This is a genomic window from Loktanella salsilacus (assembly GCF_900114485.1).
GTDB classification, from domain to species: Bacteria; Pseudomonadota; Alphaproteobacteria; order Rhodobacterales; family Rhodobacteraceae; genus Loktanella; species Loktanella salsilacus.
Genome location: NZ_FOTF01000006.1, coordinates 114,096 through 167,942 on the forward strand (window position 1 = coordinate 114,096; position 53,847 = coordinate 167,942).

Below are 53,847 nucleotides of genomic sequence, written 5' to 3' on the forward strand. Positions count from 1 at the left end.
GCCTGATGTGGTCCGATTGGGCGGTCTTGGCAAGGGTGCTGGGTCACTAGGGCGTGCCCAACGAAAAAGGCCGCCCTCGAAGGAGCGGCCTTAAACTGTAGCAGGTCGAGTAACTTACTCGTCGTCGTCGTTCCCGGCAGAGCCGAGATCGTCGAACAGTTCCTGAATTTCGAATTCAGCTGCTGCTTCTTCCTCAGCGGCGAGTTCCTGAATGGACTTGCCGGCGGCCTGAAGCTCTGCCTCTTCCTTGGAGCGGGCGACGTTCAGAGTGACCGTTGCCGTGACTTCGGGGTGCAGGTTCAGCGTGACGTCGTGCAGGCCCAGATCCTTGATCGGACCCTGCAGAACGACCTGATTGCGGTCGATCTTGAAGTCGTTTTCAGCAGCGGCATCAGCCACGTCACGTGGTGTGACGGAGCCGTACAGCGAGCCAGCGTCGGACGCAGAACGGATGATGACGAAGGTTGCGCCATCGATCTTGTCTGCTTCAGCCTGAGCGGTCGCACGCGTTTCAGCGTTGCGCGTTTCCAGGGCAGCTTTTTCAGCTTCGAAGCGGGCCAGGTTTGCAGCGTTAACGCGCAGACCTTTGCCTTGTGGCAGCAGGAAGTTACGGGCGTAACCGTCCTTGACGTTCACGACTTCGCCCATTTGGCCAAGCTTGGCCACACGTTCCAGAAGAATGATTTGCATGATGTATGCTCCTTACTTCACGGCGTAGGGCAGCAGGGCCAGGAACCGTGCGCGCTTGATCGCTTGTGCGAGCTTGCGCTGGTTCTTGGAGCCGACGGCTGTGATACGGGCGGGGACGATCTTGCCGCGCTCAGAGATGTAGCGCTGCAGTGTGCGAGTGTCTTTGTAATCGATCGCGGGGGCTTCGTCGCCCTCGAACGGATCGGACTTACGACGACGGAAAAATGGTTTCGTTGCCATGATTTATGGTCCTTTCCTGATCTAAATTAACGGCGCTCGCGACGGGTGTCGCGTTCGTCGCGCTTTTGCATCTGCACGGAAGGCAGTTCGGCGTGTGCGTCGACCTTGATGGTCAGAACGCGCATCACGTCTTCATGCAAGCGCATCAGGCGTTCCATTTCCTGCACGGCAGACGCAGGCGCGTCAGAGCGCAGAAAGGCGTAGTGGCCCTTGCGGTTTTTGTTGATCTTATAGGCCATCGTTTTGACGCCCCAGTATTCACTGTCGACCAGCTTGCCGTCGTTGTCGGCCAGCACAGTGCCAAAGTGTTCGATCAGGGCTTCTGCTTGCGTGTTGGACAAGTCCTGACGCGCAATCATCACATGCTCGTAAAGCGGCATGGCGTTCCTTTTCATATTGTTCGACGCATTTCATAGGACGGGACTAAAGACTTCCGCACCCCGACCACGAGAGACTGCGCAGTGAATAACCATTGCGGAAGTGGGCCGCTTATACACAACGCCGTGGATCGCGCAACCCGCCGCTTGCGCGGGGCGATGATTGGCGTCTGCTGCGGACGGGCGGGAATTAAGGATAGAAAATAGAGCAGAAGGCTAAAACTTAACAAAGCCTTAACGCCGCCATGTTTTCGCCGCGAAGTCGGGGCTTTCTAATAAAACTTGAACCAATAGCAAAGAGAAGGTCCAGCCATGACGGACATGCCAGATACCAGCCGCACCGTTTCAGTCGCGTCGCGCCGCGTAAAACCGGCAGAAATGGTTGTGACAGGCTTTGCACTGCAAGAGGCGTATTGGGGCTACCGCGTCACCCTCGAAGGCGCGCCGCCGCTGCGGCTTGTTATCATGCAGTCCATCGCGATGCTGGGCGGGGCTGCATTGATTGCTGCGTCTGTTGCGTTGATGTTCGCAAGCCGGTCGACGGATTTCGTGTTCATGATCCCAGCGATCATGTTGATTTTGGCCGCCGGCACCACTTTGATGTGGTTCGCGAGCCGGGGCACCATGATCAACATCGAGGTAGATTCGATGGCGGGTGAGGTGCGCGAAGTTGTGCGCAACCGGACAGGGGGGATGTCTGTCATCTCTCGCTACGGGTTTGATTGCGTGGGCAGCGTCTTTATCCAGCGCCCTACCGCTGGCACTGCGACACTGATGCTGCGGTATCGCAATACGGCGCGGACCTTGGCCGTTGCGTCGGGTTCGGAATCTGATCTGGCGCGTCTGCGTGACCGGATGGGCCGCGATCTGATCGTCAGCCGCGACGTTGCTTAATCAGCGGACCTAGAACTTTGCGGCGGGCGGCACTTTAACGTCGCCCGACAAAACGGCGAGGCATCGCCGAACAGGACATGTTCATTCTTGCTGGATTGCTCTGCGACGTCTGTGCCGTCATCTGTTGGTTCAAGTTAACCAACCACCGGAGAGACCAGATTATGAAGATCCTGATGACGTCCGCCGCCGCCATGACCCTGCTGGCCGCACCTGCTTTTGCTGCACCAGAGGCTTATACGCTGGACTCCAGCCACAGCCAGATCGTGTTCGACTATAACCACCTTGGTTTCTCGACCGGGATGGGCATGTTTTCGGGCTTTGAGGGCACGATCCAGTTCGATCAAGAAGATCCTGCCAATTCATCCGTTGAAGTCGCGTTCCCTGTGCGCAGCATGATGACCGGCTGGGAAGCCCGTTTCGAGCACTTCATGTCCGCTGACTTCTTTGGCGCGACCGAAGACGAAATGGTGACGTTCAAGTCCACCGCCATCGAAGTGACCGGCGACAACACCGCATTGATCACCGGCGATCTGACGCTGAACGACGTGACCAAGTCGGTCGTTCTGGACGCCAAGCTGAACCAAGCGGCCGATCACCCGATGGAAGGCAAGCCTTGGGCTGGCTTTGACGCGACCACGACGCTGCTGCGCTCTGACTACAACGTCGGCCAGTTCGCACCCTTCGTCAGCGACGAAGTGAACGTGAAAATCTCGATCGAGGCGATGAAGGCTGAATAAGCCAGATTGCTGCCTGCGGCGCGATGCGTTGCGGGCGGCAGCTAACGGCTAAGATAAAGGATGCGAGGGTGGACAGGCCGCCCTCGCATTTTTTGTTTTTGATAGGGGCGATTAGATCGCCTTTTGATTGACGCGCTTTGACAGTTCTGCGGCGCTTTCTTTGCGTTCGCTATAGCGGTCGACAAGGTATTCTTTGTTGTCGCGGGTCAGCAGTGTGAACTTCATCAACTCCTCCATCACATCGACGATCCGGTCGTAGAAGGGCGACGGCTTCATCCGGCCCGCATCGTCGAATTCCAAGAATGCCTTTGGGGTCGAGGATTGGTTGGGAATTGTCAGAAGGCGCATCCAGCGGCCAAGGATGCGCAGCTGGTTGACGGTGTTGAAGCTTTGGCTGCCGCCGCTGACCTGCATGACGGCCAGTGTCTTGCCCTGCGTGGGCCGCACCCCGCCAAGGGATAGGGGAATCCAGTCGATCTGCGTTTTCATGATGCCCGTCATCGCGCCGTGGCGTTCGGGGGAACACCAGACCATGCCTTCGGACCAAGTGACCAGATCGCGCAGTTCCTGCACCTTGGGATGGCTGGCGTCCGCATCGTCCGGCAGTGGCAGGCCAGAGGGGGAATAGGTGCGCGCCTCTGCGCCCAGCTGGGTCAGGATGCGCGCGGCTTCCTCTGTCACAAGGCGGCTGAATGACCGGTCCCGCAGGGATCCATAGAGCAGCAGGATGCGCGGGGCGTGGGCGCTTTGCGCAGGTGCGGTCAGGCGGTCCGGGGCGGGGGCCTCAAAATGCGCGGCGTCTAGGTTGGGCGTGTCAGTCAAGGCGGTTTCCTTCGGCGTCAATCAGGGGTGTGCCGTCCTCTTTGGTCATCGGGCCGGGGGGCAGGCGGTCGAGCAGGTCCAGCACAGCCTCGCTTGGGCGGCACAGGCGCACGCCTTTGGGCGAGCAGACGATGGGGCGGTTCACCAGAATAGGATGCTGGATCATCGCATCCAGCAGGGCGTCGTCACCGACGGCAGGGTCCAGCAGGCCCAGTTCGGCGGCAGGCGATTTGGATGTGCGCAGAGCGGTGCGCGGTGTCAGGCCCGCTGCTGCAAACAAGGCCAGCAGTTGCGGGCGGGTCCACCCAGTATCGAGGTAGGGGATCACGGTGGGGGTTTGCCCTGCGGCCGTGATGATCGCCAGCACGTTGCGCGACGTGCCGCAGTCTGGATTGTGATGGATGACGATGGTCATGCGGCACCTTTATCTTTGGGAAACCAGTGTTGTGTTTTGTTTGCAAAGGCGACGAGGGACAGCATCACCGGCACTTCGACCAAGACGCCGACAACGGTGGCCAGCGCGGCGCCAGAGCCGAGGCCGAACAGGCTGATCGCGACGGCGACGGCCAGTTCAAAGAAGTTGGATGTGCCGATCAGGGCGCAGGGGGCCGCGACGTTGAACGGGATACCCCAAGCGCGCGCCGCGCCATAGGCGATGAAAAAGATGCCGTAGGACTGGATCAGCAGCGGCACCGCAATCATGGCAATGACGAGGGGGCGATCGAAGATCACCTCTCCTTGAAAGGCGAAGAGGAGCACGACGGTGACGAGTAGGCCGATGATCGAGAAGGGCTGCACGCGAGACTTGAAGGTGGCGACGGCGGCCTCTCCTCCCTTCGCGATCAGGCGCTGCCGCGTCAGGTATCCGGCCAGCAGGGGGAGCATGACGTAAAGACCGACGGACAGCAGCAGGGTGTCCCATGGGACGACAATGTTCGTCGCACCCAGCAGAAAGGCGACGATGGGCGCAAAGGCGAAAACCATGATCACATCGTTTACGCTGACCTGCACCAGCGTATAGGTGGCGTCGCCGCGCGTCAGGTTCGACCAGACGAACACCATCGCCGTGCAAGGGGCCGCGCCCAGCAGGATGACGCCTGCCAGATAGGCCTGCGCGTCATCCGGCGGGATCAGTCCGGCAAAGACGTAGTTAAAGAACAATACGCCCAGCGCGGCCATGGTGAAGGGTTTGATCAGCCAGTTGACCACCAGCGTGACGACCAGCCCCTTGGGTTTGTCGCCCACCTGCCGCAGCGCGCCGAAGTCGACGCCGACCATCATCGGATAGACCATCGCCCAGATCAGCACCGCGACGGGCAGGTTCACCGATGCGATTTCCAGCGACGCGAGGGCGGCAAAGGCGCTGGGAAAGAGGTTGCCCAGCAAAAGACCGGCCCCAATCGCCAGCGCGACCCAGACGGACAGCCAGCGTTCAAAGGTGCCAAGGCCAGCGGCGGCGGGAAGCGGTGTGTCGGTCATGTCGGGCTTTCTGATGTGCAGGGGGCGGGCATCTGCGCCTAGCAGGCGCAGGCGATTTCGTTGATGACGGGTTGGCACAGGTCGGGACGACCGCCGCAGCAATCCTCCATCAAAAAGGCGAGCAGGCCGCGCATCCCGTCCATGTCGGCGAAATAGCGGATGCTGCGCCCTTCGCGGGTGCTGCGGATCATGCCCGCGCGGGCCAGAATGGAGAGGTTTGCGGACATCGTGTTTTGGCGCACCTTAAGGGTGTCGCTGATGTCGCCGGCCGACATGCCCGCGTCCCCCGCCTTGATCAAAAGGCGGAAGACGTCGAGGCGGGTGGCTTGGCTGAGCGCTGCGAAGGCGTCGAGGGCGTTTTCTTTATCCATATATCGAGAGGTATTGATATGATGAATGGCGGTCAAGTGTTATGTGTGCGGCGTGTGACGTGATGCCCGCCGCAGTCAGACTGCGGCGGGTTTTTAGGGCTGGGCTTATTCGGCCCGGGTGGCGGTCAGGGCGATGTCGACGGTGACATCGAAGGCAAGGTTCGTCTCGTCATTCATGCTGTCGCCGATGGCGTAGGTTTGGCGGTTCAGCGTGGTGCTGCCCTGCATGGTGGCGGTGTTGCCATCCAGCGTCAGGGTGAAGGGCAGGGTGACGGGGGCGGCGGTGTCTTTCAGCGTCAGGGTGCCGTCCGCGACGTAGCCGTCCGCCGTTTTGGTGATCGGCGCGGTGAAGGTGGCGGTGGGGAAGGATTCGGCGTTGAAGAAATCCGCGCCCATGGCCTGATCGGTGACAGAGCCGAGGGTAAGCGAGCCGATGGCGATGGTGACCTCGACCTGACCCGCGTCAGTGTCCGCATCGGGATCAAAGGTGATGGCGGCGGTCCAGTCGGCAAAGCTGCCTTGCACGGGCTTGCCGAATTGCGTGACGGTGATGGCAAGGGAGCCGTCTTGAACCGTCCAGTCAGAGGCGACTTGATCCAATGCGGCGGCCTGCGGGGCGTCTTCGGCTGGGCCGTTCAGGGCAAATGCGGTGAGGGCACCGATGGCGACGATCGCGGCGGCCAGCAGGGGGGCAGCGATGGGGGTGCGGTGGTACCCGGCGTCAGGCGCGACGGTTTTGCCAAACCACATCCGGCGGATCGTGGCGTCGCGGTCGATGATGTGATGTTTCAGCGCGCCAGCGATGTGCAGTAGCAGGGCCCCGATCATCACCTTACCAAAGACCCAGTGCAAGCTGTCGAACAGATGTGCGGTCGCATCGGACTTGGATACGAAGGGCAGGGATTGGCCGAACGGCCACCAGATGGGGGCGAAACCTGTTGTGGCGGCATGGCTGATCCAGCCAGTCAGGGGGGTGATGACAAGGGCGGCGTATAGAAGCCAGTGGATCACCTCTGCCAGCAACGTCTCTGCCCGGCGTTCGGGGTGCAGGGGGCCGGGTTTGGGGTGGCTAAGTGCCCAGATGATACGGGCAAGCGCGACAAAGAAGACAGCGACGCCAAGGGTTTTGTGGATCGTGAAAAGCTGCGCCTTTTGGGCGAGCGCCTCGTTGGTGTCATAGGCCATGTCGGACGCGATGATCCCCAGCGGGATGATGGTCAGGATCAAGGCGGCGGTCAGCCAGTGCAGCACCTTCGTCACTGTACCGTAGGTGGTCGGATGGGTCATGGCGCGTCCTTTTGCGAAGTTGCCCCAACGATAGCCTGCGCTGCATTGCGGCACAATTTGCGATGACGCAGGGGCATTGTGCGGCGGCGCGGTGCAGGCTAGACCCATGCCCGACACGCAGCAAAAGGGGCAAATCCATGCGGGCATTCGTATTTCCAGGGCAAGGCGCACAGGCCATCGGTATGGGGCAGGATCTGGCAAACGCCTATCCAGCGGCGCGTGCCGTGTTTGAAGAAGTCGATGACGCGCTGGGTGAAGCGCTGTCGGCGCTGATCTTTGACGGCAATCTGGAAACGCTGACGCTGACCCGCAACGCGCAGCCTGCGCTGATGGCGGCGTCGATGGCCGCGATGCGCGCGCTAGAGGCGGAAGGCATCGCGATCACGGATGCGGATTTCGTCGCGGGCCATTCGCTGGGGGAATATAGTGCCTTGGCCGCCGCTGGTGCGCTGGGGATCGCGGATTGTGCGCGGCTGCTGCGCGTGCGCGGTGATGCGATGCAGCAGGCCGTGCCGCAGGGCGTGGGCGCAATGGCGGCGATCCTTGGCCTGGATGCGGCGACGGTGGCGCAGATTGCAGAGGATGCGGCGCAGGGCGAAGTTTGCCAGCTCGCGAATGAAAACGATCCGGCGCAGAACGTGATCTCTGGCCATGTGGCGGCGGTCGAGCGGGCGGCGGTGCTGGCGAAGGCGGCGGGTGCAAAGCGGGCGTTGATGCTGCCGGTGTCTGCGCCGTTCCACTGCGCCTTGATGCAGCCTGCGGCCGATGTAATGCGTGGCGCGCTGCATGACACGCCGATGCAGGCGCCAGCGGTGCCCTTGGTCGCCAACGTGACCGCGCTGCCCGTGACGGACCCGGATACGATCCGCGCGCAGCTGGTCAGCCAAGTCGCGGGCCGGGTGCGCTGGGCGTCGTCGGTCGAGTGGATGGCGGCGCAGGGCGTCACGTCATTTATTGAAATTGGGGCCGGTAAGGCCCTGTCGGGCATGATCCGGCGCATTGCAAAAGAGGCGGGCACGGCGAATGTCGGCACTGCCGCAGAGGCCGTGGCTGTCGCCGCCGCCATCAAAGGAGAAGCATAATGTTTGATCTGACAGGTAAGACGGCGCTGGTCACTGGCGCATCCGGCGGCATTGGCGGCGCGATTGCGACGGCGCTGCATAATGCGGGGGCCACGGTTGGTCTGTCCGGTACGCGGGTAGAGCCGCTGGAGGCCTTGGCGGCGCAGCTGGGCGACCGTGTGCATGTGCTGCCCTGCAACCTGAGCGATGCAGAGGCTGTCACAGCCCTGCCTAAGCAGGCGATCGAGGCGATGGGGTCCTTGGATATCTTGGTGAACAACGCGGGCATCACCCGCGATAACCTGTTCATGCGGATGTCGGATGATGAATGGTCCAGCGTGCTTGATGTGAACCTGACCAGCACCATGCGTCTGTGCAAAGGCGCGATCCGGGGCATGATGAAGGCGCGTTGGGGCCGGATCATCAACATCTCTTCGGTGGTTGGCGCGACGGGCAACCCCGGTCAGGCAAACTACGCCGCGTCCAAGGCGGGCATGGTCGGCATGAGCAAGTCGATTGCCTATGAGGTCGCCAGCCGCGGTATCACCGTGAACTGCGTCGCCCCCGGTTTCATCGCCACGGCGATGACGGACAAGCTGAACGACGACCAAAAGGGTGCGATTCTGGGGCAGATCCCAGCGGGCCGCATGGGCGAGGCCGAAGAGATTGCGGCTGCTGTGCTTTATCTTTCCAGCAAGGAAGCGGCCTATGTCACAGGTGCGACCTTGCATGTGAATGGCGGAATGGCCATGCTCTGACGCAAGGCCTTTGCGGGGGGCGGGAAAGCGTTTGCGCGCACCCAAATCTCTGCTATAGGCCACGCAGCATCGGACGGGCCCCTTCGGCGGCCAGTTCAACAACCGGGCATTAACCGATAATTGGTGACGGCCCATCTGGAACGTGAGGAATTGTTCATGAGCGAAGTCGAAGACCGCGTACGCAAAATCGTTGTGGAGCACCTTGGTGTTGAAGAGGACAAAGTTGTCGAGAGCGCGTCGTTCATCGACGACCTGGGCGCAGACAGCCTTGACACCGTCGAGCTGGTCATGGCCTTCGAGGAAGAGTTCGGGATCGAGATCCCTGACGACGCCGCCGAGACGATCCAGACTTTCGGCGATGCCGTGAAGTTCATCAAGGGCGCGCAGTAAGCGTATCCCTTTGCCGCTGACCTGAGGGTCGGGGGCTTTGATTTAAAGCGGCCCTTGCGTAAAGCGGGGGCCGTTTTTTGTTGTGCAGTGATGAGGGATCGGACCAGCGGTGCTGGTCCGATCCATTGGGGGCTTTGCCCGCCGCCGGCTGGTTCTTGAACCAGTGGCGCACCAACCGGCGTCCCCCCAAGGTATTTGTGACGAGAAGAAAGGGGGGGGGGAGATGGAGGTGTCGCGCGGCGTTGGCAAGCTTTGGGCGGATCACGCAGGAATGAGGCTCGCCTCTTGCCCATTTGCGCCCTGTCGCGGTATCAGGGCCGGAATTATGTGTTGAGGGGATCAATGATGCGCCGCGTCGTTATAACAGGACTTGGACTTGTCACGCCGCTGGCGGATGGAGTTGAGGAAAGCTGGTCGCGTATTCTGGACGGTCAGTCCGGGGCCGGGACGATCAAGGGTTTCGATACCGAAGGGCTTGTGACGAACTATGCCTGCGAAGTACCGCTGGGTGATGGGACGAACGGCACCTTTAACGGTGACAAGTATATGGAGCCCAAAGAGCAGCGGAAGGTTGATACCTTTATTCTGTTCGGCATGGCGGCGGCGCAGCAGGCTGTGGAAGACAGCGGCTGGATGCCGACAGAGCGCGAAGATCAAGAGCGCACCGGCGTTTTGATCGGGTCCGGTATTGGCGGTTTGAATTCCATCGCCAACACGGCTGTGATGATGGCAGAGAAGGGCCCGCGCCGCGTGTCGCCGTTCTTTGTCCCCGGCGCGTTGATTAACTTGATTTCGGGTCAGGTCAGCATTCGTTACGGTTTCCGCGGGCCGAACCATTCGGTCGTGACGGCCTGTTCCACCGGATCGCATGCGATTGGCGACGCGAGCCGTCTGATCCAGCATGGCGATGCGGATGTGATGATTGCGGGCGGCGCGGAAGCGGCGATTTGCAAGATTGGTATTGCGGGCTTTAACGCCTGCAAGGCGCTTTCGACGAAATACACCGATGATCCTGCCAAGGCGAGCCGGCCTTGGGACAAGACCCGCGACGGCTTTGTCATGGGCGAAGGTGCGGGCATTGTGGTGCTGGAAGAGTACGAGCACGCCAAGGCGCGCGGTGCGAAGATTTATGCGGAAGTCTTGGGTTACGGCCTGTCTGGCGATGCGCATCACATCACCGCGCCCCCCCCGGATCATGAGGGTGCAGAGCGGGCGATGCGGGCGGCCTGCCGCAATGCAGGCATTGAGCCAAGCCAGATCGACTATGTGAACGCGCATGGCACGTCCACGATGGCCGACACCATCGAGCTGGGCGCGGTCGAGCGTCTGGTTGGACCAGAAGCGGCAGCAAAGCTGACGATGTCGTCGACCAAGTCGATGACGGGGCACCTGCTGGGCGCCGCTGGCGCGATCGAGGCGATCTTTGGCGTTTTGGCGATCCGCGATCAGGTCGCGCCGCCGACGATCAACCTTGAGGATCTGGACTGCGAGACGACCGTTGACCTGTGCGCAAACGGCAAGGTTGAACGTAAGATCGACGTGGTATTGTCGAACTCCTTCGGCTTTGGCGGCACGAATGCGACGCTGGTGCTGGGGAAAGTCCGCTAATGTGGCGACATATTGCGGCGAACGGCATTACGTTTCTGATTGTGGCCCTGTTTCTAGGGGCCGGCGTGATCGTCTGGGGCACGCAGTCTTATAAGGCTGCGGGGCCTTTGGCGCAGGGCATTTGTTTGCAGGTCGCGCCGGGGTCGAACATGCGGCTGGTCAGCGCGCAGCTGGAAGATCAGGGGGCTGTCAGCTCTGGTGCGATTTTCCGGATGGGGGCTGATTATACGGATCGGTCTGGAAGCCTGAAAGCGGGTAGCTTTTTGGTGCCCGAAGGCGCGTCGATGGCCGAGATCGTTGATCTGGTGACCAGCAGCGGGCAAAGCACTTGCGGCACCGAAGTGGTGTACCGCGTGGGTGTGCGGCGCAATCTGGTGCAGGTGCGCGAGCTGGATCCGGCGACGAGCAACTATGCCGAAGTGGCAGAGTTCGATCCTGCGGTGGACGAAGCCCCGGCAGAGTATGAGGCAGTCAAGCAAGAGGCTGATACCCGCTATCGTCTGGCTGTGGCCGAGGGCGTGACGAGCTGGCAGATTGCCAATGCGCTGCGCGAGATTGATATTCTGGACGGCGAGATTGCCGAGACGCCAGCAGAGGGTAGCCTTGCGCCCGACAGCTATGAGTTCTTGCCCGGCGGTGACCGGGCGGCGATTATTGCGCGGATGCAGGCGGCGCAGGAGCAGATTTTGGCTGACGCTTGGGCTGCGCGGGCTGACGGGCTGCCTGTGACGACGCCAGAGGAAGCCTTGATCCTGGCGTCCTTGGTCGAAAAAGAGACCGGCGTGCCGACAGAGCGGCGTCAGGTGGCCAGTGTTTTCGTCAACCGGCTGGAGCGCGGCATGCGGTTGCAGACGGACCCGGCGGTGATTTACGGCGTCACCAAGGGCGAAGGCATTCTGGGGCGCGGATTGCGCCGCAGTGAGTTGGATGCGCCGACGCCGTGGAACACTTATGTGATTCCAGCGCTGCCGCCGACCCCGATTGCGAACCCCGGTAAGGCCAGCATCGAGGCTGCGTTGAACCCGGACACCACGGACTTTGTGTTCTTTGTGGCGGATGGCAGCGGCGGTCACGCCTTTGCCGTGACGCTAGACGAGCACAACCGCAACGTTGCGGCGTGGCGCAAGATCGAGGCGGAGCAAGCGAGCGGCAACTAAGCCAGACTGCGCGCGAAAATTGGGGCTGCACGGTTTCTTAACAGGACCGTGCAGCCCTTTTTTGTGGCTCATGCTTTGTTAGGGTTTTTGCCGCAGGCTGGGCGCGAGCTGGAAGACTGATCCCTTTGCGCCTGCCTCCCATCTGATTGGGGCTTGGGACGGACTCTACTGTCACGGAAGCTTTCGGACAGGTTTTAATCATATGACAGAACCGGATGACGCGGCGCCTTTTGGGCGGGCGGAGGCGCTTGCGCGGGTGCGCGAGCTGGCGGGGTTTTATACCGCGCTGAAGGCGACATTTCTTGAACAACTTGGACTGATCGGGGGGCCGGGCGGGCTGCCGTCCAAGGCGCATGCCGTGAAGCTGGCGGAACTACAGGCGACCCATGTTCACCTTTTGAAAGCCGAGGAACAGTTCATTGAGAAATTCGGGCAAGGCACGGACGACGCGGACATCAACCATGACGACATCCGCGATGACATTGGGCGCAGGCTTGATCGCATCCGCGCCGCCCGAACAGAGGGCGGCGTTTTTAGCCGGGCTGAGCGACCGGGAACTGCGGGCCCTGCCGCATCTGTTTGAGTTCTGGGCGATGCCGCACCAGCTGCCGCCGCAGGGTGACTGGCGGTCTTGGGTGATCCTTGGCGGGCGGGGTGCAGGCAAGACGCGGGCGGGCGCGGAATGGGTGCGGTCGATGGTCGAGGGGCCAGTGCCGCGCGCCAAGGGGCGGGCGCGGCGTGTGGGGATCATTGGCGAAACCTATTATCAGGCGCGCGAGGTGATGGTATTCGGCGACAGTGGCATCATGGCCTGCGCGCCCAAGGACCGGCGGCCTGAATGGATCGCGGGGCGCAAGATGCTGCGTTGGCCAAATGGCGCGGTGGCGTTCCTGTATTCGGCGTTTGACCCAGAGGCGCTGCGCGGGCCGCAGTTTGATGCGGTCTGGGCGGACGAGTTGGCGAAGTGGAAGCAGGGGCAGGCGACCTGGGACATGGTGGAGTTTTGTTTGCGGCTGGGGCGTGATCCGCGGGCGTGCATCACGACGACCCCGCGCAATGTGCCGGTGCTGCGCGATATGCTGGAGCGGGGCAGCACGGTGCAGACCCATGCGACGACCTTTGCCAATGCGGCGAACCTTGCGCTGGGGTTCCTAGAGGAGGTGCAGCGGCGCTTTGCCGGGACGCGGCAGGGGCGGCAAGAGCTAGACGGGGTGCTGCTGTCGGATGCGCCGGGGGCGCTGTGGTCGAGCGGGGCACTGGAGGACGCGCTAGTGACGGCGGTGCCCACGCTGGACCGGATCATCGTGGCGGTGGACCCGCCGACGACGGGGCACAAGGGATCGGACGCCTGCGGGATCGTGGTGGCAGGCGCGATCACACAGGGGCCGCCGCAGAACTGGAAAGCCTATGTGCTAGAGGACGCAACGGTGCAGGCGGCATCCCCGCTGGAATGGGCGCGGGCGGCGGTGGCGGCCTTGCGGCGGCATAATGCGGACCGGTTGGTGGCCGAGGTCAATCAGGGCGGCGATATGGTCGAGGCGATTGTGCGGCAGGTCGACCCGCTGGTGCCGTATCGCAAGGTGACGGCGATCAAGGGCAAGGTGGCGCGGGCCGAGCCTGTGGCGGCGCTGTACGAGCAGGGCTGCGTGGCGCATGTGCGGGGGCTGTCCACGCTCGAGGATCAGATGTGTCTGATGACGACGGGCGGCTTTGCGGGGTCAGGGTCGCCTGACCGGGTGGATGCGCTGGTCTGGGCGCTGCACGAGTTGATGATCGGCCCGGCGCAGGGCTGGCACGCGCCGCGTATGCGCAGCCTGTAGGGCGTTGCGCCCCGCCTTTGCCGCGCGGGCGGTGGGGGCGGGGATCGTTCAGATTTGGATGTCAGAACATTTGATATCGAATGACGTGCGGCGGGACCAAGGAGGTGGCGATGTTTGAATTCTTCGGCAAGGGGGCTGGGCGCGCGGAGGCGGTGCCAGAGGTCAAAGCCTCTGCTGCGGGTCCTTTGGTGGCGATTGCCAGCCATGGCCGGGCGGCATGGGGTGCGCGGGATACGGGCACGCTGACGCGGTCCGGGTTTCTGACGAACCCTGTGGGATTTCGCGCGGTGAAGCTGATTGCAGAGGCGGCAGCTGCGCTGCCGCTGGTCGTGCAGGACCGCGTGCAGCGGTATGACACGCATCCGGTGCAGGATCTGCTGGCGCGTCCTAACGGCGCGCAGGGCACGGCAGAGCTGCTGGAGGCGGTTTACGGGCAGCTTTTGCTGAACGGTAACGCCTATCTGGAAGGTGTCGGCGAGGGCGGTCTGCCGGTCGAGATGCATGTGCTGCGGTCGGACCGGATGCGGGTGATCCCTGGCGCGGATGGCTGGCCTGCCGCCTATGAATACACGGTCGGCGGGCGCAAGGCGCGCTTTGACGTCGCGGGGGATGTCAGCCCCGTGTGTCATATCAAGAGCTTTCATCCGCAAGACGACCACTATGGTTTCAGCCCGATGCAGGCGGCAGCGAATGCGGTGGATGTGCATAACGCGGCAAGCGCTTGGTCCAAGGCGCTGCTGGATAATGCGGCACGGCCGTCTGGCGCGATTATCTATCGCGGCGCGGATGGGCAGAGCCAGTTGAGCCACGATCAGTACACGCGTTTGGTGGATGAGATGGAGAGCCAGCATCAAGGCGCGCGCAATGCGGGGCGACCGATGTTGCTGGAAGGGGGCCTTGACTGGAAGCCGATGGGCTTTTCGCCCTCCGATATGGAGTTTCAGAAAACCAAAGAGGCCGCCGCGCGCGAGATCGCGATTGCCTTTGGTGTGCCGCCGATGCTGCTGGGGATCCCGGGGGACGCGACCTACGCCAATTACCAAGAGGCGAACCGGGCGTTTTACCGGCTAACGGTGCTGCCGCTTGCGACGCGGGTGACGAGCGCGATTGCAGACTGGCTGTCCGATTTCAGCGGCGAGCGGCTGGATATTCGCCCCGACCTTGACCAGATCGCGGCGCTGTCGGGCGAGCGTGACAGTCAGTGGCGGCGGGTGTCAGAGGCCAGTTTCCTAAGCGACGCGGAAAAGCGGCGGTTGCTGGGGCTGCCGGCGCAGGAGGTGGAGTGATGCGCGAGAAGATCGTCAAACTGACGGTTGCGCCGCGCAGCGATGCGCCCGTGCGGGGGGATGACCCTTGGAACACGCAGATTGGCGCGCGCCTGTCGGGGATCGAGCGTCTGCTGCGGCGGCTGGAATGGCAGGTCTGGGGCCTTGCTTGCGGGGCGAGCGGTCTGCTGGTGCTGGAAATCTTGCGCCATCTGGCGCGAGTGTAAGAGTGACAGGAGGGATTGAGGATGACGCTAGAGCATAAGTTTTGCGCCCCGGAGACGGTGTTGCAGGTCACGGATGGGACCGAGATTTCGGGCTATGCGTCGCTGTTTGAACAGCGCGATCAGGGGGGCGACCGTGTGGCCAAGGGGGCCTATGCCGCGTCCCTGGCGCAGCTGAAGGCCAAGGGGCGCAGCGTCAAGATGCTGTGGCAGCACGACCCGGCCCAGCCGATTGGCGTGTGGGACGAGGTGCGCGAGGATGCGCGGGGCCTGTGGGTCAAGGGGCGTATCCTGACCGATGTGGCCAAGGGCCGCGAGGCGGCGGCGCTGGTGGCGGCGGGGGCGATTGACGGGCTGTCCATCGGCTATCGCACGCTGCGGGCCACAAAGGACGACAAGGGCGGGCGCCTTTTGTCAGAATTGGAGCTGTGGGAGGTGTCGCTGGTGACCTTCCCCATGCTTCCCGATGCACGGGTTGCGGCCAAGGCCGAGGACCCGGGCGGTGCTGCGCTGCGTGATTTGGCGGCGGTGTTTACCGATGCCGCGGCGGCGCTGCGCCAAGGCTGATCGCAGCCAAACCAACCTCGAGAGGATCATGATGACGACACCCGAGAAAGAGTCTCGGACCGGGGAAGCTTTGTCTTCTCCGGCCGAGGAGCTGCGAACCGCGATCAGCGGTTTTGTGGCTGAATTTAAAGACTTTTCCACCGGCATTTCCGCCACTTTGCAAAAACAGGATGACCGAATGAACAAGCTGGATCGCAAGACGATGATGATGAACCGCCCCGCACTGGCGATGGGCGCTGAGCTGGAGGCACCGCACCAGAAAGCCTTTGCCGCTTATCTGCGCTCTGGCGAGGATGACGGTCTGCGCGGTTTGGCGCTGGAAGGTAAAGGCATGTCGACAGCGGTGTCGGGCGACGGCGGTTATCTGGTGGACCCGCAGACGTCGGACACGATCAAGTCGACGCTGTCCACGACGGCCAGCATCCGCGCGATTGCCAATGTCGTGAATGTGGATGCGACGTCTTATGACGTGCTGGTGGATCACACCGAAATGGGTGCGGGCTGGGCGACCGAGACCGCATCGCAGGACGAAACTGACACGCCCGTCATCGACCGCATCACCATCCCGCTGCACGAGCTGTCGGCGCTGCCCAAGGCAAGCCAGCGTCTGCTGGATGATAGCGCGTTCGATATCGAAGGCTGGCTGGCGCAGCGCATTGCGGACAAGTTTGCCCGTTCTGAAGCGGCTGCCTTTGTGAACGGTGACGGCGTGGATAAGCCCAAGGGCATTCTGTCCTATCCCAGCGTGGATAACGACGTCTGGACCTGGGGCAACATCGGCTATGTGCCGACGGGCGTGAATGGCGAGCTGGGCGAGACCGATGCGATGATCGATCTGGTCTATGCGCTAGGCGCTGAATACCGCGCGGGCGCTGTGTTTGTCATGAACTCTCGCACCGCGGGATCAGTGCGCAAGCTGAAGGACGCGGATGGCCGTTTCCTGTGGTCCGACGGTCTGGCATCGGGGGAGCCTGCGCGTTTGCTGGGCTATCCGGTGCTGATTGCCGAAGACATGCCCGATGCGGGTGATGGCACCACGCCGATTGCCTTTGGTGACTTTGGCGCAGGTTACACTGTGGCCGAACGCCCCGATCTGCGCGTGCTGCGCGATCCGTTCAGCGCCAAGCCGCATGTGCTGTTCTATGCCACCAAGCGCGTTGGCGGTGCCGTCAGTGACTTTGCAGCGATCAAGCTGCTGAAGTTCGCGGTCGCCTGATCGAGGATCTGCGCTGCGGGCCTGGGGAGGCAGCCGCAGCGCAGACGCCGGGTGCGCTGCGCAGGAAGAACACCCCTGCGTTGTCCAGCTGCTTACTTCCGTCAAGCAATGCGGGGTGGCAGCGCACCCGGACCACCGGTCAGACCCAGATGCCACCAAGATTTGCGGAGAATTTCCATGATGTTAGTCGAATTAAGCAGCGCGCCAGCCGCCGCGCTTCCGGTGGCAGGGTTGAAGGACCATCTGCGACTGGGGTCGGGCTTTGCCGATGACGGGTTGCAGGACGAGGTGCTGGAGGCGTTTCTGCGTGCGGCGCTGGCGTCGATCGAGGCGCGCACGGGCAAGGTGCTGCTAGAGCGGGAGTTTCGCTGGAGCGTGACTGCGTGGCGCGAGGTTGATCGCCAGCCGCTGCCGCTGGCTCCGGTCAGCGCGGTCGGGTCTGTGACGCAGATCGACCGCAATGGCACGGCGGTGCCCGCCTCGGCGCAGCGCTATGCGCTGGAGCCGGATATGCAGCGGCCTGCGCTGATCGCGGTGGGGGCGACCTTGCCTTGTGTGCCGCGCGGCGGGCGGGTCGATGTGACCTTGCTGGCAGGCTACGGGCCAGAGTGGTCGGACCTGCCGCCTGATCTGGCGCAGGCGGTCATGCTGCTGGCGGCGCATTTTTACGAATACCGCAGCGATGGTGCGCTGCATGGCGCAAGCATGCCGTTCACCGTGACAGGGCTGATCGAACGTTATCGCACGGTGCGCCTGTTCATGGGGGGGCGGACATGACCTTGCCAGTGCTGAACCGCAAGCTGGTGCTAGAGGCCGCCCAGCGCACGCCTGATCTGGCGGGGGGCTTTGCCACAAGCTGGCAGCCGCTGGGCACGCTGTGGGTCGAGATCAAGGCGGGCAACGGGGCGGCGCGGGGCGCAAATGCGCTGCAGCTAAGCCGGGTGCCGCTGAAGATCACGGTGCGCGCGGCGCAGGCGGGGTCCGATGCGCGGCCCATCGCCGGGCAACGGTTTCGCGAAGGCAGCCGCGTCTATGCGATTTTGGCGGTGACAGAGCAGGACAGCCGCGCGCGGTATCTGGTCTGCCACGCGGCAGAGGAGGTGGCGCGATGAGCTATGCGATGTCTTTGGCGCTGCAGGCGGCGGTCTTTGCCCGGCTGACAGCGGATGCGGCGCTAGGCGATCTGGTGGGCACGGCGGTCTTTGACGCGCTGCCGCCGGGGGATGTGCCGACCCTTTATGTCGCGCTGGGCACCGAGAAGGTGACCGATGCCTCTGACGGCAGCGGCGCGGGCGCGGTGCATGAATTCACGGTGTCGGTGGTGACGGACCGGGCGGGCTTTGCGTCAGCCAAGGGGGCGGCGGCAGCGGTGAGTGATGCGCTGCTGGGAGCGACGCTGCCGCTGAGCCGGGGTCGCGTCATTGGCTTTCGCTTTCACAAGGCCGCAGCGGCGCGGGTGGGCACAGGCGACACCCGCCGCATCGATCTGATTTTCCGGGCGCGCGTGTCGGACGACTGACGCCTAACGTATTCAATCAAGGAGCAATGACATGGCAGCACAAAGTGGCAAGGACCTGTTGGTCAAAGTGGACATGACCGGCGACGGCCTGTTCGAAAGCGCGGCAGGCCTGCGGGCGACGCGGATCAGTTTCAACGCCGAAAGCGTAGATGTCACCAGCCTAGAGAGCGCGGGCGGCTGGCGTGAATTGCTAGCAGGCGCGGGGGTGAAAACAGCGAGCATCTCAGGCTCTGGTATTTTTCGCGATGCCGAGACGGACGAGCGGATGCGTCAGGTGTTCTTTGACGGTGAGACGCCGAAGTTTCAGGTGATCATCCCGTCCTTTGGCACGATCGAGGGGGCGTTTCAGATTACCTCTATCGAATACGCGGGCACGTTCGATGGCGAGGCAACCTATGAGATGTCGCTGACAAGCGCAGGCCAGATCAGCTTTGTCGCGGCGCTGTAGATGGTGAACCCGCTGGCAGGAGAGGTCTGCGTGACCATCGACGGTGTGCCCCATGTCGCCAAGCTGACATTAGGCGCGCTGGCAGAGCTGGAGGCCGCGCTGGCGGCGGGATCGCTGGTCGATCTGGTCGAGCGGTTCGAGGCGGGGCGCTATCGCGGCGCCGATGTGATGGCGCTGTTGGTCGCGGGTTTGCGCGGCGGCGGCTGGCGCGGCACGGCGGCGGATTTGCTAAGCGCGGATTTGGCGGGCGGGCCTGTGGGGGCGGCGCGCGTGGCGGCAGAGCTGCTGGCGCGCGCCTTTACGCCCCCCACATGAGCGCGGGGCTGGATTGGGCCGGGCTGATGCAGGCGGGCCTGCACGGCCTGCGGCTGACGCCGGATCAGTTCTGGCGTCTGACCCCGGCAGAGCTTGCGCTGATGCTGGGGCAGCGGGTGGACCTGCGCCCGCTGAGGCGCAGTGGTTTTGACGCATTGCTGCGGGCGTTTCCGGACGGCCCGCAAAAGGAGCCGGACAGATGAATGAACTTGATCAGATAGACGGGCTGGATGCGAATGCCGCCGCGCTGGAACGCACACTGGGCGACACCGCGGGGATGGCGGCGGCCTTTGATGCGACGTTGCGGGATATGCAGGTGAGCCTAGGAGAGACGACGCGGGATCTGGGCAATCTGGAACGCGGCTTTGCGGGCGGGCTGCGGCGGGCGTTTGACGGTCTGATCTTTGACGGCAAATCCCTATCGGACACGCTGAGCGGTGTGGCGAAATCCATGATCGACACGGCCTATGCGGCGGCGATCAACCCGGTGATGAAGCAGGCGGGCAGTTTGCTATCGGATGGGATCAACGCCGCTGTGTCGGGTGTGATGCCTTTTGCCCAAGGCGCGCCCTTTGCCCAAGGTCGGGTGATGCCCTTTGCCAAGGGGGGCGTGGTCAGTAGCCCCACGACCTTCGGGATGCGCGGCGGCACCGGCCTGATGGGCGAGGCGGGACCAGAGGCGATCATGCCGCTGGCACGCGGCGCGGATGGCCGCCTTGGGGTGCGCGGCGGGGGCGGTTCCAGCGTGAACGTCACCATGCATGTCACCACACCAGACGCGCAAAGTTTTCAACGCAGCCAAGCCCAGATCGCCGCCCAGATGGGGCGCGTACTCGGGCGCGGTCAGCGGAACAGGTAGGGGAACAGGATAATGGCATTTCACGACATACGCTTTCCGGCGAACCTAAGCTTTGGCGCGACCGGCGGGCCAGAGCGCCGCACCGAGATTGTGACGCTGGCCAATGGCTATGAGGAACGGAACACGCCCTGGGCCCATTCGCGCCGCCGCTTTGATGCGGGGGTGGGGCTGCGGTCCTTGGACGATATCGCCCAGATGACCGCGTTCTTTGAAGCGCGCGAGGGGCAGTTGCACGGGTTTCGCTGGAAGGACTGGGGCGATTACAAATCCTGCGCCCCGTCCAAGACGCCGGCCTATGGCGATCAGCTGATTGCGATGGGGGACGATGTGACCCGCGTGATCCAACTGGTGAAGCGATACGTGAGCGGAGAGCAGACCTATGCCCGCCCGATCGCCAAACCTGTTGCCGGGACTGTGCGGATTGCTGTGGGCGGGGACGAGGTGCAAGAGGGCATCGATTTTACCGTGGATACCGCCACGGGGCTGGTGACCTTTGCCGATGCGCCGGATGCGGGGGCAGAGGTCACGGCGGGCTTTGAGTTCGATGTGCCGGTGCGGTTCGACACCGACCGGATCGAAACCTCTGTGTCCAGCTTTCAGGCGGGGCAAGCGCCCAGCGTGCCGGTGGTCGAGGTGCGGGTATGAGCGAGGCGGGATTATTCGCGCATTTGGGCACAGGCGCGAGCCATGTGTGCCAATGTTGGTCGATCACGCGGGATGACGGCGTGACCTTTGGCTTTACCGACCACGACCAGCCGCTTGCGTTCGATGGGATCACCTTTCTGGCGGATAGCGGGCTCAGCGCGCGGGCGCTGGCGGCAAGCTCTGGCCTTGCGGTGGATAATTCCGAGGCGGTGGGGCTGCTGCAAGCGGATGTCATCACAGCGGAGGATATTCGCGCTGGGCGCTATGACGGGGCCGAAGTGCGCAATTGGCTGGTGCGCTGGGATGACGTGAGCGCGCGGCAGTTGCGGTTTCGCGGGCAGGTGGGCGAGATTACCCATCACGCGGGGCAGTTTCAGGTGGAATTGCGCGGGCTGACGGATCTGCTGAACCAACCCACAGGGCGCACGTTTTTGCGCACCTGTGATGCGGTGCTGGGGGATGCGGCCTGCGGTGTGAATACGCAAGACGCCGCCTTTGCCGTAACGCTGGGGGTGCAGTCGCTGACCGATCAGCGTGCCTTTGTGGTCGCAAGCGCGGGATATACCGACCGTTGGTTCGAACAAGGACACTTCGAGGTGCTGACAGGGGCTGCCAAGGGGCTGAAGGCTGGCATCAAGGTGGACCGGATCAAGGGGAGCCTGCGCGAGATCGTGTTGTGGCAGGCGCTGCGGGCGGACGTCGCTGTGGGGGATACAGTACGGCTGGTCGCGGGGTGTGACCGCCGGGCGGACACCTGCCGCGCGAAATTCGCCAACCTTGTGAACTTTCGCGGCTTTCCCGATATGCCAACCGACGACTGGCTGATGAGCGTGCCGCGTAGCGATGATACCGGTGACGGCGGGAGCCTTTGGCGATGAGCGCCGTTGTGGCCGAGGCCCGGCGCTGGATCGGCACGCCTTATGTGCACCAAGCGTCCAGCTTTCAGGCGGGATGCGATTGTCTGGGGCTGATCCGCGGTGTCTGGCGGCACCTGTATGGGGCCGAGCCGGAGCGGTTGCCGAACTATACACTCGATTGGGCAGAGCCACAGGGCGAGGAAGTGCTGTGGCACGCGGCCCGGCGGCATCTGCGGCCCGCACAGGGCGATACACTGGTGCCGGGGCAGGTGCTGCTGTTTCGCATGCGGCAGGGCGCTGTGGCCAAGCATCTGGGCATCGTGTCAGCTGCAGGGGCCGCGCCCGCCTTTATCCATGCATACACCCGCCACGGCGTGGTGGAGAGCCCGCTGCCGGACCCTTGGGTACGGCGGATCGTGGCACGTTTCGAATTTCAGGAAGGATAACACATGGCAACGCTGGTTCTTTCGGCCGCAGGCATGGCGCTGGGCGGATCGCTTGGGGGCTCTGTCATGGGGCTGTCGATGGCGACGGTGGGGCGCGCGGCGGGGGCGGTGCTGGGCCGGGTGATCGACCAGCGGATCCTTGGCGCAGGCAGCGAAGCGGTCGAAGTCGGCCGCGTGGACCGCTTTCGTTTGACCGGCACGGGCGAGGGCGGCGCGATTGCGCGTCTGCACGGGCGTATGCGGCTGGGCGGCCATGTGATCTGGGCCAGCCGCTTTGCCGAAAGCGCCGAAACCACAGGGGGCGGTAAGGGCGCGGGGGCGCAGCCTGCCACGACGACCTATAGCTATACCGTCAGCCTTGCGGTGGCGCTGTGCGAGGGAGAGATCGCGCGCGTTGGCCGTATCTGGGCGGACGGCGAAGAGGTGTCGCCGCTCGCGCTCAATATGCGGGTCTATACAGGGGCGCAGGACCAAGCGTCTGATCCCAAGATTGCGGCGGTCGAGGGGGCCGCCTATGCGCCCGCCTATCGCGGCACGGCCTATCGCGGCACGGCCTATGTCGTGTTCGAAGACCTTGCGCTGGGCCAGTTCGGCAACCGCGTCCCGCAGTTCACATTCGAGGTCATGCGCCCGGCACAGGACGGCGCGCCGCAGGATCAAAGCGATATCGCCCGCGCCGTGCGCGGCGTGGCGCTGATCCCGGGAACCGGAGAGTATTCGCTTGCCACCACGCAGGTGAACCTGTCGGCGGCCTACGGCGAGCAGGTCGCGATCAACGTGAACTCGCCCAGCGGAGAGACGGATTTCGCCACCTCTATCACTGCGCTGTCAGAGGAGCTGCCGGATTGCGGTTCTGTCAGTCTGGTTGTGTCGTGGTTTGGCAATGACCTGCGCTGCGCCGATTGCGAAGTCAGGCCGCTGGTGGAGCAGCAAGAGGTGGACGGCGACACGATGCCTTGGCGCGTGGCGGATACATCGCGCGGGCAGGCGGGGCTGGTGCCGCGGCAGGGCGATCGGCCCGTCTATGGCGGCACACCGTCGGATGCCTCTGTCATCGAAAGCATTCGCGGGCTCAAGGACAAAGGCTTTGCGCCGATGTTCTATCCGTTCATTTTAATGGAGCAGATGCCGGGCAATACCCTGCCGAACCCGTGGACGGGGGATGCTGGCCAGCCCAAGCTGCCGTGGCGGGGCAGGGTGACGCTGTCGCTGGCACCGGGGCAGGCAGGCTCGCCCGACCGCAGCGCGGCGGCGCAGGCGCAGGTTGACGCCTTTATGGGGACTGCGCAGCCCAGTGATTTCAGCATTGTGGATGGCGCGGTGCGCTATAGCGGCCCGTCTGAATGGCGCTATCGCCGTTTCATCCTGCACTACGCCAACCTGTGTAAGGCGGCGGGCGGTGTGGGGGCGTTCTGTATCGGGTCAGAGATGGTGGCCCTGACGCAAATCCGCGGGGCGGGCGACAGCTTTCCTGCAGTGACAGCGCTGCGGCAGTTGGCAGGCGAAGTACGTGCCATTCTGGGGCCGGATTGCAAGATCAGCTATGCCGCGGATTGGTCGGAATATCACGGCTATCAGCCCAGCGGCACGGCGGATAAGTATTTCCACCTTGATCCGCTCTGGGCGGACGAGAATATCGATTTCATTGGCATTGATAACTACATGCCGCTGTCAGACTGGCGCGATGGCACCGACCATGCCGATGCGGGCTTTGGCGCGATCTACAACCTTGATTACCTGACGGGGAACGTGGCGGGGGGCGAAGGCTATGATTGGTTCTACCATTCGCCAGAGGCCCGCGATGCGCAAATTCGCACGCCGATTACGGACGGCGACGGCGAGCCTTGGGTCTGGCGTTACAAGGACCTGACGGGATGGTGGCAGAATGATCACCACAACCGCATCGGCGGCCAGCGCGTGGCGGCGAAAACCGCGTGGGTGCCGGAAAGCAAGCCGTTCTGGTTCACCGAATTCGGCTGCGCCGCCATCGACAAGGGCACCAACCAGCCGAACAAGTTTCTGGACCCGAAGTCATCGGAGAGTCTGCTGCCTTTTTATTCCAACGGCAGCCGGGACGATTTCATGCAGATGCAGTATCTGCGGGCGATCTATCGCCACTTTGCCGCGCCGGGGGCGAACCCGCGATCCCGCTCTGCCACCTATAACGGGCCGATGCTGGATATGGCGCGGGCGCATGTCTGGTGCTGGGACGCGCGGCCTTATCCGTTCTTTCCGGGCAATGCGGCGCTGTGGTCGGATGGCGACAATTACATGCGCGGGCATTGGCTGAACGGGCGGGCGGTGTCGCGCACCCTTGCCGGTGTCGTGGCCGAGATTTGCGCAAACGCCGGGGTGACGGCGGTTGATGTCTCGCGCCTATACGGCGTGGTGCGCGGCTATGCCGTGGACAATATCAGCTCTGCCCGGGCGCAATTGCAGCCTTTGCTGCTAGCCTACGGGATAGAGGTCGCGGAACGCGGCGGCGCGCTGGTCTTTACCAACCGCGACGGTCTGCCCCTGCGCAGGCTGACGCGGGACGATCTGGCGCAGGACCCGGAACATGCCTCTGACGTCGTCATGACGCGCCAGCCGCAGGCAGAGGTCGAGGGCCGCGTGCAGGTCGGCTATGTCGACCCAGAGGGCGACTACGAGGTCGCCGTGGCCGAGGCGATCCATCCAAGCCATGCCACGACCGGCGTCACACGCAGCGAATTTGCGCTGGGCCTGACCCGGGGCGAGGGCGCGCGGATCGCGGCCCGCTGGATCAACGAGGCCGCCGTCGCCCGCGATGGCCTGACGCTGGCGCTGCCACCGTCGCAGGGCGACCTTGGGGCGGGTGATGTGATTGACCTGGACGACGGCGCGGCGTCTGGCCTCTACCGGATTGACCGGATCGAGGAGGCGGGCTTGCGGCTGGTCGATGCCACCCGCGTTGATCCCGAAATCTACGCCCCTCAGCAGCGGCTAGAAGAAGGCGCGCGTCTATCGTCCTATACCGCGCCGACACCGATCGCAGGCTTGTTCATGGACCTGCCCCTGATCCGCGGCGATGAAAGCGAGCACGAGCCGTATTTTGCAGCGACGTCGACCCCATGGGCGGGGGGCGTGGCGCTCTATGCGGCGGCGCAGGACAGTGATTATGTCCTGCAAGACGTTTTGCGCAATCGCAGCGTGATTGGCACGCTGCAAGCGCCGCTGCCACGCGGGCGCACCGGACTATGGGACCGCCAGACGCTGACCGTCAAGCTGGTCAGCGGCGCGCTGAAGGCGGTCGATCCAGAGGCGGTTTTGGCGGGGGCAAACGTTCTGGCCATCGGGGACGGGAGCGCAGACAACTGGGAAATCGTGCAGTTTGCGCAGGCGCAGCTGACGGGTAATCTGACCTATCAACTGACGGAACTGCTGCGCGGGCAGCGTGGCAGCAGCGCTATGATGCCGGATGCGTGGCCCGCAGGATCGCGCGTTGTCATCATGGATGGCCGGCCCGCGCAGATCACGATCCCCACCGCCGCGCGGGGGCGGATGCGTCATTTCCGCTATGGCCCTGTGAAACGGGCCGTCACTGACGGCAGCTATCGTCATGTGGTGGAAACGATCAAGGGCAATGGCCTGCGCCCCTATCCGGTGGTGCATCTGCGCGCAGCCCGCAGCGCTGGCGACCTGCGCTTTGCTTGGATCAGGCAAACGCGGATCGACGGTGATCTGTGGGGGCGCGGTGACGTGCCACTGGGCGAAGAAACGCAGACCTATGTCGTGCAAGTCCGCCAAGGCGATGCGGTCCGCCGCGAAGAAAGCGTGGATGCGCCCGGCTGGGTCTATACCGCCGCGATGCAGGCGGCTGACGGTGTGTCCAGCGGCTATGTGGTGACGGTGGCGCAGCTGTCCGCGCGCTATGGCACTGGTCCCTTTACGGGGATTGCGGTGGCCTAATGCGCCCGGTGCATCTGACCGATCTGGATCTTGCGGCCCGCGCCGTCTTGGCGCAGCCAGCGGGCGTGCAGGATGATGCGGCCGCCCGTCTGGTTGCCGGCGCGCGGCTGGCGGACCGGTTTCGCAAACGGCTTGGGCGGCGGCACCCGGTCTGGGGTGATGGCACAGTAGCGGCGGCAGCGATGGCCTTCGCGGGGGGCAAACTTGCGCCGCCTCAGCGCTGCGACACCGCCTATCGCCGCGCGTTGCAATCTGTTTTGACGGCATTGTCAGAAAGCGGCCCCTTTGATTTTCCGCAACAGACGCTATATCCTATGCGAGGAACGGCGAGGAAAGTTTGCAATGGCCTATATTCAGGCGAAACTTCATAGCATCGACCCGGTGTGGGAAAAGATCGGCGAAGAGGCGCGCAGCGCCGTTGCCGCATCCCCCAGCATGGGATCAATGCTGCATGCTGGTATCATTCAGCACGCAGGCTTTGACGACGCCTTGGCCTACCGAATCGCGATGAAGCTCGAATCGTCCGAAATGTCGGCGCAGAACATCCGCGATATCGCGGATGACGCTTACGCCCAGACACGCGGTTTGGTGCAAGATGCCCGCGCCGATCTGGTCGCCACGATGGAACGCGACCCCGCCTGCCACCGGCTAATGCAGCCACTGCTGTTTTTCAAAGGATATCAGGCACTTCAGGCGTTTCGCTTGAGCAACTGGCTGTGGAAAGACGGACAGTTCGACCTGGCGTATTTCGTGCAGATGCGCGTGTCAGAGGTGTTCGGCGTCGACATTCATCCCGCCGCGACCATCGGCAAGGGCATCATGATCGACCACGCGCATTCCATCGTCGTGGGCGAAACTGCCGTGATCGGCGACAACGTCTCCATGCTGCATTCCGTCACGCTGGGCGGTACCGGCAAGGAAGAGGAAAAGCGTCACCCGACCATCGGGAACGGCGTTCTGATCGGCGCGGGTGCCAAGGTGCTGGGCAATATCACGATCGGCCATTGCAGTCGGATCGCTGCGGGTTCGGTTGTGCTGCACGATGTGCCGCCGATGAAAACCGTCGCTGGCGTCCCTGCTAAAATCGTGGGCGAGGCAGGCTGCGCGCAGCCCGCCCTGTCGATGAACCATATTCTGGCGGACGAAGGTCAGACGCTCATCTGATCGAAGGCTTCTAGCGCGCGGGCTCCGTACATAAACGACGGCCCGCCGCCCATATACATCGCCACCGATATCGTCTCTGCAATCTCTTCGCGGGTCACACCTGCGGCGATGGCCGCTTTGACGTGGAAGCCAATGCAATCGTCGCACTGCTTTGCGATGCCAATCGCGATGCACATCAGCTATTTATGACGCAAACTGACGTGGCCCTCGGCAAGGGCGGCTTGCGACAACGCGCCAAAACCTTTGGCGGTCTCTGGCGCGGCCTTGCGGAATTTACCTAGGTTGGCCGACGCCTCGGCAAGGTGATTTTTCCAATCCATGAACGAAAACGGGCTCCTGTATCGCTACAGAAGCCCGTTTCGCATGATGTCTTGCGCCGGGCGTTGATCCAAATCAACGCCCGGGCCAAAGCTGGATTTAGGCCAGCATCGTCATCGGGTTTTCAAGGTTGTCCTTGATCGCATTCAGCAAGTTCGCCCCCAGCGCGCCGTCGATGACGCGGTGGTCAACGGACAGGGTGACAGACATCACCGTGCCGACGGCGAGTTCGCCATCTTTGCCGACAATCGGCTTTTTCGCGCCAGCGCCAACCGCAAGGATCGCAGAGTGCGGCGGGTTGATGATGGCGTCAAAGTTGTCGATGCCGAACATACCAAGGTTCGAAATCGCAAAGCTGCCGCCTTGATATTCATGCGGCGCAAGCTTGCGGTCGCGGGCACGGGTGGCCAGGTCCTTCATCTCGGACGACAGGGCGGACAGGGACTTCATCTCGGCGTCTTTCAGCACCGGGGTGAACAGCCCGCCCTCGATGGCGACAGCCACCGCGACGTCGGATTTTGTGAACTTCAGCGTACGATCACCGGCCCAGACGGCATTCGCCTCTGGCACCTGTTGCAGGGCCAGCGCGCAGGCCTTGATGATGAAGTCGTTGACCGACAGCTTGACGCCGCGGCCTTCCAACTGCTTGTTCAGCTGGGCGCGGAACTTCATCAGATCGTCCAGCACAATGTCGCGGCGCAGATAGAAGTGCGGCACGGATTGCTTGGCTTCGGTCAGGCGGGCTGCAATCGTCTTGCGCATCCCGTCCAGCTTGACCTCTTCAAAGGGACGCCCGTCATACATCTTGATGACTTGCTCGGTCGATGGGCCAGAGGCCATCGCCGCACCCTTCGCAGCCGCTGGCGCGTCGGCCTTGGCTGCCGGGGCCGCAGAGGCCGCAGCTTTGGGCTGGGCTGTCGCGTTTTCGACGTCCGCTTTCACGATCCGGCCTTTGGGGCCGGAGCCTTGAATGCCGGACAGGTCCAGACCCTTATCCGCCGCAATGCGCCGCGCCAAAGGCGAAGCAAACACGCGGTTACCGTCTTTCACTGGGGCCTTATCGCCCTGCGCTGCATCACCGTCGCGGCCATAGCCCTTGGCGGGCTCTTCCGCTTTGGGCGCATCGGCTGGGGCCGCGTTGGATGACGCCGCAGCCTTTGGCGCAGACGCCGCACCGATGTCATCAGCGCTTTCGCCGTCCATCAACAGCACGGCGATCACAGCGTTGACTTTCACGCCTTCGGTGCCTTCGGCGACCATGATCTTGCCGATCACGCCCTCGTCGACGGCCTCGAACTCCATCGTGGCCTTGTCCGTTTCGATTTCAGCCAGCAAGTCACCGGACGACACGGTGTCGCCCTCTTTGACCAGCCATTTCGCCAGCGTGCCTTCCTCCATGGTGGGGGACAGGGCGGGCATCAGAATTTCTGTAGGCATCGCTCTGGCTCCTTACCGGTAGGTGACTTTTTTGACCGCGGCGATGACTTCATCGACGGTCAGCAAGGCATGTTTTTCAAGGTTGGCAGCATAGGGCATCGGCACGTCTTTGCCGGTGCAGGTGATGACCGGCGCGTCCAGATAGTCGAACGCTTCTTGCATGATCACGCCGCTGATGTAGCCGCCGACGCTGCCCTGCGGCCAGCCTTCTTCGACGGTGACGCAGCGGTTGGTCTTGCGGACGGACGCGAGGATGGTTTCCGTATCCATCGGACGCAGCGTGCGCAGGTTGATCACCTCGGCGCTGATCCCGTCTTCTGCCAGCTTTTCAGCAGCTTGCAGGGCGTAAGTCATGCCAATGCCAAAGGATACGATGGTCACATCGTCGCCGGCACGTTCAATCTTGGCCTTGCCAAAGGGGATCGTGAAATCGACCATGACGGGCACATCAAAGCTGCGACCATACAGGATTTCATTCTCAAGGAAGATCACCGGGTTCGGATCGCGGATCGCCGATTTCATCAGACCCTTGGCGTCAGCAGCCGAATACGGCATGCAAACTTTCAGGCCGGGGATCTGCATGAACCATGCGGCAAAATCCTGGCTGTGCTGCGCACCCACGCGGGCCGCCGCACCGTTTGGACCGCGGAACACCATGGGTGCACCCATCTGGCCGCCGGACATATACAGCGTCTTGGCGGCAGAGTTGATCAGGTGGTCCATCGCCTGCATGGCGAAGTTGAAGGTCATGAATTCCACGATGGGACGCAGACCGCCAAAGGACGCACCGACCGCGATACCGGCAAAGCCGTGCTCTGTGATCGGGGTGTCGATGATGCGCTTGGCACCAAATTCGTCCAGCAAACCTTGGCTGATCTTATACGCGCCTTGGTATTCGCCGACTTCTTCACCCATCAGGAACACCGTGTCGTCGCGGCGCATTTCCTCGGCCATCGCGTCGCGCAGGGCTTCGCGAACGGTCGTGGATTTCACTTCCGTGCCTTCGGGCCAATCGGGGCTGGCGTCGGGGGCTTTGGGTTCTGGGTGCGACATCGCCGCCGCAGGTGCGGTTTCGGACGACTGTTCTTTGTCGGCGGGGACAGGGGCCGCTGCCTTGGGGGCTTCGGATTTCACGTCGTCCATCGACTCGCCGTCTTCTAGCAGGACAGCGATCACATCGTTGACCTTCACACCTTCGGTGCCCTCGGCCACGACGATCTTACCGATCACGCCTTCGTCGACAGCCTCGAATTCCATCGTGGCTTTGTCAGTTTCAATCTCGGCGAGGATGTCACCAGAGGCGACTTTGTCGCCCTCTTTGACCAGCCACTTTGCCAGCGTGCCTTCCTCCATCGTGGGGGACAGGGCGGGCATCAAAATTTCAGTTGCCATGGCTCAGGCCTCCTGCGGAGCTTCAGTTGCGTAGATATCGGTCCAAAGCTCTTCAAGCGCGGGCTCCGGGCTCTCTTTCGAGAATTCGGCAGCTTCGTTGACGATGGCTTTGATGTCCTTGTCGATGGCCTTCAGGTCATCTTCGGTGGCGTGCTTGCCGGTCAGCAGCATCTCGCGGATCTGCTCGATCGGGTCACGCTCGTCGCGCATCTTTTGCACTTCTTCGCGGGTCCGGTACTTCGCCGGGTCCGACATCGAATGCCCGCGGTAACGGTATGTTTTCACTTCAAGGATATATGGACCCTTGCCAGCGCGGCAGTGCGCCACGGCCTTTTCGCCAGCAGCCTTGACCGCCAGCACGTCCATGCCGTCAACTTCTTCGCCCGGAATGCCGTAGGCCGCGCCGCGTTCCCACAGGGATGGCGACTTGGTGGACCGCTGCACAGATGTGCCCATCGCGTACTGGTTATTCTCGATCACGAAAATCACCGGCAGATCCCAAAGTTCCGCCATGTTGTAGGTCTCATAGACCTGGCCCTGGTTCGCCGCGCCGTCGCCGAAATAGGCAAAGGTCACGCGGTCGTTGCCAAGGTATTTGTCGGCGAACGCCAGACCGGCACCTAGTGGCACCTGCGCTGCCACAATGCCGTGGCCGCCGTAAAAATGCTTTTCCTTCGAGAACATATGCATGCTCCCGCCCTTACCCTTTGAAAAGCCGCCCTCGCGGCCCGTCAATTCGGCCATGATCCCCTTGGGGTCCATGCCGCAGGCCAGCATGTGGCCGTGGTCACGGTAAGATGTGACGCGCTTGTCGCCTTCCGAGGCAGCAGCCTCTAGGCCGACGACGACCGCTTCTTGTCCGATATAAAGGTGGCAGAAGCCACCGATCAGGCCCATGCCATATAGCTGGCCCGCCTTTTCTTCAAAACGGCGGATCATCAGCATTTCGCGGTAATGACCCAGCAATTCCTCGGCAGAGACGTTCGCCCCGCGTTTTTGCGAATTGGTATCTGGCTTCTTCGGCGGCATGGTCGCTCCCTCTGCGCTAGAACAGATAGTTTAGTGTTAAACTAACTAGGGATGATAAAGCCTGAAGTGACGTAAGGCAATCCGATCACGCGGATTTATGCACGCCGCCTGTGTCCGGTGCTGGCTACGGTTATTGAATGACGATTTCGTCGGTGCGGACCATGCCCAGCACATCGCGCGCCTGCTCGTCCAGCAGGTCCAGATCAAGGAAGTCATCTGACAGGCGTTTCGTCAGATTCTCCATGCCATCCAGTTCGATCTGCAAAGCCGCCAGTTCGATTTCCAAGGCCTGCGCTTCGGCGTCCACTTCGGCACGTTTAAAGATGCCATAGTCGCCTTGAATGGCGGCAAAGGTGAAATACAGCCCCAGCATCAGGGTCAGCAGGAAATAGATTAAGGTGCCCAAACCGGGGCGGCTGCTCTCGTTCATACGTGCCTCACTCGCGCCTCTGACGGGCGCATTGCAGGCAAAATTGCATACCTAAGCGGGCGGTAAAACAGCCTTTTCGCCACGGTTGCAAATTGAATTGCAACCGTGGCACGCAAGACTCAGCCTGCGATGGACGCGGCGTGGATCGTGTCGATCGTCTTGGCAATCGCGACGTTAAATTCATCGTCGGACTGCTGCGCCGACAAATCCTGCGTCAGCGCGCGGCTAAAGCTGGCGATGATGCCGGGGTTGATTGCAAGGCGGCGGGTCGCCTCGGTCAGATCATAGCCACCGGACAGGGCGACGACGCGCATGATCTTGGGGTGATCGACCAGCGGCTGATAGGTGCCGGCGACCTCTGGCAGGGTCAGCTTGATCATGATCTCAGCGCCCTCTGGCACGGCATCAAGGTGGCGCAGCACGCTGTCTAGCAGCATCTGTTCCGCCTCGGCCTTGTCGGAAATGCTGATCGTCACTTCGGGCTCTAGGATCGGCATCATGTCGTGCGCCAGCACCTGATTGCCGACCTCGAATTGCTGCGCGACGATGGCATCAATACCAGCGGCATTGGCGGCATGAATGACCGACCGTTCCTTGGTGCCGAACACACCAAGCGCATGGGCGCGGTCCAGCAGCGCATCCAGACCCGGCATTGGCTTCATCATCTGAACGCCATTCGCTTCGTCTTCTAAGCCTTTGTCGATCTTCAGAAAAGGCACGACGCGCTGCACGCTCCACAGGTGCTCTGCCGCAGGCTGGCCTGCGAACTGGCGGTCCATCGTATCCTCGAACAGGATCGCGCTGACGACTTGATCGCCGTTAAAGGTTGGGGCTGCGACGATCCGGGCGCGCATCGCATGGATCATGTCGAACATTTCCGCGTCAGAGCCAAAGGCGTCTGCGTTCACGCCGTAAGCGGCCAGCGCCTTCGGGGTAGAGCCGCCGCTTTGGTCCAGTGCTGCGATAAAACCGTTACCCGCGCGGACCTGCGCTGCCATGTCCTTGTTCACACTATCACTCCCGTAGAAATTGCTTAGGCAAAATGCCCCCGGCCATTGCATAGGCAGGGGGCAGCGGAGTGACAATTATGGTTGCGCTAACGCTAAGCAGTGATAGCGCTAACGCGTAGGTTTAGTCCGAAAGAGCGGCAACACCCGGCAAGGTTTTGCCTTCCATCCACTCCAGAAACGCGCCGCCAGCGGTGCTGACGTAGGTGAAATCGTCCGCCGCACCTGCCGCGTTCAGCGCTGCAACCGTGTCACCGCCGCCTGCGACGGAAATCAGCTTGCCGTCCCGCGTCAGGTCAGCCGCCGCTTTGGCAGCCGCGTTGGTGGCGGCGTTAAATGGTTCGATTTCAAACGCGCCCAGCGGGCCGTTCCAGACCAGAGTCTTGGCCCGTTCCAGCGCCTGCACGATATGCGCGACAGAATCGGGCCCAGCGTCCAGAATCATTGCATCGGGCGGGCAGTCCTCGGTCTTGACGGTTTCATTCGCGGCACCTGCCTTGAATTCACGCGCCACCACCACGTCGCGGGGCAACAGAATCGCGCAGCCCTTTTCCGCAGCCTTGGCCGCGATATCACGGGCAGTTTGCGCCAGATCATGCTCGCACAGCGATTTGCCAACATCGATGCCGCTGGCCGCAAGGAACGTGTTCGCCATGCCGCCGCCGATGACCAAGACGTCGACTTTTTCGACCAGATTGGACAGCAGGTCGAGCTTGGTCGACACCTTCGCGCCACCAACAACTGCCACGACGGGGCGTTCGGGGCTACCAAGCGCCTTATCCAGCGCCGACAACTCTTCTGCCATCAGGCGGCCAGCGCAGGCGGGCAGCAGGTGCGCAAGGGCTTCGGTGCTGGCATGGGCGCGGTGCGCGGCGGAAAACGCGTCGTTGACATAAACATCACCAAGGGACGCCAGACGCTGCGCAAAACCTGCGTCATTCGCCTCTTCACCGGGGTTAAAGCGCAGGTTTTCCAGCAGGGCCACATCGCCAGCCGCCAGTTTGCCAACCGCTTCGCCGTAGCCGCCGTCGATAAAGGTGACGTCCAGGCCCAGCGCGGCGGACAATGCCGGCACGATCTGCGCCAGCGACATTTCCGGCACGACCTTGCCCTTGGGACGGTCAAAGTGCGCCAGCAAGATCGGCGTGCCGCCCTTGGCCAGAATATCCTTAACCGTCGGCACGATGCGGTCGATCCGTGTGGTGTCGGTGACTTTGCCGTCTGCGACAGGCACGTTAATATCCACCCGCACCAGCACGCGTTTGCCGTTCAGGTCCATGTCATCAAGGGTCTTCCAAGCCATATTGGCCTCCATCCGCTGTTTGACGGTATTCCTGTGGCAAGGTTGCGCCCGCGTCAACCGGGCGTGTCTTGGCATCGGGGCGCATCCACCATATGTCATCCTCAAGTTTTCAACAAAGAGGTGCCCCAATGGCCGATATCAAAGATCCAGAAAACACGATCATCATGACCCTGAAGGACGGCGACGTCGTCATTCAACTGCTGCCCGACGTCGCCCCCAAGCACGTTGAGCGCATGAAAGAACTGGCCCGCGCTGGCGCATATGACAACGTCGCATTCCACCGCGTGATCGACGGCTTCATGGCGCAGACCGGCGATGTCGAGCATGCGAACATGGAAAAAGACTACAACCCCGGCCGCGCTGGCACTGGCGGTTCTGATATGCCCGATCTGCCTGCAGAGTTTTCCAAAGTGCCGCACGCCCGCGGCGCACTGGGTGCGGCACGTTCCGCCAACCCAAACTCGGCCAACAGCCAGTTCTTTATCAGCTTCAAAGATAACGATTTCCTGAACGGCCAATACACCGTTTACGGTCATGTCATCGAAGGTATGGCCCATGTCGATGCGATCGCCAAAGGCGAGCCGCCCCGCAACCCCGACCGCATGATCTCGGTCAAGGTGGCTGCCGATGTTTAAGCTGGCAGCAGCGCTGACCGTTCTGGCTGCGCCTGCGATGGCGGACGGTCTGGACATCACGGTCGCGGGTCAGGCCAACGGCACGATCCACATCGATCTGTTTGAAGACACCGCACCGCTGCACGTCGCCCAGATCGAGGCGATTGCGACTGAAGGCGGCTATGACGGCGTCGTCTTTCACCGCGTGATCGAAGGCTTCATGGCCCAGACTGGCGATGTCGAATTCGGCAAGGTCGACGGCGATACAGCCCGCGCTGGTATGGGCGGGTCCGAATTGCCCGACATCAAGGCCGAGTTCAGCAACGAGCTGAGCTTTGACCGCGGCGTCGTCGGCATGGCCCGCAGCCAGAGCCCGGATTCGGCGAACAGCCAATTCTTTATCATGTTCGCGCCCGGCCCATTTCTGGACGGCCAATACACCATCGTCGGTCAAGTCACCGAAGGCATGGATGTGGTCGATCAGATCAAGCTGGGTGACGGCCCGAACGGGTCCGTGACAGGCGCGCCTGACGTGATGACCAAGGTTGTCGTGACCGAATAAACACTACGGTGTTTTAATAAAACGGAGCGGGCCCTGCGGGGCCCGTTTTGCTGTCTGCGATGGATGGTTCTGATGCAGGCATCTGTGCCAGAGGCGCGGGTAGGAGCCTCCGGCGGGGATATTTTTAAAACAGAGAGACGCTCAGGTTCCGCAGAAGGTGGCGGTGACGACCTCTTGCATGGTTGGCGGTTTAGCGAATGGTGCGCGGCCAGCGGTCAGCGGATCAAAGGGGTGGGTGACGGCGCGCAGTAGCGCATGAAAAGGGGCCATGTCGCCGGCGGTGGCGGCGGAGATCATCGCCTCGATCTGGTGATTGCGCGGGATGATCTGCGGATTGGCGCGTTCCATGATCTGCGCGTAATCTGGGGCGCGGCGCTGTTCCCAATCGCCGACCCACGCGGCAAAGGCGTCGCGGTCGGTAAACTGATCTTGCGCATGTGGCCCGGCCAGATTGGCAAAGGTATTGGTGAAATCAGCGCCGTCTTGCGCCATCAACGTCAGCAGGCGCTGGATCAGGTCCGCGTCGGCAGGTTGTGGGTCGCTCAGGCCGATCTTTGCCCCGAAGACCTGCACCCAAGCCGCCTGATAGAGGTCCGAGAAATGGTTGATCCGCTGCGTGAAATCCTCGATCGCGGCGTCTTGATCCGGCATCAGCGGGATCAGCGCGGTGGCCAGTTGCGCCAGGTTCCAGACCGCTATTCCGGGTTGGTTGGCATAGGCATACCGGCTACCGCGATCAATCGAGCTGAAGACTTGGGCCGGGTTATAGGCATCCATAAAGGCGCAGGGGCCGTAGTCGATCGTCTCGCCGCTGACGGCCATGTTGTCAGTGTTCATCACGCCGTGGATAAAGCCGAGGCCCATCCACTGTGCGATGAGCTGCGCCTGCGCGGCGACAATTCCGCTGAGCAGGGCGGGGATGCCGTCTGCATCCGGGTAGTGGCGCGCGATGACGTGATCCGCCAGCGCTTGGAGCGCGGGGATGTCTTGCCGCGCGGCATGTATCTGAAAGCTGCCGACGCGGATATGGCTGCGGGCCACGCGGGTCAGGATGCCGCCGGGCAGGGCGGCCTCTCGCATGACGTCTTCTCCGGTTGCGACGGCGGCGAGGGCGCGGGTGGTGGGCACGCCCATGGCGGCCATCGCCTCTGACACCAGATATTCGCGCAGCACAGGCCCAAGCCATGCGCGGCCATCGCCGCCGCGGCTGTAGGGGGTGCGGCCGGAGCCTTTGAGCTGGATGTCGCGGCGGATGCCGTCCGTGCCAATGACTTCGCCCAGCAGAACGGCGCGGCCATCGCCCAGCTGCGGGTTCCAGTTGCCAAACTGGTGGCCGGCATAAAGCTGCGCCAGCGGGGCGCTGCCGTCTGGCACCACATTCCCCGACAGCACCCGCAGGGCACCGTCACTGGTGAGCCAGTCCGCGTCGATCCCCAACTGCGCGGCCAGATCCGCATTGACGGCCAACATCTGCGGCGCGCGCACCGGGGTCGGGTCCTGCGCTGTAAACATCTGCGGCAGCAGGCGCGAGAAGCTGTTGTCGAAGTCTATCACAGCGGATCCGTCATCATGCGCACATCGCGGACCGGGCGAAATCCGGCGCGGGTGCAGAACCGCGCGGCGGCGTCTGGGTCAGCGGGGGGCAGGATGGCGTGCATCGCCTGCATACCCGCGCGGCCCAGATTGACGGCGACGGCGTGCAGCACTTCTGTGCCGATGCCGCGTCCCCGGACCGAGGGGCGGATGTAGCATTCCTCGAGCCAGCCGACCATGCCGCCATGGGCCATCGACCAGCCGAAGGTCACCATGACATAGCCAAGCGGGCTGCTTTTCGGGCCAATGAGCCAGACCGCGCCAAGGGGCGAGCCGTCCAGCAGCGGGCCGGTCACTTGTGCGCGGTGCGCGTCGTCATAGGGCAGCGCTGCGTCCGCGTGATAGCGGGCCATCAAGTCCATGACGCGTTCGGCCTCAGTCGGACCGGCAAGGGCGATTGCGGTGCTCATAGCCGGGCCAGACGGTCGGTCAGCAGGGCAAAGAAGCCGTCGGCGTCCAGATCCCCCATGAACATCGCGTTGGGCGCGCGGTCCGTGACGCGCCACCAATCGGCGACGGTCATGCCGAGGGTCAGTTCAGAGCCGGTTTCCACCACCACATTGACATGGCGGCCTGTGAAAAGCTCTGGTTGCAGCAGATAGGCGATCACGCAGGGGTCGTGCAGCGGCGCGCCTTCGGAGCCGTATTTTTCCTTGTCGAAGCGTTCGAAAAAGTTGGTCCATTCGGCAACCATATCGCCCACGCGGGTGCCCATGGCGCGGAACGCGTCGACGCGGGCCTGTGTTGTCAGCGCTTTATGCGTCACATCCAGCGGCATGACGACCAGCGGCACCCCAGCTAAGAAGACTTCGGCAGCCGCCTCTGGATCGACGTAGATGTTGAATTCGGCGGCGGGCGTGATGTTGCCGACTTCGAAATAGGCGCCGCCCATCAGGACGATTTCCTGCACGCGTTCAATGATATCGGGCGCTTTGCGAAAGGCCTGCGCGATGTTTGTTAGCGGGCCAAGCGGGCACAGCGTGATCGTGCCGCTGGGTGCGCTGCGCAGGGTGTCGATGATATAATCAACGGCGTGTTCCGCCTGCAGCGGCATGACGGGGTCCGCCAGTTGCGGGCCATCAAGGCCAGTTTTGCCGTGCACATGCTCTGCCGTGACCAGCTTGCGCACCAGCGGCGCATCGCAGCCCGCATAGACCGCCATATCGCTGCGCCCGGCCAGTTCGCACACAATGCGCGCGTTCTTTTGCGTCAGCGCCAGTGGCACATTGCCCGCCACGGCGGTGATGCCCAGCACCTCCAGCTCTGGCGAAGCGAGGGCGAGCAGGATCGCGACGGCGTCGTCCTGTCCGGGGTCGGTGTCGATGATAATCTGGCGGGGCATGCGTTTTCCTTGCGATTTGGCGCAGTGTGGCGGGGTGGACGGGCAGGGGCAAGGGGGCCGTGTGGTCACGCGCAAAGGCTTGCACACCCATTTTGGACCTAAGCGGAACGAATGCTGCCCGGCATGCGTTTGCAAGGTATAGATTTTCAACAAAAGGTGACTGTTATGACCAAATTATCAACCGCTCTGCCCGCTCTTGCTGCCCTTGCCCTGACCTCTGCCTGCGCGGGCACGGGTGCGATTGACGCTGGCAACGGTCTGTCAAAAACGCTGGATCAGATGCAGCTGCAATACCCCGGTATGACGCAGGAAATTTATGCGTCCTTTGACGCCGATGGGAATGGATTGCTGGATAGCTTCGAACAACAGGCCGTGTTTCAAGAATCGTCCAGCTCCGACGGTATCGGTGGCACCGCGGGCGCGCTGAGCATGGACGCTGTCCCGTCCTAATACATCGCAAGGACTGATCCGGCGCAGCGCCGGATCAGTCTGTTTTGTTTAAACGTGGCTTTCCTTGCCCCGCGCAAGGGCGGCAACGCCGGTACGGGCGACCTCTTGCAGGCCAAGCGGGCGCATCAATTCGGAAAAAGCGTCGATCTTTTCAGGCGTGCCGGTGATTTCGAACACAAAAGACTGCAACGTGCTGTCCACGACGCTGGCGCGGAAAATATCGGCAAGGCGCAGCGCCTCGACCCGCGCTTCGCCTTGGCCCGCGACCTTTAGCAGCGCCAGTTCACGCTCGACCGACGGGCCGTCGACCGTCAGGTCGTGAACCTCGTGCACAGGCACGATCCGGCCCAGCTGCGCCTTGATCTGCACGATGACCTGCGGGGTGCCGGTGGTCACAATCGTGATCCGCGACAGGTGCCCGGTGTGGTCGATTTCGGCGACGGTCAGGCTTTCGATGTTATAGCCGCGTCCGGCAAATAGCCCGATGACGCGGGCTAGAACCCCTGGTTCATTCTCGACGATGACCGCCAATGTGTGCCGCTCGATGGTATCCCCAAAGGTTGAGCGGAGGTCATAGGCGGAATGGCTGCTTGCGCCTTTTTTGATGTTCAGTGCCGACATGTTCGTATCCTTATGTCTCTGGCGAAAAGGGGGGGGCGAAGACTTTTCACTGCGAAAAGTCTTCTGGGGTCAAATGCCTTCATTACGAAGACGTTTAGACCAGCACTGCCCCTGTTGCCGTGATCGATCCTTGCACCTGCGCATTGGCCAGCAGCATTTCGTTATGCGCCTTGCCCGACGGGATCATGGGGAAGCAGTTTTCGTGCTTTTCCACCAAGCAGTCAAAAATGACCGGGCCGTCATAGGCAATCATTTCCTTGATTGCTTCGTCCAGATCGTCGGGGTTGTCGCAGCGGATGCCTTTGGCACCAAAGGCTTCGGCCAGTTTCACGAAATCAGGCAAGGCTTCGGACCAAGACTGGGAATACCGCTCTCCGTGCAGCAGCTGCTGCCACTGACGCACCATGCCAAGGCGTTCGTTGTTCAATATGAACTGCTTCACCGGAAGGCGATACTGCATCGCCGTGCCCATTTCCTGCATGTTCATCAGCCAAGACGCTTCGCCGGCCACGTTGATCACAAGGCTATCGCGGTGCGCCATCTGCACACCGATCGACGCAGGTGTGCCGTAACCCATGGTGCCAAGGCCGCCCGATGTCATCCAGCGGTTCGGGTCCTCAAAGCCAAGGTACTGCGCGGCCCACATCTGGTGCTGGCCGACCTCGGTCGTGATGTAACGGTCGTGGTCTTTGGTCAGTGCCTCAAGCCGGGACAGGGCGTATTGCGGGCGGATGATCGGGCCGTCCTGCGTAAACCCAAGGCAATCCTTGGCGCGCCATTCGTTGATCTGCTTCCACCACTTCGCGACGGATTCTTTCTCGGTCTTGCGGCCTTGGGCCTTCCAGACCTTCAGCAGGTCTTCCAGCACGTGGGCCACGTCGCCAAGGATCGGCATATCGACTTGGATCACTTTGTTGATCGAAGACGCATCAATATCGATATGCGCTTTCGTCGACTTGGGGCTGAACGCATCAAGGCGCCCCGTGATCCGGTCATCAAAGCGCGCGCCGATGTTGATCATCAGATCGCAGCCGTGCATCGCAAGGTTTGCCTCGTAGGTGCCGTGCATGCCCAGCATGCCCAGCCACGCAGGACCGGACGCTGGATAGCAGCCCAGACCCATCAAGGTGGACGTGATGGGAAAGCCTGTCGCCTCGACCAGCTCGCGCAGCAATTGGCTGGCCGCGGGGCCAGAGTTGATGACGCCGCCGCCGGTGTAGAACAGCGGGCGCTTGGCTTTGGCCATCGCCTCTGCCAGCTCGGTGATCATGGCGATATCGCCTTTGACCTGCGGCGCATAATGCGACTTGCGCTTGGACTTCTCGCTATAGGTGCCATTGGCGAACTGCACATCCTTGGGGATGTCGATCAGCACGGGACCCGGACGGCCAGAGGTCGCGACGTGGAACGCCTCGTGAATGGTATTGGCCAGCTTATCCGTATCTTTAACCAGCCAGTTATGCTTGGTGCAGGGGCGGGTGATGCCAACGGTGTCGGCTTCTTGAAAGCCATCGGTGCCGATCATAAAGGTCGGGACTTGGCCCGTCAGCACGACGATAGGGATACTGTCCAGCAGCGCGTCTGTCAGGCCGGTCACGGCGTTTGTCGCGCCCGGGCCAGATGTCACCAGCGCCACGCCGGGTTTGCCGGTGGACCGGGCATAGCCTTCGGCGGCGTGAACTGCGCCTTGTTCGTGGCGGACGAGCACGTGCTGAATGCTGTTTTGCTGAAAGATCTCGTCATAGATCGGCAGAACGGCACCGCCGGGATAGCCAAAGACCACCTCGACCCCTTGGTCGATCAAAGCCTGCACCACCATTTTCGCGCCAGTCATCGTCTTTGTCATCGTCTTGTCCTTGTCAGCGGCACATCGCCTTTGGTCGTATCGCACAAAAAAGCCCCCGTGTTTGGCGGGGGCGCATGGGGAACCTGAATGGTCAAACCGTCACCGGCCCATGCGCGTCTTTCCTAGAATGAGTACGACCGTTTTCATGCGGGTTTCCTTTGCATAAAGGTGTTCTAGGCGGCGATTGCGGCAGGGTCAACCGCCGCAATGGAGAAAATGTCGCCGCCCGCACATTTTTCGCAACATTCGTAAAGCGCAGCGCTACTTTTCGCGTTTTGCGAAAAGCGCAGCCCCCGCCAGAAGAAATAATCCACCAACCGACAGCTTTGACCCTTTGCGCGTGACAGGAGCGGGGCGGTTTTCTGGCGCAGGATGCGCGTCCGACTGCTTCGTTTTTTGCGCGGGTGTATCCGCAGCATGACCACCTTCCAGCAGGTCCGCATCGGCGGTGTTTGGGTCTGTGCTGGCGGGGCTTGGGTTCTGTTTGGCTTGTGCTTCGATCTCCGAGTCGATCTCGGCCCCCAAAAGCACGATATAGGCGGACAGCCACAGCCACATCAGCAGGATGATCACGCCGCCCAGCGCGCCAAAGGTTTCGTTATAGCTGCCAAAGTTGCTGGCATAGAACCCAAAGGCCATAGACCCCAGCAGCCACAGGATGCAGGCAATCGCAGCACCCGGCGTGACCCAGCGCCAGCGGCGATCGGTGCGGGCGGGGCCATAGCGGTACAGCACCGCCAGCCCAGCGGCGACTAAGATGAGCACGACAGGCCAGCGCACCAGCATGACGAACCATTCGGTGTCAGCGGGCAGGCGCAGAAAACTTAGGACAATCGGAATCGCAACCAGCACAAGGACGATGCCGAAAAACCCTGCGATCAGTCCCAGCGTCAAGCTGCCTTTGACCAACAGAGTGCGCAGAAAACTGCGGGGTTCAGTGACGTCAAAGGCGACGTTCAGCCCCTCGATCAGGGCGGCCATGCCAGCGGTGGCGGAATAAAATGCCGTGCCTAGACCAATGATCGCAGCAAGGCCGAGGCCGCCGCTGTCGCTGCCGGCGACGGATTTTGCCTGATCAATGACGATCTGCGCAGCCTCTGTCGGGATGAAACGGGTCAGGGTTTCCAGCTGGGCGACGATGGTGGCCGGGTCGGTGAAAAGCCCCGCAAGGGCCATTGCCGCCACCAGCCCCGGAAAGATCGCAAGCAGGCCGTAGAATGCACAACCTGCTGCAATTAACCCGACGTGGTCTTCGCCAAGTTCGGAAAACACACGCTTGAGCAGCGCAAGCCACCCCTTGGTCGAAATATCGGCGGGGTGGGCGGTGGCACCGGGCATAACACATCCTTGATCATTCTGTGATCAATGCCCGGCGCCCCCGCCTGGTTCCGCTTATTTCGCGTCTTTGCCAATCTTGTCTTGGGTTTGCGTGTCAAAGTCGCTGGCGGCGTGACGCTCATGCAGCTGCTCTGACGGCTCTCCAAAGGGACGGTTGACCATGCGGCCGCGCCGGTAAGCGGGGCGGTTCATCACGGTATCGGCCCAGCGCTGCACGTTGGTATAGGTGTCAGCCTCTAGGTATGCGGCGGCGGAATAGACCTCGTTCTTGACCAGCGAACCAAACCACGGTGCCGTCGCCATATCGGCGATGGTGTAATCCGCGCCGCTCAGGAATTCGCGGTCCGCCAGATTACGGTCAAGCACGTCCAACTGGCGCTTCACTTCCATCGTAAAGCGGTTGATCGGGTATTCGAATTTTTCCGGCGCATAGGCGTAAAAGTGGCCAAAACCGCCGCCCAGATAAGGCGCAGAGCCTTGCAGCCAGAACAGCCAGTTCATCGCCTCGGTCCGCGCTTTGCGGTCCTTGGGCAGGAAGGCGTCGAATTCTTCGGCCAGATACATCAGGATCGACGCGCTCTCAAACACGCGGGTGTCGGTTTTAGTGTCCAGCAATGCGGGGATTTTCGAATTCGGGTTGATGTCGACAAAGCCCGATCCGAACTGGTCGCCGTCACCGATCTTGATCAGCCATGCGTCATATTCCGCGCCGCTATAACCCGCCTCCAGCAACTCTTCGAGCATGACTGTGACCTTCACGCCATTCGGCGTCGCAAGCGAATGCAGCTGGAAACGATGCTCGCCGCGGGGCAGCACTTTGTCATGGGTCGGGCCGGCAATAGGGCGGTTTGTCTTGGCAAATTCGCCGCCATTTTCGGCGTCCCAAGTCCAAACCTTGGGCGGGGTATAATCGGTCATCGAAAAGCTCTCCTGTCTTGCGTTACGCGTTAGATAGGGCGCCGCGCGCAGAACGCAAAGTGCGCGGGTGCTGTGGTGGCTGTGCGCAAGGGGGAACGGTCCGCAATTTTTCTCTCTTGCCTGCGGGCGGCTAAGGTGCAGAAATGCCGTATTATTTTAGGATTACTTAACCAATGCGTCTTTTTCTATCGTCCCATCGCTTTGGTCACCATCCGGATGCCTTGGTGCAGCTTGCAGGCCAGCGGCGTAACACTTTGGTGATTGGCAATGCGCTAGACTATATCCCCGCCGCCGCCCGCGCGGTTTATACCGCCACGACCTATGACCCGGTGGCCGCGCTGAACGCCATCGGCTTGCCTGCCAGCTGGCTGGACCTGCGCGATTATATTGGCGCGCCCATTCGTCTGCATGACCAGCTTAGCACCTGCGGGATGGTTTGGGTGCTGGGTGGCAATGCCTTCGTGCTGCGCCGCGCGATGCGGGCTAGCGGTTTTGACGGGGTGATCCACAGCCTGCTGTCGCAGGACGCCTTGGTTTACGGCGGCTTTAGCGCAGGCGCGATTGTCGCAGCGCCCAGTCTGCGGGGCCTTGATCTGATGGATGATCCAAAGGTCGGCACCTTTGGCGATGAAGCCATATCTTACGAAGGTTTAAACCTGTTCCCCAAATCTATCGTGCCCCACGTGGGTTCCGGCCACCGCGACAGTCCGGGCGCTGACCGCGCTGCGCATTGGCTGACCGATCATGCGGTGCCGTTTGTGGCGCTACAAGACGGGCAGGTGATGTTGGTGAACCATGATGACGGCACATTGCTGGCCTAGGCCGGACGGCCTGCGGGCCTAAGGCGCGTCGTCTGCGGTGCGCACAATACCCGCGCCGTGGGGCAATTTGATCCGCGCGACCTGCTCTGCAATCGGGTCAGTGGACAGCGGGTGCAGGGCGGAATCGTATCCCTCTGGATCGCCGATGTCGGACCACGTGCCGCCGCGAAACACCTCTAGCGCGTCATAGTTCGCCTTATAGCCCATCTTGGGGCTGCCGGGCACCCAATAGCCCAGATAGACGTAAGGCAGGTTCAATTCGCGCGCGACGGCGATGTGGTCCAAGATCAAAAAGCTGCCGGGGCTGCGCGGCTCAAGCTCTGGCGCAAAGAAGGAATAAACCATCGACAGGCCGTCATCCAGAATGTCGGTCAGGCACGCGGCCACAGGGTCCGGATCGCCCGTCGCCGTGTCGGTGTATTCAATCAGGCGGGACCGCACTGGCGTTTCTTCGACCATGGCGGCGAATTCGAACATATCCATATCCGCCATGCCGCCCGTCGCGTGGCGCGCGTCCAGATAGCGGCGGAACAGCTCGTACTGCTCTTCGGTCGCCCAAGGCGACGTGGCCCGGCGTTTCAGCGTGGCATTGCGTTTCAGCACACGGCGCTGGCTGCGGCTTGGCTTGAAATCTGCAACCCGTATGCGGGCCGACATACAGGCAGAGCATTCGGCGCAGCTGGGCCGATACAGCACGTTTTGCGAGCGGCGAAAGCCTTGCTTGGACAGCGTGTCATTCAGCGCGGATGCGGATTCGCCCTGCAGGGCTGTAAACAGCTTCCGCTCCATCCGGCCCTCTAGATAAGGGCAAGGCTGCGGGGCCGTCACATAGAACTGCGGCGTGGTGGGAAGCATATGGCGCATGTCGTAAGATTGTAGCGTGACGCTGCCGCTGACAAGCCCCCGATGCTGGGGATTTATGCAATAGGCGAAAATCGCCAAAGCTGCGCAGATCGCAATCGGCTTTCGCAGGTAGGGGCTGTCCCGTATCATCCCCCTTTCACCAAACGAGATGATTGCACCATGTTGATCAGAGTCGGCGACGCACGTCCCGCGCATATCGATCTTGTTCTTGCGGGGCTTTTGTCCTCGATCGCGGGGGCGCTGAACGCTGCGGGGTTTTTGATTGCAGGCGCGTTCACGGCGAATATGACCGGCAATATCTCGGCCTTTGCGGATAACCTCGCGGGCGGGTCGGCCCTGCTTGCGCTCAGTTTTGCAGGGCTCGTCCTTGCCTTTATCTGCGGCGCAGGCATCGCCGCCTTCGTTATACAGATGGGAGAGCGCAAACAGGTCCGGTCAATCTATGCCGTCGCCATCGTGGCAGAGGCTTGCATTCTTTTGCTCCTCAGCGCCGTGCTTGCGCTGTTGCCGCTTGGCGCGCAGCAACCGTTTCTGGTGGTCGTCCTCAGCTTTGTGATGGGGCTGCAAAATGCGGTCACAACGATGATTTCACGCGCACGCGTGCGGACCACGCATGTGTCGGGCATGGCGACCGATATTGGCATCGAACTTGCGGCGATGGTCGGGGGGGCGCAGCTGCGGCGCGCCGCCTTGCCAAAGCTAAGCTTGCACAGCCTGACCCTTGGCTGCTTTGCCATCGGCGGCATTTGCGGGGCGGTGCTGCTTGGGGTGGTTGGCTATTGGCTATTTGTCATTGCGGCTGTGCTTCTGTTACTTATCGGATTGCCCGAAGCCCTGCGCGCCAAGCGTGCCTAGACCCAGCCTTGGCCTTAGCCCGGCCGATTGATCGCCGCCGTGCCCAGCATCGTATCACTTAGGCCTTGGCCGCGCGGGGTCAGCGCCATCATGCCCATGCTGATGAATTGCAGCGGCATCGCAGCGACCGACACGGTATAGCCCAGCGTATGAAACAGCGCGAGCGTGCCATTCAGCCGCGCACCCGTATGATCGCGCAGCTCGATCCCCATCAGCCGCATGCCCCACGTGGCAGAGCGGCCAGCGATGGTGAACCAGCGATAGGTAAAGCCGACCATCAAGATCAGAAACGGAAAGAAAAACAGCGCCGTAAAGGCTGTAAACGGCACAATCAGGATAGAGGCGATCAGCACCAGCGACGCATCAACAACCCATGCCAGTGCGCGTTTCAGCGGCACGCCCGTATAAAAATCGGCGTCAGCATCTGGGTCGGGCAGGGCGGTTAGCGTGTCAGCGAAGGCGGTCATGGGCGGGTCCATCCTTGTGCAAAGTAGGGTCGCGGCCCCGCAAATCGGGGCCGCCAAAGGGGCGATTTACTTGTCGCTTTGCGGCTCTTTTACAGCCGTATCACCGGACCGGTCCGCCATAAACTGGTCAAACTCGGCTTTGTCCTTGGCATCACGCAGCCGGCCAAGGAAGGCTGCAAAGTTGTCCTGCTCTTCTTGCAGGCGGCGCAGCGTGTCTTCTTTATAGGCGTCAAAGGCGCTGTTGCCGGATGACTGCATCATGCTGCGACCAAAGGGGCGTGCGACGGGGCGGATATTGCTAGCGCGGGAAAACATACGTTTGCTCCAGATCATATAGGCAAGAAGGGCCAGGCCGACAGGCCAGACAAGCACAAAGCCTGCGACCATTGCGGCAATCCAAGCGCCGCGGCCGCGGGCATCAAGCCAAGCCTCGGCGCGGCGGGCCCAGGCCATTAAACCGCCGGATTGGGGGCCGGACGCTTGGGGGTATGTGGGTGTCGAATACATCGGGGTTGCTCCTGTCGGGTTAATGTAAATGCTTTTCACATTACCGATATGTGGATGCGGATGCGTGCTCGCAAGGCCTGATGTAAATGATTTTTACATTGCCAGAAATTTTCATTTTATATCAGTTTCTTGTAGGTTTTATTAATTTGGGGCGTCCATGCCCCGCACGGTCGCATATGACCCGAGCCGCTATTCGCCGTCTTACCGCCCCGTTATCGGTCCAGCGCGACCTCAAACCCTTGCTCATCGCGCAACCTTTTGTCACGCTTGCACGAATAGGACCCGGTCCGACCCTTTGCCGACCAAGTGAAAGCCGAATTGATGACCCTTGCCGACCGCATCACCCACCACCCGCGCCCTTTCGACCCGGATCGGGCGGGCGATGCGATCGCCACCGCGCCTTGGGCGGCCGGACCCTTGCGTGATTTGATCGGCGGCACGGCGGGGTGCAGCCCCTATCTGTCCGGCCTGATCGCACAGCAATCGGACTGGCTGCAGGGCGCTGTGGACGATCCAGAGGCCGCCTTGGCCCAGACCCTTGCGGACATCCCGCAGATCCCCTTTGCAGACCTCGGGCCCGGCCTGCGCCAGACCAAGGCCCGCGTCGCCTTGCTGACGGCGCTGTGCGATCTGGGCGGCGTCTGGCCGCTGGAAACCGTCACGCAAGCGCTGACCGATCTGGCCGCCGCCGCCGTGGATGCCTGTATCGTGCCCCTTGTCGCGGCCGAAATCACGCGCGGCAAACTGCCCGGCATGACCGCAGATGACGCCGCAAGCGCTGCTGGCATGACCGTCCTCGCCATGGGCAAACAAGGCGCAGGAGAGCTGAACTACTCCTCTGATATCGACCTGATCTGCCTGTTCGATGACGACCGCTTTGAACCAGAAGACACCGCCACCGCCCGCGCCGCCTTTGTGCGCGTCACCCGCCGCATGTGCGCTCTGCTGTCCGACAACACCGAAGACGGCTACGTTTTCCGCACGGACCTGCGCCTGCGCCCCGATGCCAGCGTGATGCCGGTCTGCCTGTCGATGACGGCAGCAGAGCGTTATTACGAAAGCGTTGGCCGCACGTGGGAACGCGCCGCCTATATCAAGGCCGCCCCCTGCGCCGGTGATCTGGCCGCCGGACAACGGTTTCTGGACAGCCTGACGCCCTTCGTCTGGCGCAAGCACCTCGACTTTGCCGCGATCCAAGACGCCCACGACATGCGCCTGCGCATCCGCGATCACAAAGGTCTTGGTGGCAAACTGATCCTAGAAGGCCACAACATGAAACTGGGCCGCGGCGGGATCAGAGAGATCGAGTTCTTTACCCAAACCCGCCAGCTGATCGCCGGTGGCCGCGACAAAAGCCTGCGGGTGCGCGGCACTTTGCAGGGTCTAGACCGACTTGCCGCCGCCGACTGGATCGCCCGCGACGTGCAGCAACAACTGACCGATCACTACACCGCCCACCGCACGGTCGAGCACCGCTTGCAGATGATCAACGACGCCCAAACCCACAGCCTGCCCAGCGATGACGCGGGCTTTGACCGCCTCGCGGCTATGATGGACATGGACACGGCGGATCTGCGCCGCGATCTGACGCAGCGGCTGGAACAGGTTCACACCCTGACCGAAGGCTTCTTTGCCCCGGGCAGCGCCGCGCCTGCGGCCCCCGCCGATTGGGGGCAGGACATCACCAGCCGCTGGCCCGACTATCCTGCGCTCCGCTCTGACCGGGCCGTGCAAATCTTTCGCCGCTTGCGCCCGGGCATCCTTGCCCGGCTGGCAGAGGCCGCAAAACCGGACGAGGCGCTGATCAACTTCGACGCCTTCCTCGCAGGCCTGCCCGCAGGTGTGCAGCTCTTTTCCCTGTTCGAGGCAAGCCCCGCCCTAACCCAGCTGATCGTCGACATCTGCGCGACGGCCCCTGCGCTGGCGCAATACCTGTCGCGCAATGCGGGCGTGCTGGATGCGGTCATCGGCGGTGATTTCTTCGCCCCTTGGCCGGGGGCAGAGGCGCTGACGCAAGGCCTGTCCGAGGCGATGTCCGTCACCGACGACTTTGAAACCGCGCTCAACACCGCCCGCCGCTGGGCGCGCGAATGGCACTTTCGCATCGGTGTGCATCACCTGCGCGGCTTGATCGACGCCCCCGCCGCAGGGCAGCACTACGCCGATCTGGCGCAGGCGGTCATCGCCGCGATCTGGCCCATCGTCTGCGCCGATTTCGCCCGCCGCCATGGTCCGTTGCCGGGGCAAGGCGCAGTGGTGCTTGGCATGGGGTCACTGGGGGCAGGGCGCTTGAACGCCCAATCCGACGTTGACTTGATCGTCATCTACGACGCCGACGTCTGGGGCAATTCCGACGGCCCGCGCCCGCTGCCGGTGCGCAGCTACTACGCCCGCCTGACGCAGGCCTTGGTGACCGCGCTGCAGGCACCCATGGCCGACGGCAAGCTATACGAGGTCGATATGCGCCTGCGCCCGTCGGGCAAACAAGGCCCCGTGGCGACCTCTTGGTCGGCCTTCCGCGACTACCAGCAGGACGAGGCGTGGACCTGGGAACACCTTGCCCTGACCCGCGCGCGCCCCATTGCCGGCGCACCTATGCTGATCGCCGGGGTCGAAGCATTCCGCCACACATTGATGAACGCCAAAGGCAAGGGCGGCACGGTGCAAACCGACGTCGCCGACATGCGCGCGCGGCTGGCATCGGCGAAACCCGCACAGGGCAATTGGGACGCGAAAATGGGCCCCGGCCGCTTGATGGACGTGGAACTCGCCGCCCAAACCGCAGCCCTTGTCACGGGCAGCGATCTGCGCGATGTGCCAGGGCAGATCGCAGCGGGTGTCGCTGGCGGCTGGCTGAGCGCCGCACAGGGCGATGCCTTGGCGCAAGCGGCCCAGCTATTCTGGCAGTTGCAGGCGACGGGGCGGCTTTTGACCGGCGGCGTGCTTGACCCGGACGCCCTTGGCGAAGGCGGACGCCGCTTGGTGCTAAGAGAGACTGGATTTGAAACAATGGACGCGCTGGAACACGCTATGACACAGATATCCGCCGCCGCTGACGCCGCCATCTCGGCCCGCCTTGGGGCCGGATCATGAAGGGCGATGCCCTTGATCCCGCAGGATTGATCCGCGAAGCCTACCGCATCGACGGCATCACCGCGCAGGACTGCCGCGTGATTTTTCTGGACTGGGCCATAAAATCGGACGCGCCGGACGACCTGCCCGCCGGGATCAAAAAACTGCTCACGCAATATGCCGATCAGCCCGCCCAACACCCGATGACGCAAACGCTCCGCGCGGGCCTCGAAGACGCCGCAAAACCCACCCGCCGCGGCGGACGGGCAGGGCGACAGCCAGCAAGCTGACTGTCCTTTTTGTCTGGCACCTTCTTCTGGTCAAAAATACCTCGGGGGTGCGGGGGCTGGCCCCCGCTCCTAGGCTTGAGATGTCGCGCTAACTAGACGCCTTAGCGCTTCAAGCCTGCCGCTTCGCGGGCCAATGCTTCAATCCCGGCCCAGTCACCCGCAGCCATCAGATCCTTTGGCGCAACCCAGCTGCCGCCCACGCAAAGCGTGTTGGACAAGGCCAGATAATCGGGCGCGTTCTTAAGTGTGACGCCGCCGGTGGGGCAGAATTTGACCTGTGGGATCGGCGCGCCGATCGCCTTCAGCGCCGCTGCGCCGCCGTTCGCTTCGGCGGGAAAGAACTTTTGCACGGTATAGCCGCGCTCTAGCAGGCGCATCGCCTCTGACGCGGTGGCGACGCCCGGCAGCAGGGGCAGGTCGTTCGCTTCGCAAGCGTCAAGGATCAGGTCTGTCGCCCCCGGAGAGACGCCAAATTTCGCGCCTGCCGCTTTCGCGTTTTCCACATCTTTGGGCGTCAGCAGGGTGCCTGCGCCAACAACACCGCCGGGAATGGCAGCCATTTCGCGAATCGCGTCCAGTGCGGCGGGGGTGCGCAGAGTGACCTCTAGCGCGGGCAGGCCGCCTGCCACCAAGGCGCGGGCCAGATCGGCGGCAAGGCTTGCGTCATCCAGCACGAGCACGGGGACGACGGGGGCCAGAAGGCACAGGTCGCGGTTCAGGTCGGAGGCTTGTTCGGGAGTCATGTATATGTCTTTCGTCTCGATGCTGGGCCGGGGGCAGATGCCTCCGGCGGGAGTATTTCTGGCAAGATGATGAATCAGACGGCGACGCCGGCTCCTTCGGTGACTTGGCCGACATTTTGGCGGAAAACCTCGAATAATTCGCGGCCCACACCTGTGCCGTTGCCGGACAAGTCTGCCACTGCATCGGTGCGGCTTGCAAGGTCCACATTCAACACGTCAATCGTCCCGTTGATCGCATCAAGTCGGATGATGTCGCCGTCGTTGATCTTGGCGATCGGTCCGCCGTTGGCCGCCTCTGGCGCGAGGTGGATGGCGGACGGCACCTTGCCCGACGCGCCGGACATGCGCCCGTCAGTGACAAGGGCGACTTTCAGGCCGCGGTCTTGCAGCACGGCCAGCGTTGGTGTCAGGCCATGCAATTCGGGCATGCCGTTGGATTTCGGGCCTTGGAAGCGGACAACGATGATGGTGTCAGAGGTAAATTCGCCAGCCTTGAACGCCGCTTTGACGCTGTCTTGGTCGTGGAAAATACGGGCCGGGGCTTCAACGATGTGACGCTCTTCTGCGACGGCCGAGATTTTCATCACGCCGCGGCCAAGGTTGCCTTTGAGCTGGGCCAAGCCGCCGTGCTTTTGGAACGGATCAGCGGCAGGGCGCAGGATTTTCGTGTTCAGGCTTTCCCCGGCCCCTTTGGCATAGGTCACCCGGCCAGCATCAAGTTTGGGCTCTTGCGTATATAGGTTCAGGCCATTGCCCGCGACGGTTTTCACATCGTCATGCAGCAGGCCGGCATTTAGCAATTCGCCGATCATATAGCCAAGACCGCCAGCGGCGTGGAAGTGGTTCACGTCGGCCAGACCGTTGGGATAGACCTTCGCCATCAGCGGGGTCACGGCGGACAGATCGCTGAAGTCCTGCAGGTCAAGGATGATGCCAGCGGCGCGCGCCATGGCGGGCAGGTGGATCACAAGGTTGGTTGATCCTCCCGTGGCCATCAGGCCGACAAGGCCGTTCACAAAGGCTTTTTCGTCCAGAATATCGCAGGTGGGCGTGTATTCATTGCCAAGCGCGGTGATTTGGGCCGCACGCTCTGTCCCAGCCACGGTCAGGGCGTCGCGCAGCGGCGTGTTCGGGTTCACAAAGGATGCGCCGGGCAGGTGCAGGCCCATGAATTCCATCAGCATTTGGTTGCTGTTGGCGGTGCCGTAAAATGTGCAGGTGCCCGGACCGTGGTAGGATGCCATCTCGGCCGCCATCAGTTCCTCGCGGCCGATTTCGCCGGTGGCGAATTGCTGGCGGACCTTAGATTTTTCGTCGTTGGGCAAGCCACTGACCATGGGACCCGCAGGCAGGAACACGGAGGGGATATAGCCAAAGGTCGCGGCGGCCATGACAAGGCCGGGGACGATTTTGTCGCAAACGCCCAAGTAGATCGCGGCGTCAAAGGTGTTGTGAGACAGACCCACGGCAGCGGAGAGGGCGATCACATCGCGCGAAAACAGCGACAGTTCCATCCCGGTCTGGCCTTGGGTGACGCCGTCGCACATCGCAGGCACACCGCCTGCAACCTGCGCCGTGGCGCCGGCAGCAATGGCGGCCTTTTTGATCAGCGCAGGGTAGGTTTCAAACGGCTGATGCGCCGACAGCATGTCGTTGTAGGCCGTGATGATGCCGATGTTCGGGGCTTTGTCCGCGACCAGCGCGTCCTTTTGATCGCCCATCGCAGCATAGGCGTGGGCCTGATTGCCGCAGGTCAGGTGCGACCGGCGCGGGCCGACGGCGGCGGCGCGGGCCATAGTGTCCAGATACTGGCGGCGCGGCCCTTCAGAGCGGGCGCGAATCCGGTCGGTGACTTCGGCAATTTTAGGGTGCAGGGCCATGGGTCTTCCCGTGTGTATGATGGATTGCACCCTTCTTAGCATGAACGGTTAGCGCTAACAACGCTTGTCAGGTTGATTTTCGGCCCTTTCGGGCCCAGCTGCGCCTAAAACTGGCCACTGGCGTAGGCGGCCTGCGCAAGTTAAAGCAATGCTCATGAATATGCCCTCTTATCCCACCGTCCGCCTGACCCCAAAGGGGGATGCCCGCGCAATCCGCCACGGCTTCCCTTGGGTCTATGCCAATGAACTGGTCACTGACCGCCGCACACGCGGGCTGACCGCTGGTGCGCTTGCCGTACTAGAGGACGCCAACCGCGTGCCGCTGGGCCTTGTCACCGTGAACCCGGCGTCAAAGATCATCTGCCGGATGATCGACCGCGACACAGAAGCGGTGATCGACACCGCATGGTTCGCGGCCAAGCTGACCCGCGCGCTGATCCACCGCGAGCGGATCTATGACGCGCCCTTCTATCGCCTTGTCCATGCAGAGGCCGACGGCCTGCCCGGCGTCGTCATCGACCGCTTTGGCGATACCGCTGTGATCCAGCCGAACGCCGCCTGGGCCGATGCGCTGATCGAGCCGCTGTGCGATGCATTGGTGCAGGTGACGGGTGTGACCACGGTCGTGATGAACGCCTCTGGCCGCGCGCGTAGCCTTGAAGGGCTTGACGACCGCATGGGCATTCTGCGCGGCGATGCGCCGACGGCAGCGATCCCGGTGCCGATGAATGGTGCGACCTATATGGCCGATCTGATGGGCGGGCAAAAGACCGGCCTGTTCTTTGACCAACGCCCGAACCACGCCTTTGCCGCCAGCCTGTCGCGCGGCGCGCGGGTGCTGGATATGTTCAGCCACGTCGGCGGCTTTGGCCTTGCCGCTTTGGCAGGCGGGGCGGCCTCTGTGCTGGCCGTAGACGGATCAGAGCCTGCACTGGCGCTGGCCGATCAAGGCGCGGCCGCGATGGGCGTGTCGGACAAGTTCACCACGCGCAAGGGCGACGC

Annotated in this window: 62 protein-coding genes (1 of these 62 cut by a window edge); 34 read left to right on the plus strand and 28 right to left on the minus strand. The window is 62.5% G+C overall.

Features of this window, described 5'->3' with window-relative positions; genetic code table 11:
- Positions 1–114 precede the first annotated feature (114 nt).
- The 3 genes from rplI to rpsF are packed head-to-tail and all read right to left on the minus strand — an operon-like array spanning position 115 to position 1,310.
- On the minus strand, positions 115–690 hold the full coding sequence (gene rplI, locus BM131_RS06880; RefSeq protein WP_090187499.1) for a 50S ribosomal protein L9: 576 nt from the start codon (positions 688–690) through the stop codon (positions 115–117).
- Positions 691–702: 12 nt separating this feature from the next.
- Complete coding sequence (gene rpsR, locus BM131_RS06885; protein ID WP_090187501.1) at positions 703–930, minus strand: 30S ribosomal protein S18; 228 nt, start codon at positions 928–930, stop codon at positions 703–705.
- Between the two features lie 26 nt (positions 931–956).
- Complete coding sequence (gene rpsF, locus BM131_RS06890; protein ID WP_090187504.1) at positions 957–1,310, minus strand: 30S ribosomal protein S6; 354 nt, start codon at positions 1,308–1,310, stop codon at positions 957–959.
- Between the two features lie 309 nt (positions 1,311–1,619).
- On the opposite strand from rpsF, the gene BM131_RS06895 reads away from it, so the two are divergent.
- Together BM131_RS06895 and BM131_RS06900 are read left to right on the plus strand one after the other, a co-directional pair.
- Positions 1,620–2,201: a hypothetical protein gene (locus BM131_RS06895; RefSeq protein WP_090187507.1), complete on the plus strand. Its 582-nt coding sequence runs from the start codon at positions 1,620–1,622 to the stop codon at positions 2,199–2,201.
- A 161-nt stretch (positions 2,202–2,362) separates the two neighbouring features.
- Positions 2,363–2,938, plus strand: a complete 576-nt coding sequence (locus BM131_RS06900) for a YceI family protein (RefSeq protein WP_090187508.1) — start codon at positions 2,363–2,365, stop codon at positions 2,936–2,938.
- A gap of 111 nt (positions 2,939–3,049) precedes the next feature.
- Here the strand turns inward: BM131_RS06900 and arsH are convergent, their stop codons facing one another.
- From arsH to BM131_RS06925, 5 genes are all read right to left on the minus strand, one after another.
- Positions 3,050–3,760: an arsenical resistance protein ArsH gene (gene arsH, locus BM131_RS06905; RefSeq protein ID WP_090187511.1), complete on the minus strand. Its 711-nt coding sequence runs from the start codon at positions 3,758–3,760 to the stop codon at positions 3,050–3,052.
- Positions 3,753–4,175, minus strand: coding sequence for an arsenate reductase (glutaredoxin) (gene arsC / locus BM131_RS06910; RefSeq protein ID WP_090187513.1), 423 nt, complete (start codon positions 4,173–4,175; stop codon positions 3,753–3,755). The genes arsH and arsC overlap by 8 nt, the downstream gene beginning before the upstream one ends.
- Entirely contained in the window at positions 4,172–5,239 is a 1,068-nt protein-coding gene (gene arsB, locus BM131_RS06915; RefSeq protein WP_090187516.1) for an ACR3 family arsenite efflux transporter, read from the minus strand. Before arsB ends, arsC begins: the two co-directional genes overlap by 4 nt.
- Before the next feature lie 38 nt (positions 5,240–5,277).
- Positions 5,278–5,610, minus strand: coding sequence for an ArsR/SmtB family transcription factor (locus tag BM131_RS06920; protein ID WP_090187518.1), 333 nt, complete (start codon positions 5,608–5,610; stop codon positions 5,278–5,280).
- Positions 5,611–5,715: 105 nt separating this feature from the next.
- Positions 5,716–6,897, minus strand: coding sequence for a cytochrome b/b6 domain-containing protein (locus tag BM131_RS06925; RefSeq protein WP_090187521.1), 1,182 nt, complete (start codon positions 6,895–6,897; stop codon positions 5,716–5,718).
- 137 nt (positions 6,898–7,034) lie between these two features.
- Between BM131_RS06925 and fabD the strand changes: the two genes are divergently transcribed.
- The 24 genes from fabD (at position 7,035) to cysE (ending at position 27,146) form a co-directional block, all read left to right on the plus strand.
- Positions 7,035–7,979 carry an ACP S-malonyltransferase gene (gene fabD, locus BM131_RS06930; RefSeq protein ID WP_090187524.1) on the plus strand — a complete coding sequence of 315 codons (945 nt, stop codon included), beginning with the start codon at positions 7,035–7,037 and terminating at the stop codon, positions 7,977–7,979.
- A complete protein-coding gene (fabG, locus tag BM131_RS06935) occupies positions 7,979–8,716 on the plus strand; it encodes a 3-oxoacyl-[acyl-carrier-protein] reductase (RefSeq protein ID WP_090187527.1) in 738 nt (245 codons plus the stop codon). Before fabD ends, fabG begins: the two co-directional genes overlap by 1 nt.
- A 156-nt stretch (positions 8,717–8,872) precedes the next feature.
- Positions 8,873–9,106, plus strand: a complete 234-nt coding sequence (locus BM131_RS06940) for an acyl carrier protein (RefSeq protein ID WP_090187530.1) — start codon at positions 8,873–8,875, stop codon at positions 9,104–9,106.
- A gap of 345 nt (positions 9,107–9,451) precedes the next feature.
- On the plus strand, positions 9,452–10,714 hold the full coding sequence (fabF, locus tag BM131_RS06945) for a beta-ketoacyl-ACP synthase II (protein WP_090187759.1): 1,263 nt from the start codon (positions 9,452–9,454) through the stop codon (positions 10,712–10,714).
- Positions 10,714–11,871 carry an endolytic transglycosylase MltG gene (gene mltG / locus BM131_RS06950; RefSeq protein WP_090187533.1) on the plus strand — a complete coding sequence of 386 codons (1,158 nt, stop codon included), beginning with the start codon at positions 10,714–10,716 and terminating at the stop codon, positions 11,869–11,871. Before fabF ends, mltG begins: the two co-directional genes overlap by 1 nt.
- Before the next feature lie 202 nt (positions 11,872–12,073).
- On the plus strand, positions 12,074–12,454 hold the full coding sequence (locus tag BM131_RS20490; protein WP_090187536.1) for a hypothetical protein: 381 nt from the start codon (positions 12,074–12,076) through the stop codon (positions 12,452–12,454).
- Positions 12,348–13,691, plus strand: a complete 1,344-nt coding sequence (locus BM131_RS06960) for a DNA-packaging protein (RefSeq protein ID WP_090187539.1) — start codon at positions 12,348–12,350, stop codon at positions 13,689–13,691. Before BM131_RS20490 ends, BM131_RS06960 begins: the two co-directional genes overlap by 107 nt.
- A gap of 110 nt (positions 13,692–13,801) precedes the next feature.
- The gene (locus tag BM131_RS06965) at positions 13,802–14,977 is read left to right on the plus strand and encodes a phage portal protein (protein WP_090187540.1); all 1,176 of its coding nucleotides are present in this window, start codon (positions 13,802–13,804) and stop codon (positions 14,975–14,977) included.
- On the plus strand, positions 14,977–15,183 hold the full coding sequence (locus tag BM131_RS06970) for a hypothetical protein (RefSeq protein WP_090187543.1): 207 nt from the start codon (positions 14,977–14,979) through the stop codon (positions 15,181–15,183). The genes BM131_RS06965 and BM131_RS06970 overlap by 1 nt, the downstream gene beginning before the upstream one ends.
- 21 nt (positions 15,184–15,204) lie before the next feature.
- Positions 15,205–15,747: an HK97 family phage prohead protease gene (locus tag BM131_RS06975; RefSeq protein WP_090187545.1), complete on the plus strand. Its 543-nt coding sequence runs from the start codon at positions 15,205–15,207 to the stop codon at positions 15,745–15,747.
- Positions 15,748–15,778: 31 nt separating this feature from the next.
- Positions 15,779–16,963: a phage major capsid protein gene (locus tag BM131_RS06980; RefSeq protein WP_090187762.1), complete on the plus strand. Its 1,185-nt coding sequence runs from the start codon at positions 15,779–15,781 to the stop codon at positions 16,961–16,963.
- Positions 16,964–17,140: 177 nt separating this feature from the next.
- Positions 17,141–17,740, plus strand: coding sequence for a head-tail connector protein (locus tag BM131_RS06985; protein ID WP_090187547.1), 600 nt, complete (start codon positions 17,141–17,143; stop codon positions 17,738–17,740).
- Positions 17,737–18,075: a head-tail adaptor protein gene (locus BM131_RS06990; protein WP_090187548.1), complete on the plus strand. Its 339-nt coding sequence runs from the start codon at positions 17,737–17,739 to the stop codon at positions 18,073–18,075. Before BM131_RS06985 ends, BM131_RS06990 begins: the two co-directional genes overlap by 4 nt.
- Positions 18,072–18,482 (plus strand): DUF3168 domain-containing protein, encoded by a 411-nt coding sequence (locus BM131_RS06995; RefSeq protein WP_090187549.1) that lies wholly within the window; start codon positions 18,072–18,074, stop codon positions 18,480–18,482. The genes BM131_RS06990 and BM131_RS06995 overlap by 4 nt, the downstream gene beginning before the upstream one ends.
- A gap of 31 nt (positions 18,483–18,513) precedes the next feature.
- Entirely contained in the window at positions 18,514–18,930 is a 417-nt protein-coding gene (locus BM131_RS07000) for a phage major tail protein, TP901-1 family (protein WP_090187552.1), read from the plus strand.
- The gene (locus BM131_RS07005) at positions 18,931–19,245 is read left to right on the plus strand and encodes a gene transfer agent family protein (RefSeq protein WP_090187553.1); all 315 of its coding nucleotides are present in this window, start codon (positions 18,931–18,933) and stop codon (positions 19,243–19,245) included.
- Positions 19,242–19,448, plus strand: coding sequence for a rcc01693 family protein (locus BM131_RS07010; protein ID WP_090187557.1), 207 nt, complete (start codon positions 19,242–19,244; stop codon positions 19,446–19,448). The genes BM131_RS07005 and BM131_RS07010 overlap by 4 nt, the downstream gene beginning before the upstream one ends.
- Positions 19,445–20,104 (plus strand): phage tail tape measure protein, encoded by a 660-nt coding sequence (locus BM131_RS07015; RefSeq protein ID WP_090187559.1) that lies wholly within the window; start codon positions 19,445–19,447, stop codon positions 20,102–20,104. Before BM131_RS07010 ends, BM131_RS07015 begins: the two co-directional genes overlap by 4 nt.
- Positions 20,105–20,116: 12 nt before the next feature.
- Positions 20,117–20,749 (plus strand): DUF2460 domain-containing protein, encoded by a 633-nt coding sequence (locus BM131_RS07020; protein ID WP_090187562.1) that lies wholly within the window; start codon positions 20,117–20,119, stop codon positions 20,747–20,749.
- On the plus strand, positions 20,746–21,627 hold the full coding sequence (locus BM131_RS07025; RefSeq protein WP_090187565.1) for a DUF2163 domain-containing protein: 882 nt from the start codon (positions 20,746–20,748) through the stop codon (positions 21,625–21,627). Before BM131_RS07020 ends, BM131_RS07025 begins: the two co-directional genes overlap by 4 nt.
- Positions 21,624–22,052, plus strand: a complete 429-nt coding sequence (locus BM131_RS07030) for an NlpC/P60 family protein (protein WP_090187567.1) — start codon at positions 21,624–21,626, stop codon at positions 22,050–22,052. Before BM131_RS07025 ends, BM131_RS07030 begins: the two co-directional genes overlap by 4 nt.
- A 3-nt stretch (positions 22,053–22,055) precedes the next feature.
- Positions 22,056–25,982 carry a baseplate multidomain protein megatron gene (locus BM131_RS07035; RefSeq protein WP_090187570.1) on the plus strand — a complete coding sequence of 1,309 codons (3,927 nt, stop codon included), beginning with the start codon at positions 22,056–22,058 and terminating at the stop codon, positions 25,980–25,982.
- On the plus strand, positions 25,982–26,353 hold the full coding sequence (locus BM131_RS20815; protein ID WP_483869202.1) for a DUF7742 family protein: 372 nt from the start codon (positions 25,982–25,984) through the stop codon (positions 26,351–26,353). Before BM131_RS07035 ends, BM131_RS20815 begins: the two co-directional genes overlap by 1 nt.
- A complete protein-coding gene (cysE, locus tag BM131_RS07045) occupies positions 26,325–27,146 on the plus strand; it encodes a serine O-acetyltransferase (protein WP_090187575.1) in 822 nt (273 codons plus the stop codon). Before BM131_RS20815 ends, cysE begins: the two co-directional genes overlap by 29 nt.
- On the opposite strand, the gene BM131_RS20495 is transcribed toward cysE, so the two are convergent.
- From BM131_RS20495 to BM131_RS07080, 8 genes are all read right to left on the minus strand, one after another.
- Entirely contained in the window at positions 27,131–27,322 is a 192-nt protein-coding gene (locus BM131_RS20495) for a carboxymuconolactone decarboxylase family protein (protein ID WP_245754158.1), read from the minus strand. The genes cysE and BM131_RS20495 overlap by 16 nt on opposite strands.
- A gap of 3 nt (positions 27,323–27,325) precedes the next feature.
- Positions 27,326–27,466, minus strand: a complete 141-nt coding sequence (locus tag BM131_RS20500) for a hypothetical protein (RefSeq protein WP_245754159.1) — start codon at positions 27,464–27,466, stop codon at positions 27,326–27,328.
- A gap of 97 nt (positions 27,467–27,563) precedes the next feature.
- Positions 27,564–28,901: a pyruvate dehydrogenase complex dihydrolipoamide acetyltransferase gene (locus BM131_RS07055; protein ID WP_090187577.1), complete on the minus strand. Its 1,338-nt coding sequence runs from the start codon at positions 28,899–28,901 to the stop codon at positions 27,564–27,566.
- A 12-nt stretch (positions 28,902–28,913) separates the two neighbouring features.
- Entirely contained in the window at positions 28,914–30,293 is a 1,380-nt protein-coding gene (locus BM131_RS07060) for a pyruvate dehydrogenase complex E1 component subunit beta (protein ID WP_090187580.1), read from the minus strand.
- Between the two features lie 3 nt (positions 30,294–30,296).
- Positions 30,297–31,322: a pyruvate dehydrogenase (acetyl-transferring) E1 component subunit alpha gene (gene pdhA / locus BM131_RS07065; RefSeq protein ID WP_090187582.1), complete on the minus strand. Its 1,026-nt coding sequence runs from the start codon at positions 31,320–31,322 to the stop codon at positions 30,297–30,299.
- A gap of 130 nt (positions 31,323–31,452) precedes the next feature.
- Positions 31,453–31,752, minus strand: coding sequence for an FtsB family cell division protein (locus tag BM131_RS07070; RefSeq protein ID WP_090187585.1), 300 nt, complete (start codon positions 31,750–31,752; stop codon positions 31,453–31,455).
- Between the two features lie 119 nt (positions 31,753–31,871).
- Positions 31,872–32,750 (minus strand): fructose bisphosphate aldolase, encoded by an 879-nt coding sequence (locus BM131_RS07075; protein ID WP_090187587.1) that lies wholly within the window; start codon positions 32,748–32,750, stop codon positions 31,872–31,874.
- Between the two features lie 133 nt (positions 32,751–32,883).
- On the minus strand, positions 32,884–34,062 hold the full coding sequence (locus tag BM131_RS07080; RefSeq protein ID WP_090187764.1) for a phosphoglycerate kinase: 1,179 nt from the start codon (positions 34,060–34,062) through the stop codon (positions 32,884–32,886).
- A gap of 128 nt (positions 34,063–34,190) precedes the next feature.
- Here BM131_RS07080 and BM131_RS07085 point away from each other — a divergent pair, with 128 nt between their 5' ends.
- Both BM131_RS07085 and BM131_RS07090 read left to right on the plus strand, forming a co-directional pair.
- A complete protein-coding gene (locus tag BM131_RS07085; RefSeq protein ID WP_090187589.1) occupies positions 34,191–34,697 on the plus strand; it encodes a peptidylprolyl isomerase in 507 nt (168 codons plus the stop codon).
- Positions 34,690–35,238: a peptidylprolyl isomerase gene (locus tag BM131_RS07090; RefSeq protein WP_090187591.1), complete on the plus strand. Its 549-nt coding sequence runs from the start codon at positions 34,690–34,692 to the stop codon at positions 35,236–35,238. Before BM131_RS07085 ends, BM131_RS07090 begins: the two co-directional genes overlap by 8 nt.
- Positions 35,239–35,379: 141 nt before the next feature.
- Here BM131_RS07090 and BM131_RS07095 read toward each other — a convergent pair whose 3' ends face one another.
- From BM131_RS07095 to BM131_RS07105, 3 genes are read right to left on the minus strand one after another with little or no spacing between them, the layout of a single operon-like run.
- Positions 35,380–36,792 (minus strand): protein adenylyltransferase SelO, encoded by a 1,413-nt coding sequence (locus tag BM131_RS07095; RefSeq protein ID WP_281245317.1) that lies wholly within the window; start codon positions 36,790–36,792, stop codon positions 35,380–35,382.
- Entirely contained in the window at positions 36,789–37,241 is a 453-nt protein-coding gene (locus BM131_RS07100; RefSeq protein WP_090187594.1) for a GNAT family N-acetyltransferase, read from the minus strand. Before BM131_RS07100 ends, BM131_RS07095 begins: the two co-directional genes overlap by 4 nt.
- The gene (locus BM131_RS07105; RefSeq protein WP_090187597.1) at positions 37,238–38,173 is read right to left on the minus strand and encodes a nucleoside hydrolase; all 936 of its coding nucleotides are present in this window, start codon (positions 38,171–38,173) and stop codon (positions 37,238–37,240) included. The genes BM131_RS07100 and BM131_RS07105 overlap by 4 nt, the downstream gene beginning before the upstream one ends.
- 165 nt (positions 38,174–38,338) lie before the next feature.
- Between BM131_RS07105 and BM131_RS07110 the strand changes: the two genes are divergently transcribed.
- Positions 38,339–38,623 carry a hypothetical protein gene (locus BM131_RS07110; protein ID WP_139222594.1) on the plus strand — a complete coding sequence of 95 codons (285 nt, stop codon included), beginning with the start codon at positions 38,339–38,341 and terminating at the stop codon, positions 38,621–38,623.
- 48 nt (positions 38,624–38,671) lie between these two features.
- Here the strand turns inward: BM131_RS07110 and ilvN are convergent, their stop codons facing one another.
- The 4 genes from ilvN to yghU form a co-directional block, all read right to left on the minus strand.
- Complete coding sequence (gene ilvN / locus BM131_RS07115) at positions 38,672–39,244, minus strand: acetolactate synthase small subunit (protein ID WP_090187604.1); 573 nt, start codon at positions 39,242–39,244, stop codon at positions 38,672–38,674.
- 94 nt (positions 39,245–39,338) lie between these two features.
- Positions 39,339–41,090, minus strand: a complete 1,752-nt coding sequence (locus tag BM131_RS07120; RefSeq protein ID WP_090187607.1) for an acetolactate synthase 3 large subunit — start codon at positions 41,088–41,090, stop codon at positions 39,339–39,341.
- A 261-nt stretch (positions 41,091–41,351) separates the two neighbouring features.
- A complete protein-coding gene (locus BM131_RS07125; protein WP_090187610.1) occupies positions 41,352–42,428 on the minus strand; it encodes a YihY/virulence factor BrkB family protein in 1,077 nt (358 codons plus the stop codon).
- A 54-nt stretch (positions 42,429–42,482) separates the two neighbouring features.
- Complete coding sequence (gene yghU / locus BM131_RS07130) at positions 42,483–43,346, minus strand: glutathione-dependent disulfide-bond oxidoreductase (protein WP_090187613.1); 864 nt, start codon at positions 43,344–43,346, stop codon at positions 42,483–42,485.
- A 173-nt stretch (positions 43,347–43,519) separates the two neighbouring features.
- Between yghU and BM131_RS07135 the strand changes: the two genes are divergently transcribed.
- Positions 43,520–44,167 carry a Type 1 glutamine amidotransferase-like domain-containing protein gene (locus BM131_RS07135; protein WP_090187616.1) on the plus strand — a complete coding sequence of 216 codons (648 nt, stop codon included), beginning with the start codon at positions 43,520–43,522 and terminating at the stop codon, positions 44,165–44,167.
- 18 nt (positions 44,168–44,185) lie between these two features.
- Here BM131_RS07135 and BM131_RS07140 read toward each other — a convergent pair whose 3' ends face one another.
- Entirely contained in the window at positions 44,186–45,031 is an 846-nt protein-coding gene (locus tag BM131_RS07140) for an arginyltransferase (protein ID WP_090187769.1), read from the minus strand.
- A gap of 159 nt (positions 45,032–45,190) precedes the next feature.
- Between BM131_RS07140 and BM131_RS07145 the strand changes: the two genes are divergently transcribed.
- Positions 45,191–45,886, plus strand: coding sequence for a YoaK family protein (locus BM131_RS07145; RefSeq protein ID WP_090187618.1), 696 nt, complete (start codon positions 45,191–45,193; stop codon positions 45,884–45,886).
- Positions 45,887–45,900: 14 nt separating this feature from the next.
- On the opposite strand, the gene BM131_RS07150 is transcribed toward BM131_RS07145, so the two are convergent.
- Together BM131_RS07150 and BM131_RS07155 are read right to left on the minus strand one after the other, a co-directional pair.
- The gene (locus tag BM131_RS07150) at positions 45,901–46,353 is read right to left on the minus strand and encodes an RDD family protein (protein ID WP_090187620.1); all 453 of its coding nucleotides are present in this window, start codon (positions 46,351–46,353) and stop codon (positions 45,901–45,903) included.
- A gap of 66 nt (positions 46,354–46,419) precedes the next feature.
- Positions 46,420–46,860 carry a DUF2852 domain-containing protein gene (locus BM131_RS07155; protein WP_090187623.1) on the minus strand — a complete coding sequence of 147 codons (441 nt, stop codon included), beginning with the start codon at positions 46,858–46,860 and terminating at the stop codon, positions 46,420–46,422.
- Between the two features lie 321 nt (positions 46,861–47,181).
- Between BM131_RS07155 and BM131_RS07160 the strand changes: the two genes are divergently transcribed.
- Positions 47,182–49,953, plus strand: a complete 2,772-nt coding sequence (locus BM131_RS07160) for a bifunctional [glutamate--ammonia ligase]-adenylyl-L-tyrosine phosphorylase/[glutamate--ammonia-ligase] adenylyltransferase (RefSeq protein ID WP_090187772.1) — start codon at positions 47,182–47,184, stop codon at positions 49,951–49,953.
- A complete protein-coding gene (locus tag BM131_RS07165; RefSeq protein WP_090187625.1) occupies positions 49,950–50,222 on the plus strand; it encodes a hypothetical protein in 273 nt (90 codons plus the stop codon). Before BM131_RS07160 ends, BM131_RS07165 begins: the two co-directional genes overlap by 4 nt.
- 101 nt (positions 50,223–50,323) lie before the next feature.
- Here the strand turns inward: BM131_RS07165 and eda are convergent, their stop codons facing one another.
- Together eda and edd are read right to left on the minus strand one after the other, a co-directional pair.
- A complete protein-coding gene (gene eda, locus BM131_RS07170; RefSeq protein WP_090187628.1) occupies positions 50,324–50,965 on the minus strand; it encodes a bifunctional 4-hydroxy-2-oxoglutarate aldolase/2-dehydro-3-deoxy-phosphogluconate aldolase in 642 nt (213 codons plus the stop codon).
- A 74-nt stretch (positions 50,966–51,039) separates the two neighbouring features.
- Positions 51,040–52,845, minus strand: a complete 1,806-nt coding sequence (edd, locus tag BM131_RS07175; protein ID WP_090187630.1) for a phosphogluconate dehydratase — start codon at positions 52,843–52,845, stop codon at positions 51,040–51,042.
- Positions 52,846–52,999: 154 nt separating this feature from the next.
- On the opposite strand from edd, the gene BM131_RS07180 reads away from it, so the two are divergent.
- Positions 53,000–53,847, plus strand: partial view of an RSP_2647 family RNA methyltransferase gene (locus tag BM131_RS07180; RefSeq protein WP_245754160.1) — the 5' portion only. 349 nt of this gene lie beyond the right edge of the window; only the first 848 of its 1,197 coding nucleotides appear in the window; it begins with the start codon at positions 53,000–53,002; the stop codon falls past the right edge of the window.

Excerpts from the sequence above, each read along its gene's own strand:
- rplI (WP_090187499.1), bottom strand. The coding sequence starts at position 690 with ATGCAAATCATTCTTCTGGAACGTGTGGCCAAGCTTGGCCAAATGGGC.
- rpsR (WP_090187501.1), bottom strand. The coding sequence starts at position 930 with ATGGCAACGAAACCATTTTTCCGTCGTCGTAAGTCCGATCCGTTCGAG.
- rpsF (WP_090187504.1), bottom strand. The coding sequence starts at position 1,310 with ATGCCGCTTTACGAGCATGTGATGATTGCGCGTCAGGACTTGTCCAAC.
- BM131_RS06895 (WP_090187507.1), top strand. The coding sequence starts at position 1,620 with ATGACGGACATGCCAGATACCAGCCGCACCGTTTCAGTCGCGTCGCGC.
- BM131_RS06900 (WP_090187508.1), top strand. The coding sequence starts at position 2,363 with ATGAAGATCCTGATGACGTCCGCCGCCGCCATGACCCTGCTGGCCGCA.
- arsC (WP_090187513.1), bottom strand. The coding sequence starts at position 4,175 with ATGACCATCGTCATCCATCACAATCCAGACTGCGGCACGTCGCGCAAC.
- arsB (WP_090187516.1), bottom strand. The coding sequence starts at position 5,239 with ATGACCGACACACCGCTTCCCGCCGCCGCTGGCCTTGGCACCTTTGAA.
- BM131_RS06920 (WP_090187518.1), bottom strand. The coding sequence starts at position 5,610 with ATGGATAAAGAAAACGCCCTCGACGCCTTCGCAGCGCTCAGCCAAGCC.
- BM131_RS06925 (WP_090187521.1), bottom strand. The coding sequence starts at position 6,897 with ATGACCCATCCGACCACCTACGGTACAGTGACGAAGGTGCTGCACTGG.
- fabD (WP_090187524.1), top strand. The coding sequence starts at position 7,035 with ATGCGGGCATTCGTATTTCCAGGGCAAGGCGCACAGGCCATCGGTATG.
- fabG (WP_090187527.1), top strand. The coding sequence starts at position 7,979 with ATGTTTGATCTGACAGGTAAGACGGCGCTGGTCACTGGCGCATCCGGC.
- BM131_RS06940 (WP_090187530.1), top strand. The coding sequence starts at position 8,873 with ATGAGCGAAGTCGAAGACCGCGTACGCAAAATCGTTGTGGAGCACCTT.
- fabF (WP_090187759.1), top strand. The coding sequence starts at position 9,452 with ATGCGCCGCGTCGTTATAACAGGACTTGGACTTGTCACGCCGCTGGCG.
- mltG (WP_090187533.1), top strand. The coding sequence starts at position 10,714 with ATGTGGCGACATATTGCGGCGAACGGCATTACGTTTCTGATTGTGGCC.
- BM131_RS20490 (WP_090187536.1), top strand. The coding sequence starts at position 12,074 with ATGACAGAACCGGATGACGCGGCGCCTTTTGGGCGGGCGGAGGCGCTT.
- BM131_RS06960 (WP_090187539.1), top strand. The coding sequence starts at position 12,348 with ATGACATTGGGCGCAGGCTTGATCGCATCCGCGCCGCCCGAACAGAGG.
- BM131_RS06965 (WP_090187540.1), top strand. The coding sequence starts at position 13,802 with ATGTTTGAATTCTTCGGCAAGGGGGCTGGGCGCGCGGAGGCGGTGCCA.
- BM131_RS06970 (WP_090187543.1), top strand. The coding sequence starts at position 14,977 with ATGCGCGAGAAGATCGTCAAACTGACGGTTGCGCCGCGCAGCGATGCG.
- BM131_RS06975 (WP_090187545.1), top strand. The coding sequence starts at position 15,205 with ATGACGCTAGAGCATAAGTTTTGCGCCCCGGAGACGGTGTTGCAGGTC.
- BM131_RS06980 (WP_090187762.1), top strand. The coding sequence starts at position 15,779 with ATGACGACACCCGAGAAAGAGTCTCGGACCGGGGAAGCTTTGTCTTCT.
- BM131_RS06985 (WP_090187547.1), top strand. The coding sequence starts at position 17,141 with ATGATGTTAGTCGAATTAAGCAGCGCGCCAGCCGCCGCGCTTCCGGTG.
- BM131_RS06990 (WP_090187548.1), top strand. The coding sequence starts at position 17,737 with ATGACCTTGCCAGTGCTGAACCGCAAGCTGGTGCTAGAGGCCGCCCAG.
- BM131_RS06995 (WP_090187549.1), top strand. The coding sequence starts at position 18,072 with ATGAGCTATGCGATGTCTTTGGCGCTGCAGGCGGCGGTCTTTGCCCGG.
- BM131_RS07000 (WP_090187552.1), top strand. The coding sequence starts at position 18,514 with ATGGCAGCACAAAGTGGCAAGGACCTGTTGGTCAAAGTGGACATGACC.
- BM131_RS07005 (WP_090187553.1), top strand. The coding sequence starts at position 18,931 with ATGGTGAACCCGCTGGCAGGAGAGGTCTGCGTGACCATCGACGGTGTG.
- BM131_RS07010 (WP_090187557.1), top strand. The coding sequence starts at position 19,242 with ATGAGCGCGGGGCTGGATTGGGCCGGGCTGATGCAGGCGGGCCTGCAC.
- BM131_RS07015 (WP_090187559.1), top strand. The coding sequence starts at position 19,445 with ATGAATGAACTTGATCAGATAGACGGGCTGGATGCGAATGCCGCCGCG.
- BM131_RS07020 (WP_090187562.1), top strand. The coding sequence starts at position 20,117 with ATGGCATTTCACGACATACGCTTTCCGGCGAACCTAAGCTTTGGCGCG.
- BM131_RS07025 (WP_090187565.1), top strand. The coding sequence starts at position 20,746 with ATGAGCGAGGCGGGATTATTCGCGCATTTGGGCACAGGCGCGAGCCAT.
- BM131_RS07030 (WP_090187567.1), top strand. The coding sequence starts at position 21,624 with ATGAGCGCCGTTGTGGCCGAGGCCCGGCGCTGGATCGGCACGCCTTAT.
- BM131_RS07035 (WP_090187570.1), top strand. The coding sequence starts at position 22,056 with ATGGCAACGCTGGTTCTTTCGGCCGCAGGCATGGCGCTGGGCGGATCG.
- BM131_RS20815 (WP_483869202.1), top strand. The coding sequence starts at position 25,982 with ATGCGCCCGGTGCATCTGACCGATCTGGATCTTGCGGCCCGCGCCGTC.
- cysE (WP_090187575.1), top strand. The coding sequence starts at position 26,325 with ATGGCCTATATTCAGGCGAAACTTCATAGCATCGACCCGGTGTGGGAA.
- BM131_RS20495 (WP_245754158.1), bottom strand. The coding sequence starts at position 27,322 with ATGTGCATCGCGATTGGCATCGCAAAGCAGTGCGACGATTGCATTGGC.
- BM131_RS20500 (WP_245754159.1), bottom strand. The coding sequence starts at position 27,466 with ATGGATTGGAAAAATCACCTTGCCGAGGCGTCGGCCAACCTAGGTAAA.
- BM131_RS07055 (WP_090187577.1), bottom strand. The coding sequence starts at position 28,901 with ATGCCTACAGAAATTCTGATGCCCGCCCTGTCCCCCACCATGGAGGAA.
- BM131_RS07060 (WP_090187580.1), bottom strand. The coding sequence starts at position 30,293 with ATGGCAACTGAAATTTTGATGCCCGCCCTGTCCCCCACGATGGAGGAA.
- pdhA (WP_090187582.1), bottom strand. The coding sequence starts at position 31,322 with ATGCCGCCGAAGAAGCCAGATACCAATTCGCAAAAACGCGGGGCGAAC.
- BM131_RS07070 (WP_090187585.1), bottom strand. The coding sequence starts at position 31,752 with ATGAACGAGAGCAGCCGCCCCGGTTTGGGCACCTTAATCTATTTCCTG.
- BM131_RS07075 (WP_090187587.1), bottom strand. The coding sequence starts at position 32,750 with ATGGCAGCGCAGGTCCGCGCGGGTAACGGTTTTATCGCAGCACTGGAC.
- BM131_RS07080 (WP_090187764.1), bottom strand. The coding sequence starts at position 34,062 with ATGGCTTGGAAGACCCTTGATGACATGGACCTGAACGGCAAACGCGTG.
- BM131_RS07085 (WP_090187589.1), top strand. The coding sequence starts at position 34,191 with ATGGCCGATATCAAAGATCCAGAAAACACGATCATCATGACCCTGAAG.
- BM131_RS07090 (WP_090187591.1), top strand. The coding sequence starts at position 34,690 with ATGTTTAAGCTGGCAGCAGCGCTGACCGTTCTGGCTGCGCCTGCGATG.
- BM131_RS07100 (WP_090187594.1), bottom strand. The coding sequence starts at position 37,241 with ATGAGCACCGCAATCGCCCTTGCCGGTCCGACTGAGGCCGAACGCGTC.
- BM131_RS07105 (WP_090187597.1), bottom strand. The coding sequence starts at position 38,173 with ATGCCCCGCCAGATTATCATCGACACCGACCCCGGACAGGACGACGCC.
- BM131_RS07110 (WP_139222594.1), top strand. The coding sequence starts at position 38,339 with ATGACCAAATTATCAACCGCTCTGCCCGCTCTTGCTGCCCTTGCCCTG.
- ilvN (WP_090187604.1), bottom strand. The coding sequence starts at position 39,244 with ATGTCGGCACTGAACATCAAAAAAGGCGCAAGCAGCCATTCCGCCTAT.
- BM131_RS07120 (WP_090187607.1), bottom strand. The coding sequence starts at position 41,090 with ATGACAAAGACGATGACTGGCGCGAAAATGGTGGTGCAGGCTTTGATC.
- BM131_RS07125 (WP_090187610.1), bottom strand. The coding sequence starts at position 42,428 with ATGCCCGGTGCCACCGCCCACCCCGCCGATATTTCGACCAAGGGGTGG.
- yghU (WP_090187613.1), bottom strand. The coding sequence starts at position 43,346 with ATGACCGATTATACCCCGCCCAAGGTTTGGACTTGGGACGCCGAAAAT.
- BM131_RS07135 (WP_090187616.1), top strand. The coding sequence starts at position 43,520 with ATGCGTCTTTTTCTATCGTCCCATCGCTTTGGTCACCATCCGGATGCC.
- BM131_RS07140 (WP_090187769.1), bottom strand. The coding sequence starts at position 45,031 with ATGCGCCATATGCTTCCCACCACGCCGCAGTTCTATGTGACGGCCCCG.
- BM131_RS07145 (WP_090187618.1), top strand. The coding sequence starts at position 45,191 with ATGTTGATCAGAGTCGGCGACGCACGTCCCGCGCATATCGATCTTGTT.
- BM131_RS07150 (WP_090187620.1), bottom strand. The coding sequence starts at position 46,353 with ATGACCGCCTTCGCTGACACGCTAACCGCCCTGCCCGACCCAGATGCT.
- BM131_RS07155 (WP_090187623.1), bottom strand. The coding sequence starts at position 46,860 with ATGTATTCGACACCCACATACCCCCAAGCGTCCGGCCCCCAATCCGGC.
- BM131_RS07160 (WP_090187772.1), top strand. The coding sequence starts at position 47,182 with ATGACCCTTGCCGACCGCATCACCCACCACCCGCGCCCTTTCGACCCG.
- BM131_RS07165 (WP_090187625.1), top strand. The coding sequence starts at position 49,950 with ATGAAGGGCGATGCCCTTGATCCCGCAGGATTGATCCGCGAAGCCTAC.
- eda (WP_090187628.1), bottom strand. The coding sequence starts at position 50,965 with ATGACTCCCGAACAAGCCTCCGACCTGAACCGCGACCTGTGCCTTCTG.
- edd (WP_090187630.1), bottom strand. The coding sequence starts at position 52,845 with ATGGCCCTGCACCCTAAAATTGCCGAAGTCACCGACCGGATTCGCGCC.